The sequence below is a fragment of the Streptomyces sp. BoleA5 genome (assembly GCF_000373665.1).
GTDB lineage: Bacteria > Actinomycetota > Actinomycetes > Streptomycetales > Streptomycetaceae > Actinacidiphila.
Genome location: NZ_KB892154.1, coordinates 115,343 through 170,951 on the forward strand (window position 1 = coordinate 115,343; position 55,609 = coordinate 170,951).

Annotated in this window: 54 protein-coding genes and 2 pseudogenes (2 of these 56 cut by a window edge); 32 read left to right on the forward strand and 24 right to left on the reverse strand. The window is 71.9% G+C overall.

The window, feature by feature from the left end; translation table 11 throughout:
* The 13 genes from B085_RS0137515 to B085_RS0137575 form a co-directional block, all read left to right on the forward strand.
* On the forward strand, positions 1-523 hold the end of the coding sequence (locus tag B085_RS0137515; RefSeq protein WP_018563739.1) for a ThuA domain-containing protein. It extends 3,197 nt beyond the left edge of the window; the window shows 523 of its 3,720 coding nt (coding positions 3,198-3,720); the start codon falls outside the window, past its left edge; it ends in the stop codon at positions 521-523.
* Positions 524-616: 93 nt separating this feature from the next.
* Positions 617-1,771 (forward strand): inositol-3-phosphate synthase, encoded by a 1,155-nt coding sequence (locus tag B085_RS0137520; RefSeq protein WP_018563740.1) that lies wholly within the window; start codon positions 617-619, stop codon positions 1,769-1,771.
* A complete protein-coding gene (locus B085_RS45025; protein ID WP_018563741.1) occupies positions 1,768-2,988 on the forward strand; it encodes an SCO3242 family prenyltransferase in 1,221 nt (406 codons plus the stop codon). Before B085_RS0137520 ends, B085_RS45025 begins: the two co-directional genes overlap by 4 nt.
* Positions 2,985-3,842, forward strand: a complete 858-nt coding sequence (locus B085_RS0137530) for a sugar phosphate isomerase/epimerase family protein (protein WP_018563742.1) — start codon at positions 2,985-2,987, stop codon at positions 3,840-3,842. Before B085_RS45025 ends, B085_RS0137530 begins: the two co-directional genes overlap by 4 nt.
* The gene (locus B085_RS0137535; RefSeq protein WP_018563743.1) at positions 3,839-4,474 is read left to right on the forward strand and encodes an EboA domain-containing protein; all 636 of its coding nucleotides are present in this window, start codon (positions 3,839-3,841) and stop codon (positions 4,472-4,474) included. The genes B085_RS0137530 and B085_RS0137535 overlap by 4 nt, the downstream gene beginning before the upstream one ends.
* Entirely contained in the window at positions 4,474-5,322 is an 849-nt protein-coding gene (locus B085_RS0137540; RefSeq protein WP_018563744.1) for a TatD family hydrolase, read from the forward strand. Before B085_RS0137535 ends, B085_RS0137540 begins: the two co-directional genes overlap by 1 nt.
* Positions 5,323-5,335: 13 nt before the next feature.
* On the forward strand, positions 5,336-6,505 hold the full coding sequence (gene eboE, locus B085_RS0137545; protein WP_018563745.1) for a metabolite traffic protein EboE: 1,170 nt from the start codon (positions 5,336-5,338) through the stop codon (positions 6,503-6,505).
* The gene (locus B085_RS0137550; protein ID WP_018563746.1) at positions 6,502-7,890 is read left to right on the forward strand and encodes a nucleotide pyrophosphatase/phosphodiesterase family protein; all 1,389 of its coding nucleotides are present in this window, start codon (positions 6,502-6,504) and stop codon (positions 7,888-7,890) included. The genes eboE and B085_RS0137550 overlap by 4 nt, the downstream gene beginning before the upstream one ends.
* A gap of 34 nt (positions 7,891-7,924) precedes the next feature.
* Positions 7,925-8,962 (forward strand): sugar phosphate isomerase/epimerase family protein, encoded by a 1,038-nt coding sequence (locus B085_RS0137555; RefSeq protein WP_018563747.1) that lies wholly within the window; start codon positions 7,925-7,927, stop codon positions 8,960-8,962.
* A 558-nt stretch (positions 8,963-9,520) separates the two neighbouring features.
* Positions 9,521-9,757 (forward strand): hypothetical protein, encoded by a 237-nt coding sequence (locus B085_RS0137560; RefSeq protein WP_158689908.1) that lies wholly within the window; start codon positions 9,521-9,523, stop codon positions 9,755-9,757.
* Positions 9,758-9,993: 236 nt separating this feature from the next.
* Positions 9,994-10,737 carry an SDR family oxidoreductase gene (locus B085_RS0137565; protein WP_018563749.1) on the forward strand — a complete coding sequence of 248 codons (744 nt, stop codon included), beginning with the start codon at positions 9,994-9,996 and terminating at the stop codon, positions 10,735-10,737.
* Positions 10,738-10,943: 206 nt separating this feature from the next.
* Complete coding sequence (locus B085_RS0137570; protein ID WP_018563750.1) at positions 10,944-11,849, forward strand: SDR family NAD(P)-dependent oxidoreductase; 906 nt, start codon at positions 10,944-10,946, stop codon at positions 11,847-11,849.
* A 45-nt stretch (positions 11,850-11,894) separates the two neighbouring features.
* Entirely contained in the window at positions 11,895-12,230 is a 336-nt protein-coding gene (locus B085_RS0137575; RefSeq protein WP_018563751.1) for a nuclear transport factor 2 family protein, read from the forward strand.
* Positions 12,231-12,370: 140 nt separating this feature from the next.
* Here B085_RS0137575 and B085_RS0137580 read toward each other — a convergent pair whose 3' ends face one another.
* The 3 genes from B085_RS0137580 to B085_RS0137590 form a co-directional block, all read right to left on the reverse strand.
* A complete protein-coding gene (locus B085_RS0137580; protein ID WP_026251855.1) occupies positions 12,371-13,075 on the reverse strand; it encodes a TetR/AcrR family transcriptional regulator in 705 nt (234 codons plus the stop codon).
* A 109-nt stretch (positions 13,076-13,184) separates the two neighbouring features.
* The gene (locus B085_RS0137585) at positions 13,185-14,330 is read right to left on the reverse strand and encodes an alpha/beta hydrolase (RefSeq protein ID WP_018563753.1); all 1,146 of its coding nucleotides are present in this window, start codon (positions 14,328-14,330) and stop codon (positions 13,185-13,187) included.
* Positions 14,331-14,468: 138 nt separating this feature from the next.
* Positions 14,469-14,813: a tetratricopeptide repeat protein gene (locus B085_RS0137590; protein WP_018563754.1), complete on the reverse strand. Its 345-nt coding sequence runs from the start codon at positions 14,811-14,813 to the stop codon at positions 14,469-14,471.
* Between the two features lie 393 nt (positions 14,814-15,206).
* Here B085_RS0137590 and B085_RS45030 point away from each other — a divergent pair, with 393 nt between their 5' ends.
* Complete coding sequence (locus B085_RS45030; protein WP_018563755.1) at positions 15,207-15,659, forward strand: hypothetical protein; 453 nt, start codon at positions 15,207-15,209, stop codon at positions 15,657-15,659.
* A 131-nt stretch (positions 15,660-15,790) separates the two neighbouring features.
* Positions 15,791-16,615 carry a ferritin-like domain-containing protein gene (locus tag B085_RS0137600; RefSeq protein WP_018563756.1) on the forward strand — a complete coding sequence of 275 codons (825 nt, stop codon included), beginning with the start codon at positions 15,791-15,793 and terminating at the stop codon, positions 16,613-16,615.
* Between the two features lie 140 nt (positions 16,616-16,755).
* Here B085_RS0137600 and B085_RS49005 read toward each other — a convergent pair whose 3' ends face one another.
* Positions 16,756-17,061, reverse strand: a complete 306-nt coding sequence (locus tag B085_RS49005; RefSeq protein ID WP_018563757.1) for a hypothetical protein — start codon at positions 17,059-17,061, stop codon at positions 16,756-16,758.
* A 720-nt stretch (positions 17,062-17,781) separates the two neighbouring features.
* Between B085_RS49005 and B085_RS0137610 the strand changes: the two genes are divergently transcribed.
* From B085_RS0137610 to B085_RS0137630, 5 genes are all read left to right on the forward strand, one after another.
* Positions 17,782-19,077, forward strand: coding sequence for an extracellular solute-binding protein (locus tag B085_RS0137610; RefSeq protein WP_026251856.1), 1,296 nt, complete (start codon positions 17,782-17,784; stop codon positions 19,075-19,077).
* Complete coding sequence (locus B085_RS0137615) at positions 19,074-19,976, forward strand: carbohydrate ABC transporter permease (RefSeq protein ID WP_018563759.1); 903 nt, start codon at positions 19,074-19,076, stop codon at positions 19,974-19,976. The genes B085_RS0137610 and B085_RS0137615 overlap by 4 nt, the downstream gene beginning before the upstream one ends.
* A gap of 32 nt (positions 19,977-20,008) precedes the next feature.
* Positions 20,009-20,794 (forward strand): carbohydrate ABC transporter permease, encoded by a 786-nt coding sequence (locus B085_RS0137620; protein WP_051102267.1) that lies wholly within the window; start codon positions 20,009-20,011, stop codon positions 20,792-20,794.
* 170 nt (positions 20,795-20,964) lie between these two features.
* Positions 20,965-23,241: an alpha-xylosidase gene (gene yicI, locus B085_RS0137625; RefSeq protein WP_018563761.1), complete on the forward strand. Its 2,277-nt coding sequence runs from the start codon at positions 20,965-20,967 to the stop codon at positions 23,239-23,241.
* A gap of 41 nt (positions 23,242-23,282) precedes the next feature.
* On the forward strand, positions 23,283-24,302 hold the full coding sequence (locus tag B085_RS0137630) for a LacI family DNA-binding transcriptional regulator (RefSeq protein WP_018563762.1): 1,020 nt from the start codon (positions 23,283-23,285) through the stop codon (positions 24,300-24,302).
* Between the two features lie 16 nt (positions 24,303-24,318).
* Here the strand turns inward: B085_RS0137630 and B085_RS0137635 are convergent, their stop codons facing one another.
* The 3 genes from B085_RS0137635 to B085_RS0137645 are packed head-to-tail and all read right to left on the reverse strand — an operon-like array spanning position 24,319 to position 27,883.
* Positions 24,319-26,679, reverse strand: coding sequence for an ABC transporter permease (locus B085_RS0137635; RefSeq protein ID WP_018563763.1), 2,361 nt, complete (start codon positions 26,677-26,679; stop codon positions 24,319-24,321).
* Positions 26,676-27,362, reverse strand: a complete 687-nt coding sequence (locus tag B085_RS0137640) for an ABC transporter ATP-binding protein (protein ID WP_018563764.1) — start codon at positions 27,360-27,362, stop codon at positions 26,676-26,678. The genes B085_RS0137635 and B085_RS0137640 overlap by 4 nt, the downstream gene beginning before the upstream one ends.
* Positions 27,359-27,883: a PadR family transcriptional regulator gene (locus tag B085_RS0137645; RefSeq protein WP_018563765.1), complete on the reverse strand. Its 525-nt coding sequence runs from the start codon at positions 27,881-27,883 to the stop codon at positions 27,359-27,361. Before B085_RS0137645 ends, B085_RS0137640 begins: the two co-directional genes overlap by 4 nt.
* Before the next feature lie 114 nt (positions 27,884-27,997).
* On the opposite strand from B085_RS0137645, the gene B085_RS0137650 reads away from it, so the two are divergent.
* The gene (locus B085_RS0137650) at positions 27,998-28,834 is read left to right on the forward strand and encodes a polysaccharide deacetylase family protein (RefSeq protein ID WP_078620242.1); all 837 of its coding nucleotides are present in this window, start codon (positions 27,998-28,000) and stop codon (positions 28,832-28,834) included.
* A gap of 269 nt (positions 28,835-29,103) precedes the next feature.
* On the opposite strand, the gene B085_RS51270 is transcribed toward B085_RS0137650, so the two are convergent.
* Together B085_RS51270 and B085_RS51780 are read right to left on the reverse strand one after the other, a co-directional pair.
* Positions 29,104-29,571, reverse strand: coding sequence for a SpoIIE family protein phosphatase (locus B085_RS51270; protein WP_234018741.1), 468 nt, complete (start codon positions 29,569-29,571; stop codon positions 29,104-29,106).
* A 257-nt stretch (positions 29,572-29,828) separates the two neighbouring features.
* A pseudogene (locus B085_RS51780) lies at positions 29,829-30,638 on the reverse strand (GAF domain-containing protein); the annotation flags it as partial.
* A gap of 201 nt (positions 30,639-30,839) precedes the next feature.
* Here B085_RS51780 and B085_RS0137665 point away from each other — a divergent pair.
* On the forward strand, positions 30,840-31,913 hold the full coding sequence (locus tag B085_RS0137665) for a hypothetical protein (protein ID WP_018563769.1): 1,074 nt from the start codon (positions 30,840-30,842) through the stop codon (positions 31,911-31,913).
* A gap of 468 nt (positions 31,914-32,381) precedes the next feature.
* Here B085_RS0137665 and B085_RS0137675 read toward each other — a convergent pair whose 3' ends face one another.
* Positions 32,382-33,755 carry an FAD-dependent oxidoreductase gene (locus B085_RS0137675; RefSeq protein ID WP_018563770.1) on the reverse strand — a complete coding sequence of 458 codons (1,374 nt, stop codon included), beginning with the start codon at positions 33,753-33,755 and terminating at the stop codon, positions 32,382-32,384.
* A gap of 71 nt (positions 33,756-33,826) precedes the next feature.
* Between B085_RS0137675 and B085_RS45045 the strand changes: the two genes are divergently transcribed.
* The gene (locus tag B085_RS45045; protein ID WP_018563771.1) at positions 33,827-34,804 is read left to right on the forward strand and encodes an AraC family transcriptional regulator; all 978 of its coding nucleotides are present in this window, start codon (positions 33,827-33,829) and stop codon (positions 34,802-34,804) included.
* Positions 34,805-34,808: 4 nt separating this feature from the next.
* On the opposite strand, the gene B085_RS0137685 is transcribed toward B085_RS45045, so the two are convergent.
* Complete coding sequence (locus tag B085_RS0137685) at positions 34,809-35,132, reverse strand: hypothetical protein (RefSeq protein WP_018563772.1); 324 nt, start codon at positions 35,130-35,132, stop codon at positions 34,809-34,811.
* Positions 35,133-35,265: 133 nt separating this feature from the next.
* Here B085_RS0137685 and B085_RS0137690 point away from each other — a divergent pair, with 133 nt between their 5' ends.
* Genes B085_RS0137690 through tpg form a run of 3 tightly spaced genes read left to right on the forward strand, consistent with a single transcriptional unit; the run spans position 35,266 to position 38,275 of the window.
* Complete coding sequence (locus tag B085_RS0137690; RefSeq protein WP_018563773.1) at positions 35,266-35,622, forward strand: hypothetical protein; 357 nt, start codon at positions 35,266-35,268, stop codon at positions 35,620-35,622.
* A gap of 24 nt (positions 35,623-35,646) precedes the next feature.
* Positions 35,647-37,710, forward strand: a complete 2,064-nt coding sequence (gene tap / locus B085_RS0137695) for a telomere-associated protein Tap (protein WP_018563774.1) — start codon at positions 35,647-35,649, stop codon at positions 37,708-37,710.
* 16 nt (positions 37,711-37,726) lie between these two features.
* Positions 37,727-38,275, forward strand: a complete 549-nt coding sequence (gene tpg, locus B085_RS0137700; protein WP_018563775.1) for a telomere-protecting terminal protein Tpg — start codon at positions 37,727-37,729, stop codon at positions 38,273-38,275.
* Here tpg and B085_RS0137705 read toward each other — a convergent pair.
* From B085_RS0137705 to B085_RS0137720, 4 genes are all read right to left on the reverse strand, one after another.
* On the reverse strand, positions 38,254-38,811 hold the full coding sequence (locus B085_RS0137705) for an AAA family ATPase (RefSeq protein WP_018563776.1): 558 nt from the start codon (positions 38,809-38,811) through the stop codon (positions 38,254-38,256). The two genes, tpg and B085_RS0137705, sit on opposite strands and share 22 nt — an antisense overlap.
* Before the next feature lie 11 nt (positions 38,812-38,822).
* Entirely contained in the window at positions 38,823-39,077 is a 255-nt protein-coding gene (locus B085_RS0137710; protein ID WP_018563777.1) for a hypothetical protein, read from the reverse strand.
* A 190-nt stretch (positions 39,078-39,267) separates the two neighbouring features.
* The gene (locus B085_RS0137715) at positions 39,268-39,846 is read right to left on the reverse strand and encodes a GNAT family N-acetyltransferase (protein ID WP_018563778.1); all 579 of its coding nucleotides are present in this window, start codon (positions 39,844-39,846) and stop codon (positions 39,268-39,270) included.
* Between the two features lie 160 nt (positions 39,847-40,006).
* The gene (locus B085_RS0137720; protein WP_018563779.1) at positions 40,007-41,110 is read right to left on the reverse strand and encodes an NADH:flavin oxidoreductase/NADH oxidase; all 1,104 of its coding nucleotides are present in this window, start codon (positions 41,108-41,110) and stop codon (positions 40,007-40,009) included.
* Positions 41,111-41,466: 356 nt separating this feature from the next.
* On the opposite strand from B085_RS0137720, the gene B085_RS0137725 reads away from it, so the two are divergent.
* Both B085_RS0137725 and B085_RS0137730 read left to right on the forward strand, forming a co-directional pair.
* On the forward strand, positions 41,467-42,477 hold the full coding sequence (locus tag B085_RS0137725; protein ID WP_018563780.1) for an aldo/keto reductase: 1,011 nt from the start codon (positions 41,467-41,469) through the stop codon (positions 42,475-42,477).
* 59 nt (positions 42,478-42,536) lie between these two features.
* Positions 42,537-42,956, forward strand: coding sequence for an SRPBCC family protein (locus tag B085_RS0137730; protein ID WP_018563781.1), 420 nt, complete (start codon positions 42,537-42,539; stop codon positions 42,954-42,956).
* A gap of 74 nt (positions 42,957-43,030) precedes the next feature.
* Here B085_RS0137730 and B085_RS0137735 read toward each other — a convergent pair whose 3' ends face one another.
* Positions 43,031-45,373, reverse strand: coding sequence for an FdhF/YdeP family oxidoreductase (locus tag B085_RS0137735; RefSeq protein WP_018563782.1), 2,343 nt, complete (start codon positions 45,371-45,373; stop codon positions 43,031-43,033).
* 146 nt (positions 45,374-45,519) lie between these two features.
* Here B085_RS0137735 and B085_RS0137740 point away from each other — a divergent pair, with 146 nt between their 5' ends.
* On the forward strand, positions 45,520-45,858 hold the full coding sequence (locus tag B085_RS0137740; protein WP_018563783.1) for a putative quinol monooxygenase: 339 nt from the start codon (positions 45,520-45,522) through the stop codon (positions 45,856-45,858).
* Between the two features lie 13 nt (positions 45,859-45,871).
* Here the strand turns inward: B085_RS0137740 and B085_RS0137745 are convergent.
* A pseudogene (locus B085_RS0137745) lies at positions 45,872-46,201 on the reverse strand (SDR family oxidoreductase); the annotation flags it as partial.
* 117 nt (positions 46,202-46,318) lie between these two features.
* Here B085_RS0137745 and B085_RS0137750 point away from each other — a divergent pair.
* Positions 46,319-46,711, forward strand: a complete 393-nt coding sequence (locus B085_RS0137750; protein WP_026251861.1) for a hypothetical protein — start codon at positions 46,319-46,321, stop codon at positions 46,709-46,711.
* A gap of 38 nt (positions 46,712-46,749) precedes the next feature.
* Positions 46,750-47,613 (forward strand): alpha/beta fold hydrolase, encoded by an 864-nt coding sequence (locus B085_RS0137755; RefSeq protein ID WP_018563786.1) that lies wholly within the window; start codon positions 46,750-46,752, stop codon positions 47,611-47,613.
* A 93-nt stretch (positions 47,614-47,706) separates the two neighbouring features.
* On the opposite strand, the gene B085_RS0137760 is transcribed toward B085_RS0137755, so the two are convergent.
* Complete coding sequence (locus B085_RS0137760) at positions 47,707-48,534, reverse strand: aldo/keto reductase (protein WP_018563787.1); 828 nt, start codon at positions 48,532-48,534, stop codon at positions 47,707-47,709.
* A 169-nt stretch (positions 48,535-48,703) separates the two neighbouring features.
* On the reverse strand, positions 48,704-49,174 hold the full coding sequence (locus tag B085_RS0137765) for a MarR family winged helix-turn-helix transcriptional regulator (RefSeq protein WP_018563788.1): 471 nt from the start codon (positions 49,172-49,174) through the stop codon (positions 48,704-48,706).
* A gap of 160 nt (positions 49,175-49,334) precedes the next feature.
* Here B085_RS0137765 and B085_RS0137770 point away from each other — a divergent pair, with 160 nt between their 5' ends.
* Entirely contained in the window at positions 49,335-50,549 is a 1,215-nt protein-coding gene (locus tag B085_RS0137770; RefSeq protein ID WP_018563789.1) for an MFS transporter, read from the forward strand.
* A gap of 186 nt (positions 50,550-50,735) precedes the next feature.
* Here B085_RS0137770 and B085_RS0137775 read toward each other — a convergent pair whose 3' ends face one another.
* The 5 genes from B085_RS0137775 to B085_RS0137795 form a co-directional block, all read right to left on the reverse strand.
* Positions 50,736-53,075 (reverse strand): glycoside hydrolase family 65 protein, encoded by a 2,340-nt coding sequence (locus B085_RS0137775; RefSeq protein ID WP_018563790.1) that lies wholly within the window; start codon positions 53,073-53,075, stop codon positions 50,736-50,738.
* Positions 53,072-53,815 carry an HAD family hydrolase gene (locus B085_RS0137780; RefSeq protein WP_018563791.1) on the reverse strand — a complete coding sequence of 248 codons (744 nt, stop codon included), beginning with the start codon at positions 53,813-53,815 and terminating at the stop codon, positions 53,072-53,074. Before B085_RS0137780 ends, B085_RS0137775 begins: the two co-directional genes overlap by 4 nt.
* Before the next feature lie 271 nt (positions 53,816-54,086).
* Positions 54,087-54,605 carry a YrhB domain-containing protein gene (locus tag B085_RS0137785; protein WP_018563792.1) on the reverse strand — a complete coding sequence of 173 codons (519 nt, stop codon included), beginning with the start codon at positions 54,603-54,605 and terminating at the stop codon, positions 54,087-54,089.
* Positions 54,602-55,177 (reverse strand): SRPBCC family protein, encoded by a 576-nt coding sequence (locus B085_RS0137790; protein WP_234018738.1) that lies wholly within the window; start codon positions 55,175-55,177, stop codon positions 54,602-54,604. The genes B085_RS0137785 and B085_RS0137790 overlap by 4 nt, the downstream gene beginning before the upstream one ends.
* 307 nt (positions 55,178-55,484) lie before the next feature.
* Positions 55,485-55,609 carry the 3' end of a FadR/GntR family transcriptional regulator gene (locus tag B085_RS0137795; protein ID WP_018563794.1) on the reverse strand. 565 nt of this gene lie beyond the right edge of the window, so 125 of the gene's 690 nt are visible here — the last part of the coding sequence; its start codon lies off the right edge, out of view; its stop codon occupies positions 55,485-55,487.

A 55,609-nucleotide genomic window follows, 5' to 3' on the forward strand; every position in this document is an offset into this window, starting at 1 on the left:
CACCCTGGAGGGCTGGAAGCAGGCGGGCCCGGGCAAGTTCAACGTCGTCGACGGTGAACTGCGCACCGAGGGCGGCATGGGCCTGCTCTGGTACCAGGCCAAGCAGTACGGTTCGTACTCGCTGAAGCTCGACTGGAAGATGGACGGCGACGACAACTCCGGTGTCTTCGTGGGCTTCCCGGCCTCCGACGACCCCTGGTCCGCCGTGGACAAGGGCTACGAGATCCAGATCGACGCCTCGGACGCCTCCGACCGGACCACCGGCTCCGTCTACAGCTTCAAGTCGGCCAACCTCAAGGCCCGCGACCAGGTACTGCGTCCCCCGGGCCAGTGGAACAGCTACGAGATCAAGGTCCAGGGTGAACGACTTCAGATCTTCCTCAACGGAGTGAAGATCAACGACTTCACCAACACCGACCCGGTCCGCAGTCTGAAGGACGGCTACATCGGCCTGCAGAACCACGGGGCCGACGACAAGGTGTCCTTCCGGAACGTCCAGATCAAGGAACTGCCCTCCTCGTAGGGCGGGTCCTGCCGGCACCCACGAGCCGGCGGCGGGCGGGGAGACGCCGTGCCCCCGCCCGCCGCCCCCACCACTCGCACCAGGGAGGCAGCCGTGACGAACCCGTCCGCCCCGGCACCGGCATCGGACAATCAGTCGCCCCCGCGCACCGGAGTGTGGCTCATCGGAGCCCGCGGCTCCGTCGCCACCACCGCCGTCGCGGGATGCGCGGCGGTCACCGCCGGGCTCCATCCCGCGACGGGCATGGTGAGCGAGACCGCACCCTTCGCGGCGGCCGCACTCCCGCCGCTGCCGTCCCTGGTCTTCGGCGGCCACGACACGGCCGCCTGCCCACTGGGCAAGCGGGCCGAACAGCTCGCGGAGGGCGGCGTGCTCCCGCACGGCCTGCCGACCGCGCTCCGCGCCGAACTGGCCGCCGCGGACCGGGAGATCCGCACCGGCGGCCCGCTCCCCGGCGACACGCGCGGCGACGAGGAACTGATCGCGGCCTTCGCCGCGGACATCACCGCCTTCACCCGGCGCCACCACCTGGCCCGGACCGTCGTCGTCAACGTCGCCTCCACCGAGCCCGTGCCCGAACCCGGGAGCGACCGCCTGCCGGTGAGCTCCCTCTACGCGGCGGCGGCGGTCGAGGCCGGCTGCGCCTATGTGAACTTCACCCCCTCCACGGGGATACGGACCCGGGCCCTCGCCGAGGCGGCCTCCGCCCGCGGCCTTCCCCACGCGGGACGGGACGGCAAGACCGGACAGACCCTGCTCCGCTCCGTCCTCGCCCCGATGTTCGTGCAACGCGCCCTGTCGGTACGGGCCTGGTCCGGCACCAACCTGCTCGGCGGCGGCGACGGGGCGGTCCTCGCGGACCCCGCCGCGGCCGCGGCGAAGAACGCCGGCAAGGAGCGCGTCCTCGCCGACGCCCTCGGCGCCGCCCCCGAGGGCGAGGTGCACATCGACGACGTGCCGGCCCTCGGCGACTGGAAGACGGCCTGGGACCACATCGCCTTCGACGGCTTCCTCGGCACCCGCATGGTGCTCCAGACCACCTGGCAGGGCTGCGACTCCGCCCTCGCCGCCCCGCTCGTCATCGACCTCGCCCGTTTCGCGGCCCGCGCCCACGAGGCCGGTCTGAGCGGCCCCCTCCCCGAACTGGGCTTCTACTTCAAGGACCCCGACCCGGGGGCGCCCGCATCGCTCTCCGAGCAGTACGGCGAGCTGCTGGCCTTCGCCGCCCGGCTGGGGGAGTCCCGGTGAGGGCTCCGGGAGCGCGGCGGCTGCGGGCCCTGGCCTTCGTGGCGGCCCTCGGCGCCGTGACGGCGTTCACCGCCCGCCGCCCGCCGGGCGGCGCGGCGCGGGACGCCGTCCCGCGGAACGGGGCGCGCGGCACCCACCCGCCCGGGGCGGCGGAGGGGGCCGCCCCGGGAGGGGGCAGAAGCGGCGGTCAGGCCGACGTCGCCGAGGACGCGGAGGGCTGCGATGCGCGCCGGACCGCTCCGGGCACGCGGCTGTGGGACTGGGCGGAACTCTTCCGCGTCTCCGCCCTGTTCACCGTCCCGGGCGACGCCCTCGCGGGCGCCGCCGCGACCGGTCGGGGCCCCGGTCGCGGCACCTTCCTCGCCATCGGCAGCTCGCTGTGCCTCTACCACGCGGGCATGGCGCTCAACGACTGGGCCGACCGCGACGAGGACGCAGTCGACCGCCCCCACCGACCCCTCCCGTCCGGCCGGATCAGCCCGGCCGCCGCCCTGACGGCCGCCGGAGCCCTCACCGCGACCGGCCTGGCCCTCGCGGCCCGTGCGGGACGCGCCCCGCTCGCCCTCGCCACCACCCTCGCGGCGACGGTCTGGGCGTACGACCTGCGCCTGAAGCACACAGTGGCGGGCCCGGCCGCCATGGCCACGGCACGCGCCCTCGACCTGGTGCTCGGCGCGACGGCCACCCGCCCCCGGGCACTGGCCGCGGCGCTGCCCCACGCCGCCCTGCTCGGCGCGCACACCTACGCGGTCACCACCGTCTCGCGCAACGAGACGCGGGGCGGTTCCAGCACCGCACCGCTCGCCGCGCTGGTCACGACCACGGCGATCGCCGCCGTCACCACCGACGCCGCCCGAACGCTGCGCCGGCTGCGCACGTCCGGACGCCCGCCGGCGGCCACCACCCGGCACGGGGCGGGCGGTGGCCGCCGTGCGCGACCGGCGGCACCGCCGACGGCGGGGCCACCGGAACTGCTCCACGCCATGACGGCACTGGCCTCCGCCGTCTACGCGGGCACCGCTCTCACCCCCTACCTGCACGCCGCTCTCAACCCGTCACCACCCCTCACCCAGCGCGCGGTCGGGGGCGGGATCCGCGCCATGATCCCGCTGCAGGCCGCCCTGGCGGCCCGATCCGGCTCGGGTGCCTCCGCGGTGGCCGTCCTGGCCCTCGGCCCCGTCGCCCGCCGGATCGCCAGGAAGGTGAGCCCCACATGAGCCTGCGCCTCGGTTACGGGACCAACGGCCTCACCGACCTGCGTCTCCTCGACGCCCTGGCACTTCTCGCCGACCTCGGCTACGACGGCGTCGGACTCACCCTCGACCACATGCACCTCGACCCCCTCGCACCCGACCTCGGTCCCCGCACCCACAGGCTCGCGCAACGGCTGTCCGCCCTCGGCCTCGAGGTCACCGTCGAGACCGGCGCCCGCTACGTCCTCGACCCGCGCCGCAAGCACGGCCCCTCCCTCCTCGACCCCGACCCCGACGCCCGGGCCGCCCGCACCCGGCTGCTCGTGCGGGCCGTCCAGGTCGCCGCGGACCTCGGGGCCCACGCCGTGCACTGCTTCAGCGGGATCACGCCCGCCGGCACCCCGTCCACCACCGCCTGGCAGCGGCTCCAGGACGCCCTCGCGCCCGTCCTCGACGCGGCGTCCACTGCCGGGATCCCCCTCGCGGTCGAGCCCGAGCCCGGTCACCTCCTGGCGTGCCTGGACGACTTCCACCACCTGCGCGGCCTGCTCGGCGACCCCGAACCGCTCGGACTCACCCTCGACATCGGCCACTGCCAGTGCCTGGAACCGGCATCTCCCGCCGACTGCGTCAAGCAGGCCGCTCCCTGGCTGCGCCATGTCCAGATCGAGGACATGCGCCGCGGCGTCCATGAGCACCTCCCCTTCGGCGACGGGGAGATCGACTTCCCGCCCGTCCTCCAGGCCCTGGAGGACAGCGGCTACGAGGGCCTGACCGTCGTCGAACTTCCCCGCCACTCCCACGCCGGTCCCGAACTCGCCCGCACCTCACTTGACTTCCTGCGCTCCCACACCCCCACGAACGGAGCCACGGCATGACGACACCCGCCCATGAGGTAGTCCACGACCGGCTCGGCGACGCCGCCCGCGCCTGGCTCGACGCGGCCCTCGCCGAAGCCGGAGCCGCCCCCGGCGGCGCCACGGACGACGACACCCCTACCGCACCCTCCTCCCCGCCGGGCTGGGAACAGCACTTCGCCTCCGCGGGCCGCCACTGCGGTCAGGAGCACGCGGACTCCGCCCGGGTGCTGCTTCTGCGGGAGGCCCGCGCCGACGCCGCCACCCTGACCCGTCTGTACCGGCAGGGCACAGCCGCGGAGCGCCGCGCCGTCCTCCTCGCGCTGCCCCACCTCGAGCCGGCCCCCGCCGACGGGGTGCCGCTCGTCGAGGACGCCCTGCGCACCAACGACACGCGGCTGGTCGCCGCCGCCGTCGGCCCCTACGCCGCGGAGCACCTCGATCCGCACACTTGGCGCCACGCCCTCCTCAAGTGCCTGTTCACCGGGGTTCCGGTGGACGCCGCCGCCAAGCTCGGGCAGCGAGCACACGGTGACGCGGAACTGGCCCGCATGCTCGGCGACTACGCGGCGGAACGCACCGCCGCGGGCCGGCCCGTCCCCGCGGGCCTCCACCGCGTCCTCGCCCTGACGTCCCGGACGGAGGAGTCCTGATGCGCATCTTCGACCCCCACATCCACATGACCTCCCGGACCACGGACGACTACGAGGCGATGTACGCCGCCGGTGTCCGCGCCCTTGTCGAACCCTCCTTCTGGCTCGGTCAGCCCCGTACCTCTCCCGAGTCCTTCTTCGACTACTTCGACTCCCTCCTGGGCTGGGAACCCTTCCGCGCCGCGCAGTACGGCATCGCCCACCACTGCACCGTCGCCCTGAACCCCAAGGAGGCCAACGACCCGCGCTGCCTCCCCGTCCTCGACGCGCTGCCGCGCTTCCTCGTCAAGGACAACGTCGTCGCCGTCGGCGAGATCGGCTACGACTCGATGACCCCGGCCGAGGACACCGCACTCGCCGCCCAGCTCCAGCTCGCCGCCGACCACGGACTGCCCGCCCTCGTCCACACCCCGCACCGCGACAAGCTCACCGGGATGCGCCGCACCATCGACGTCGTCCGCGAGTCGGCGCTCGACCCCGAGTTCGTCCTGCTCGACCACCTGAACGAGACCACTGTCAAGGAGGCCGCCGACAGCGGCTGTTGGCTCGGCTTCTCGATCTACCCCGACACGAAGATGGACGAGGACCGCATGGTCGCCGTGCTGAAGTCCCACGGCACCGAGAAGATGCTGGTCAACTCGGCAGCCGACTGGGGGAAGAGCGACCCCCTCAAGACCCGCAGGACCGCGGACGCGATGCTCGCCGCCGGATTCAGCGACGACGACGTCGACCAGGTCATGTGGCGCAATCCCGTCGCCTTCTACGGCCGCAGCGGCAGGCTGCAGCTCGACGCCGCCGCCCCCGGGGACCTGCACGAGGGCAACTCCATCCTCCGCGGCGGGGAATGAGGAGGCGGGACCCATGCGCTTCCGGCACCCCGACGGCTCGGTCGTCCACCTGGCCTACTGCACCAACGTCCATCCCGCGGAGACGCTCGAAGGAGTCCTCTCCCAGCTCCGCGACCACTGCGAACCCGTCCGCAAGCGGCTCGGCCGGGACCGCCTCGGCATCGGGCTCTGGCTCGCCAAGGACGCCGCACACGCCCTCCACACCGATCCGGCGGCCATGCGCGGGCTGCGCACCGCCCTCGACCGCCGCGGCCTCGAGGTCGTCACCCTCAACGGCTTCCCCTACCAGGGCTTCGGCGCCGCCGAGGTCAAGTACCGGGTCTACCGACCGGACTGGACCGAACCGGAACGGCTCGCCTACACCAGCGGCCTCGCCGACCTCCTCGCCGCCCTGCTCCCCGCGGATGTCACCGAAGGATCGATCTCGACCCTTCCGCTCGCCTGGCGGACCCCCTGGGACGACCGTTCCGCGCGGACCGCCCGGGACGCCCTGACCACCCTCGCCGCGCGGCTCGACGCGCTGGCCGAACTCACCGGGAAATCCATCAGGATCGCGCTGGAACCCGAACCCGGGTGCATCGTGGAGACCACCGCGGACGCGATCGAGCCCCTCGCCGCGATCGCCCACCCGCGCATCGGTGTGTGCGTCGACACCTGCCACCTCGCCACCTCCTTCGAAGAACCCGCCGCCGCGCTGGACGCGCTCACCGCGGCGGGGATCACCATTCCCAAGGTCCAGCTCTCCGCCGCCCTGCACGCCGAACACCCGCACCTGCAGGACGTACGCGACGCGCTCGCCGCCTTCTCCGAACCCCGCTTCCTCCACCAGACCCGCGCCCGCACCGCCGGCGGCCTGCATGGCACCGACGACCTGAACCAGGCGCTCACCGAGGGCCCACTCCCCACCGGCGCCCCCTGGCGGGCCCACTTCCACGTGCCGCTGCACGCACCGCCCGCGCCTCCGCTCACCTCCACCGTCCCGGTCCTCAAGGACGCCCTCGCCCGCCTCGTCGGCGGTCCGGCCCCGCTGACCCACCACCTCGAGGTCGAGACCTACACCTGGCAGGCCCTTCCCCCCGAGCTGCGCCCTCGTACCCGCGCCCAGCTCGCCGACGGCATCGCCGCGGAACTCGGCCTCGCCCGCGACCTCCTCCACGACCTCGGCCTGAAGGAACTCCCATGACCGACACAGCCGGGCCGTCCCCCCTCCTCGTCCTGGACGTCGTCGGCCTCACCCCCCGTCTCCTGGACCACATGCCGCGCCTGAAGCGCCTCGCCGACGCCGGTTCACAGGCCCCGCTCGGCACCGTCCTCCCCGCGGTGACCTGCGCCGCCCAGTCCACCTTCCTCACCGGTGCGCCGCCCGCGGCGCACGGCATCGTCGGCAACGGCTGGTACTTCCGCGAACTCGGCGACGTCCTGCTGTGGCGCCAGCACAACGGTCTCGTCTCCGGCGACAAGCTGTGGGACGCCGCCCGGCGCGCGCACCCGGGCTACACCGTGGCCAACATCTGCTGGTGGTACGCCATGGGCGCCGACACCGATGTCACGGTCACCCCACGCCCCGTGTACTACGCCGACGGCCGCAAGGAACCCGACTGCTACACCCGGCCCCCCGAGCTCCACGACGAGCTCACCGACGCCCTCGGAACCTTCCCCCTCTTCCACTTCTGGGGTCCGGGCGCCGACATCGTCTCCAGCCGCTGGATCATCGACGCCACCCGGCACATCCTGCGCACCCGCACTCCCGACCTCGCCCTCTGCTACCTCCCGCACCTCGACTACGACCTGCAGCGCTTCGGCCCGGACGACCCCCGATCCCGGCGCGCGGCCACCGAACTGGACGAGGCACTCGCCCCGCTCCTGGACGACGCACGCCGGGAGGGCCGGACGGTGGTGGCGCTCTCCGAGTACGCCATCACGCCGGTCAGCCGGGCCGTGGACATCAACCGGGAGCTGCGGCGCGCCGGGCTGCTGGAGGTCCACACCCAGGACGGCATGGAGTACCTCGACCCGATGGCCTCCCGCGCGTTCGCGGTCGCCGACCACCAGATCGCCCATGTGTACGTGCGCCGTCCCGAGGACCTCGAGGCCACCCGCAAGGTCCTCGCCACCCTGCCCGGAATCGCCGAACTCCTCGACGACGAAGGGAAGAAGCGCCACGGCCTGGACCACCCGCGCTCCGGAGAGCTCGTCGCCGTCGCGGACCCGGACGCCTGGTTCACGTACTACTACTGGCTCGACGACGACAGGGCACCCGACTTCGCCCGGCTCGTCGAGATCCACCGCAAGCCCGGCTACGACCCCGTCGAGCTCTTCATGGACCCCGAGGACCCCTACGTACGCGTCAAGGCCGCCACGGCCCTGGCCCGCAAGAAGCTCGGCATGCGCTACCGCATGGCGGTCGTGCCGCTCGACCCCTCGCCTATTCGCGGCAGCCACGGCCGCCTCCCGGCGAGCGACGAGGAAGGTCCGCTCATCATCTGCTCCGCCCCCCGTGCCGTCGACGGCCGCGTCGCGGCCACCGAAGTGAAGTCCCTGCTCCTGCGCCTTGCAGGACTCCACTGAACCACACGTCACCGACGCCAAGGAGTTATCCACAATGACCAGCACGCGTCGTAACAGCAGCCCCGACCCGGAGCTGAGCCGCAAGCTCAGCAGGCGCGGCATGCTCGGCGTCGCCGCAGGGGCCACCGCCGCCGCGCTGCTCGGCGCGACCGCCCCGACGGCCGCCGCCCACGGCAAGGGCCACGGCCGCCCCGTCCTGCCCCCCGGCCGCCTCGGCATCCAGCTGTACTCGCTGCGCGACAAGGTCTCCACCCTCGGCTTCGCCCCCGTCTTCGCCGAACTCGAGAAGTACGGATACGACGAGATCGAGTACGCCGGCTACACCCAGGGCTCCGCGGGCGCGATCACCCTCGCCCAGCTGCGCCGGCTCGCCCGCGACCACGGACTGCGCGCCATCGGCAGCCATGTCGGCTACTACGACGACGGCGACCCGGGCGCCTATACCTTCGCGCAGAACCTGACGAAGGTCCTCGACGACGCCCAGGCGCTGGGGCTGAAGCACATCGGCACCGCGTCCGGACCCTGGCGGTACGGCAGCACCGTCGACGGCTGGAAGCGCTGCGCCGAGGAGTTCAACGAGTACGGCGCCGCCGCCAAGGCCCGCGGCATGAAGTTCTACCAGCACAACCACGCCGAGGAGTTCTCCTTCGCGACCGACCGCCCGAACGTGCGGCTGTACGACGTCCTCCTCGCGGAGACCGACCCCGACCTGGTCTACCTGGAGATGGACATCTACTGGGCCTACGCCGGCCAGTTCCGCTTCTCCAAGCGGGTGGACGGCACCCCCGCCCCCTTCGACCCGCTGCGCTACGTGCTGAAGCAGCCCGACCGCTACCCCCTCTTCCACGTCAAGGACGGGGACCGGGACGAGACCACCCGCGACGGCTACCGCATGGTCGACGTCGGGGACGGCGACATCGACTACCAGCGCTTCATCTCGGCCGTGACGCGCACGCACGGCGGCCGCCTCGACCACCACTGGCAGACCGAGCACGACACGCCGGCCGATTCCCTCAGCTTCGCGCGCAGGTCGAGCGCGTACCTGCACTCGCTGCGTGAAAGGGACTGCTGACGCCGTGTCGGTGACGAGCTGACGCTTCGTCCGGCCTCCCACAGGGGCCCCGTGCCCGCCCGCTCGGGCGGGCCGGGCCCTTTTGTCTTACTGAGGGGGGCCGGGCTTGCGTGTCGCCCCGACTTCGTGCAGTCCTGTGGCCGCAGCGCCGCCCGAGCCCATGACCAGGGACGGAGCGGTTCCCATCAGCTCCGGCCCCGCGGTCGGCTCGGTCGTCCCGCGGGCTGGGTGGCCGCGTTGACGTACGTTGTCGGTGACGATGATTCACCCGTCGGGAGGCCCGGACGTGACGGTTCGTGATTACAGTGCGTGGCCGAACGGTTGAGGCCCCGTCGGACCCGTGATCATCGGGCATTCGGCGCCATGCGCCCCGTCCGGAGTCCACCGTTCGCCGCATCTGACGCGCTGTCGTGTAACGGAGTGTGACGGGATTCCGTCGTGCGGCGCGAATGTCCTCGACGCACGCTCTCCATGTCGGAACCTTGCGGACACCGCCACGGTGCCCGCCGAGACAGGAGAGTCAGTATGCGCGTTTCCCGTTTTGTGGCCGCTGTCGGTGTGGCCTCTGTCGTTCTGCTGGGTGGTGCCACTGCTGCCGGCGCCGCCACCCCGGACCTCGCCAGCACCAAGGGAACCCACGTCACGGGCGACCACGGTCGCGGCGGCTACGACCGTGGCCACGGTGGCCGCGGCCACAACCGTGACTTCTACCGCTTCGACCGCGGCTTCTTCGGCTCGTACCTCTTCGGGCCCTACCTCTTCGACCCCTTCTTCTTCGGTGGTCGCTTCCGCTGAGCTCCGGCCGGCCTGAACGCCCACGCGTGACGGCCCTCGATTCCCGGGCCGCCGCCCCCGTCACCGGGGCGGCGGCCCCGTCGCGTGCGGGAGGGCGCACGTCGCGGACTCCCATGTGAACGGCGCTAACGAGATATCGTTAGCGCCGGTTGCGTTTCCGACGATAACGTGGCACTGTTATCGGTGGAAGCGGGGCGACGGAACGAGCCGCCCCCTCGTGTGATCAGGAGACCGCAATGACCGAGACCACCACCGCCCGCCGCGTCGCGATCGTCACGGGCGGCTCCCGCGGCATCGGCCGCGAGGTCGCGCTGCGCCTGGCCGCCGAAGGCCAGGCGGTCGTCATCGCCTACGCCGGCAACCAGGCCGACGCCGACGCGACCGTCGCGCAGATCGCCGCCGAGGGCGGTTCCGCCCTCGCGGTACGGGCCGATGTCGCCGACGAGAAGGCGGTCCAGGCGCTCTTCGACGCCGCGGAGCAGGAGTTCGGCGGTGTGGACGTGGTGGTCAACTCGGCCGGTCTCATGATCCTGAACACTGTGGCGGACTTCGACCTCGACGCCCTGGACCGCATGCACCGCACCAACATCCGCGGCACCTTCGTGGTCAACCAGCAGGCTGCCCGCAGGCTCCGCGACGGCGGTGCCGTGATCAACGTGTCCTCGTCCCAGACCCGGATCGCCACGCCGACCTACGCCGCGTACGCCGCGTCCAAGGGCGCGGTCGAGGCGATCAGCCTGATCCTGGCCCGGGAGTTGCGCGGTCGCGACATCACCGTGAACGCCGTCGCGCCGGGCCCGGTCGCCACCGATCTGTTCCTGAACGGCAAGGACGAGGCGACCATAGAGCGGTTCGCGAAGATGAACCCCCTCGAGCGACTCGGGTCCCCTGAGGACATCGCCGCGGTCGTCTCCTTCCTGGCCGGCCCCGGTCGCTGGATCAACGGCCAGACGATCTTCGCCAACGGCGGAGTGGCCTGACCCGCGGGCCGCGCCTCGCGCGGCTCCTGCCGGATGCCGGCCGCGGGCCCGTCCGCCGGAGGCCGGCCTCCCGGTTCCCTCGGCCCCTCCGTACCGAGCAGCACCCTGCCTCCCGGCAGATCCCGTACCTCGCGCCACCCACCCCATCCGTGACCCGGACGCCACCTGAACCGGGAGCGGCCCCCAGTAGCCCAAGGAGCTCCGAAATGTCCCCCGTGTCTTCCGTCGTCCTGGTCACCGGTGCGAGCTCCGGATTCGGCGCTCTCGCCGCCCACGCCCTCGCCTCCGCGGGTCACACCGTCTACGCGAGCATGCGCGACATATCCGGCCGCAACGCCGAACGCGCGGCGGAGGCACGCGAACGGGCCGCCCGCGAGGGCATCGACCTGCGGGTCGTCGAACTCGACGTGCTCTCGCAGGACAGCGCGGACCGGGCCGTCGCCACCGTTCTGCGCGAGGCCGGCCGGCTGGACGTCCTGGTCCACAACGCGGGCCACATGGTGCTCGGCCCCACCGAGGCCTTCACCCCGGAGGAGATGGCCGCCGTCTACGACACCAATGTGCTGGGCACCCAGCGGGTGAACCGCGCGGCCCTGCCGCACCTGCGGGCCCAGGGGCACGGTCTGCTGCTCTGGGTCGGGTCCAGCAGCACCCGCGGCGGTACTCCGCCCTACGTCGCCCCGTACTTCGCCGCGAAGGCGGCCATGGACGCCGTCGCCGTCAGCTACGCCGCCGAGCTCGCACGCTTCGGCATCGACACCTCCATCGTCGTCCCCGGCGCCTTCACCTCCGGCACGAACCACTTCGTCAACGCGGGGCATCCGGCCGACACCGCCACCGTCGCGGACTACGAGACCCGCTACGAGGGCCTGACCGAGCAGGTCGGCCGCGCCCTGGCGGCCATCACACCCGAGGACGCCGACGTCGCCGAGGTGGCGCGCGAGATCGTCCGTGTCGTGGGGCTTCCCGCGGGCAAGCGGCCCTTCAGGACCCACATCGACCCCGCCGACGACGGCTCGGAGGCCGTCTCCGTCGTCGCCGACCGGATCCGTGAGGACTTCTACCACCGGATCGGCCTGGAAGACCTGCTCGGCCCCCGCACGCAGGCCTGACGAGCCCACGGCCACAGCCGCCCGACACCGCCAAGGAGAACCGCCATGACCGCTTCCGACTTTCCCGAGCTTCCCGAGCCCGTACGGCGCGCCGTCGCCGCGGCGAACGCCCATGACACCGAGGCCTTCCTCGACCAGTTCAGCGAGCATGGCGCGGTGGACGACTGGGGCCGCCGCTTCGAGGGCCGTGAGGCCGTCGAGGGCTGGAGCGGCCGCGAGTTCATCGGCGTCAAGGTCTCCCTGACGGTCACCGGAGTGACCCGGCGCGGGAGCCAGGTGATCGTCTCCACCCAGGTCGGCGGCGACGGTTTCAACGGCCCGTCGGACTTCGCCTTCACGGTCGAGGGCGACCGGATCGCCCTGATGAGGATCACCGGCTGACCGCTGTGGCCGGAACGCCCGGTGGGGAACCGTCGCACGACGGTTCCCCACCGGGCGTTTCCGCGCAGGAAGAGCAGGAAGAAGTGAGGCAGCCGCAAGGCGCCGCGGGCAGGGCGGCGGCGGGCCCCGCGCGCGGCGGCTCAGGCGGAGTGCGTGATGCGGTCCAGCAGCTCGTTCAGCAGGATGCGTTCACCGGGTGTGAGGATCTCCTCGATCTCGGGGAGCACGGCCTTGAAGGCGACGGTACGGGTGATCGTCCGGCGTTCCTCCCCGGCGGCGTCCTCGGGCTGCGCGGTGGTGATGGCGGCGAGAATGGCCTCGCGTGTCCGCGGTGACAGTTCCGGGTCGCGAGCCCCGGGCAGTGTGGCGATCAGCGTCAGGACGACCCCGCAGCCGGCCGAGTGGATCATCAGCATGGCGCGTTCCACGTCGACGCTCAGCCGGCCCGCCTCGGCGACCCGGGTCACCAGGCCGCGCAGGACGTTGAAGGACTCGGTGACGGCCGCCGGCTCGGCTCCGGGCCTGGGCTGACCGAACATCAGCTGGTATATCTCCGGGTTGGCCACACCGAACTCGATGTGCAGGTCCCAGCCCCAGCGCAGGTCCTCGACGGGATCGTCGGCCCGCGTCCGGTCGGTCTTGCGGTGCAGGTAGTCGGCGAAGCCCTCCGCCGCGACGGCGTCGAGCAGGCCCTGCATGTCGCCGAACTGCCGGTAGATGGTCGGCGGCTGAACGGCCGCAGCCTTGCTGACCGACCGGGTCGAGACCGCGTCGCGGCCGCCCTCGGCGAGCAGGTTGGCGGCAGCGGACATGATCCGCTCTCTGGTGGTCGCCCTCTCATCCATGAATCGACGATAACAGAAAAATGTTACCAAAGGAAACTTACCCGCCGAAAGGTCGTGAAGGGGCGGCAGGATGAGCCCGCCGCCCCTCCTCGTACGGTGTGCCGAAAGCTCACTTGGCGGGGCCGGAATCCGCCCCGTGCAGCGCCTCGCGGAGCGCCGCGGTGACCTCGGCCACCGCCTTCTTGTTGGACTCCGTGTCGCGGAGGGCGTTGAGCATCATGAAGTCGTGCGTGATCTTGGGGTAGTGCGTCAACCGGACGGGCACGCCGGCCTCCCGCAGCTTCTCCGCGTACGCGGTGCCCTCGTCGAAGAGCGCGTCCGAGTCCGTGACCATCAAGGCCGGCGGCAGGCCGCGCAACTGGTCGACCGTGGCGCGCAGCGGGGCCGCCAGCGGGTTCTGCCGGTCCTTGAGGCGGGGGGCGTACGCGTCCCAGAACCACTTCATCGCGGGTTTGGCGAGCCAGCAGTTCTCCGCGAAGCGGTTGTACGAGGCGGTGTCGAAGTTCGCGTCCGTGACCGGGTACAGCATCACCTGGTGCCGGAAGTCGGGCCCGCCGCGCTGCTTGGCCATCATCGTCACGGCGGCGGTCATGTCACCGCCCACGGAGTCGCCGGCGACCGCCAGGCGCGAAGGGTCGACGCCGATCCGGCCGCCGTTGTCGGCGACCCACTTGGCCACGGTGTACGCCTGCTCGATCGGCACGGGGAACTGCGCCTCGGGAGAGGGGGTGTAATCGACGAAGACCACCGCCGCCTGCGCGCCGTTGGCGAGCTCGCGCACCAGGCGCTCATGGGTCTTGAAGTTGCCCAGCACCCAGCCGCCGCCGTGGATGTAGACGATCCCGGGCAGGTCCCCCTTGGCGCCCTCGGGCCGTACGACGTGCACCGACACCGGGCCGGTCGGTCCGCCGGGCACGGTCCGCTCGCTGACCTGCGCCGGGAGCATCTCCACCGGACCCGCCTGCAGCTTGTCCAGCACTCCCCGGGCGGCCGCGTAGGAGAGCGTGTACAGGGGAGGGCCGTCCGCCGCCGCGAGCTGGTCCAGGAAGTCCTGAGCCTGTGGGTCGAGCTGTACCGGCGGGTTGCCGCAGGGCACCTTCGGCGCGGGCGTGTCCGCGGGCACCGCGTGGTCGACGCGTGCGGCGTTCGTCGTCTTCTCCCCGCAGGCGGTGAGGCTCGCGGCGGCCGCGAGGAGGACTGCGACGGCGTAGCGAGCCTTGCGTCGCGTTATGGACCGGACGTGCGGACAGGTCATTGCGGTCTCCGAACCGTGGTCGGTCGTTGGCCCCCACGTGAGCAGCCTGCGGAGGCGGCACGGTCCGGACAACCGGGGATGGGCCGGGGGAGTGGCCCGCGGGCGCCGGGCGCCGCGCGGCCCCGCCGGGCCCGGGGGTCAGACGACGACGAGGTCCCAGGCCGTCATCGCGTCGGCGAGACGCAGGTGGGGAGCGGCCTCCGCGAGCCGGCCCTGCCGCTCCAGCGTGCGGCCGAGAAGGAGGTGCGCGTGCGCGTCCTGCGGCTCGGCACGCAGGAGGTCGCGAAGCTCCGCCTCCGCCCGCGAGAGCTGCGCGGAGAAGTAGTACGACCTGGCCAGCAGCATGCGCACCGCCATGTTGCGGGGTGCCACGTCCACGATGGACGCGAGCGTCCGGGCCGCGGCGGCGTAGCGCTGCCGGTTGAAGAAGAGCACGGCGCGCTTGAACGTCTCCGTGGACGGACTGGTCATCTCGGTGCCCACTGCTGTATCACCTCGGCGGAATGACGATCTCGGTGTCAGGGCTTTCAACCGGGGCAAGTGTCGGATTTGTTCCACGGCGACCCTTGATCTGGTCGCATTTTCCGTACCCATCCGATGACTGAGCGTGTCGGTGGGGCCCGAACATGGTCCGGCCGGGTTGCGCGCCTCACCCTCCTGGAGGAACGTGACTTCGAGGCCGTACGGCCGCGGACCGCGGACCGGGGACCGCGTGCCGTCCCTCCGTCCTTCGCCCCTGCTCCGTGCCACGCCTGCCCGCGGGCACGCCGCCGGCAGTCCTGCCTCCGGTCCCGCGGCCGGCGCGGCGGCACTCCGGACCGCACCCTCGCCACCGACCGCCACCACTCCCGGCGGCGGCCAGGAAGGCAGACCGAGATGCCACTCCTCCGCACCCTCGCCCTGACCGCCACCTCCGCGGCCCTCGCGACCGTGATCGCGGCAGCCCCCGCCTCAGCGGCCTCCGGTGTCCAGGCGGCCCAGGCCGAACCGACCTACGCCACGGTCCTGGTCACCTGCTTCGGCCGGGGGCTCGTCATGCCCCCCGACTTCCTGCTGGCCTGCGGGGACGGGAACGACCGGCTGGGCGGCCTGTACTGGTCGCACTGGGGCGGCGACTCGGCCGTGGCCACCGGCTACGAGGAGGCCAACGACTGCGATCCGTACTGCGCGGCGGGCCACTTCCACACCTTCCCGGTCAAGATCACGCTCTCCGACAGCAAGCCCTGGCCCGGGGACCCGGGCCTGCGGCACTTCACCAAGCTCACGATCAGCTACCCCGACACCGAGCCGTCCTGGCCGCACGACCCGGTCCGCGAGCTGTGGGACTGAGCGGTCGCGCGAGCGTGTGACGCGCGACTGCGCGACGCGGGACCGTGTCACGGGAACGGCCGGGGCAGTCCGCGCGTCCTTCCCAGCCGGGACGCGAGGGAAGAACGTGCCCCGTGGTGGCAGGGAGGGACATGACCGCGAGTGGATTCGCCTGGTGGGCGGAGCGTTTCGAGGAGGAGCGGGACCGGCGGCATGCGACGGGTGATCCCGCGTGGGCTGGCGGAGCGGTGCTGCACGACGCGGTACGCGCGAGCGTGCAGCGCTTCCAGGCGGGTGAGGACGGCGACGGCGCGCACCTGATCGCCAAGGCGGACGCGGCCGGGGACCGCGACTACGCGCGGGCGGTGCGCCTGTTCGTCGCCGAGGAGCAGAACCACGCCCGGTTGCTCGCCCGGCTGCTCGACGCGGCAGGCGCCACCACCATCGACGGCCACTGGACGGACCGGGCCTTCGTCGCCCTGCGCCGCCTGCTGGGGCTACGTCTGGAACTGCTGGTGCTGATGGTCGCCGAGGAGGTCGCGCTGCGCTACTACGGGGCCCTGAGGGAGGGTGCGGTCGACGAGCTCACACGTGAGGTCGCGGGCCGGATCCTCGCCGACGAGCAGCGGCACGTGCCCTTCCACTGCGCGCGCCTGCGGGCGTCGCTCGCGGCCCTGCCCGCTCCTTCGCGCCGTGCCGCGACGGCCGGCTGGCGTGCGGCCGTGGCGGGGGCCGCGATCCTGGTGGCGGTGGACCACGGCCGGGCGCTGCGCGTGCTGGGCGTGGGGCGGGCGCGGTTCGTCGCCGACACCGTGGCGTCGTCGCGAGCAGCCGCCTCCGCGATGCTGCGCGAGCCCGACGCGACGGACTCCGAGGCGGACGAGGGCACGCCGAAGGCCCCCGCATCACGGGGGCCGTCGGTGGTTCTGCGGAATACGCGCTTGTCCTCGCCGGGTCGGGCGGGCCGGAGGGCCTGACGGCCCTGGCCGGCCCCGTCCGCCCGGCAGGTCGGAAGTCGACACCGTGGGCCGTCACCGTCCGAGTCCGGAGGCCCGGACGGCGGCGGTCGCGGTGGGGACGTCATCGGACGGGCCGGCGGGGCGCCGGCCCGACGACCTCAGCGGTAGAAGCCTCCGTAGAAGCCGGAACCGTAGAAGCCGGGGTAGAAGCCGTAGTAGCCGCCGTAACCGCCATAGCCGCCGTAACCGCCCCAGCCGTAACCGTTCCCCCAGCCCCAGCCGCCGTGTCCGCCACCCCAGCCGCCATGTCCGCCGCCCCAGCCGCCGCCGTGGTCGACGACGGACTGCGCAGTGGCGGGTGCTGTCTGTGGCGTCGCCGCGCTGGCCGCGGTGGCTCCGGCGAAGGCGAGCAGGGGCGCCACCACAGCGGCGGCGGCGATCCTGCGGATGGTAAGCGTGCGCATGACTCCCCCTTCGGGGATCTGGACTTCGGGTCGCGGTCCGCGCTGGGCGGACCGCCGCCACGCGGGAACGTGAGCGATCCCGGCGCGGATGGGGTGCGGACGCCTGGGCGCTGACGCACCTCACGGACCTGGAACGCCGGAACAGATGTCTGTAGTTGAAGACGTCCCTATATGAACGGTAGGCGCGTTTTGCACCGCACGTCAAAGGGATCAGGCAAAAAGTGCATATTGGTAACTTTTGCTCGACTGTGACGCCCCCTCAACCGTGCGTGCCGCGGAGGTTCCGTTGTGTCAGCGATGACCCAACCGTGCTGCGAGGTGCGGGGATTGAGGCCGCGTTGGAACCTCTCTCCGGCGGAACCCTCCGTGGCCGCAGAGGCTGGCGTGACGTATGCGACAAAAGGGGTCTCTGATGCGCATGTGATGCAAAGGAAAATTCCGCCGAAACGCCGGAGTCGGCAAGTCCGCTTAGCCGTCAAGCGCTTGCGTCCCGCGCCGTGCACCGCTGCGTCCATGCGTCGTCACTCCGGGCATCCGTCAGCACGTCACGCGGTCGTCGAGCGTCGGTAACGCTTCGAAAATCGCTGGTCGGCAATTTGTTAACACCATTGACATATCCGCGCTCGCTGCATACGGTCCTGCGTCGAAGCGCTTCGACGCGTCGCATCGAAACCATTCGATGGACGCCTCACTCGTTCGGCCCAGGTGGAGGTCACTTCAATGTTGAAGGTGCGCAGACCGCTGGCTCTCGCAGCAGCTGCCCTTGCGGGCGCCATGCTCATCACTTCGTGCGGAAGCTCGGACAGCGGTGCGGAGGGCGACGGCAAGACGCTGAAGCTCTGGCACTACGAAGCTCCGAACAGTGCCATGGGCATCGCCTGGAACCAGGCGATAGAGGAGTTCAAGAAGTCCCACCCCGGCGTCAAGGTCGAGTTCGAGGCGAAGGGCTTCGAGCAGATCCAGAAGACCGCCTCTATGGTGCTCAACTCCAGTAACGCCCCTGACCTCATGGAGTACAACAAGGGCAACGCCACGGCCGGCCTGCTGGCCAAGCAGGGTCTGCTCACCGACCTCACCCCGCAGGTCACCAAGTACGGCTGGGACAAGCTGCTCAGCCCCAGCGTCACCACCACCAGCCGCTACGACGCCAAGGGCGTCATGGGCTCCGGCAACTGGTACGGCATCCCGAACTTCGGTGAGTACACGATGGTGTACTACAACAAGGACCTCTTCGCGAAGAACGGCGTGAAGGTCCCGACCACCTTCAACGAGTTCGAGCAGGCGCTGGCCGCCTTCAAGGCCAAGGGCGTCACCCCGCTCGCCAACGGCGGCGCCGAGTACCCGGCCCACCAGTACCTGTACCAGCTGGCCCTGACCAAGGCCGACCGCAGCTGGGTCGACGCGTTCGAGCTCTACAAGGGCAAGGCGGACTTCCACGACGCCGCCTGGACGTACGCCGCGAACACCCTGTCGGACTGGGTGAAGAAGGGCTACATCGCCAAGACGACCAGCGGCGCCAAGGCCGAGGACGCCGGCGTCTCCTTCATCAGCGGCAAGTCCCCGATCTTCTTCTCGGGCAGCTGGTGGTACGGCCGCTTCCGTGACGAGAGCAAGTTCCAGTGGGGCTCGTTCCTCTTCCCGGACTCCAAGATGACCCTCGGCTCGGGCGGCAACCTCTGGGTCGTCCCGAAGAACGCCAAGAACAAGCAGCTGGCCTATGACTTCATCGACATCACGATGAAGAAGGGGATCCAGAACACCCTCGGCAACAACGGCGGCGTGCCCGTCGCGGCCGAGCCCTCGGCGATCACCGACCCCAGCTCCAAGGAGCTGATCGAGAACTTCAACAAGGTCTCGGACCAGGACGGTCTCGCCTTCTACCCGGACTGGCCGGTCCCCGGCTTCTACGACGTGCTGGTCTCGGCCACCCAGAAGCTGATCACCGGCAGCGGCACCCCGGACCAGGTCCTGGACGAACTGCAGAAGGCCTATGACGCGGGTGCGCCCACGTCATGAGTGCCCGACCCCTCCGGCTGCGCAATCCCTACGCGCTGTACCTGATCCCGGGTGTCATCGCCTTCCTGGCCGTCGTGATCGTGCCGTTCGTGATGAACATCTACTTCAGCTTCACGCACTGGCAGGGCGTCGGCTCGCCCACCTGGGCGGGGCTGGAGAACTACCGGGAGCTGATGAAGGACTCGCGCTTCTGGGAGTCCTTCCGGCACAGCGTCGCCATGGTCCTGGCGATGGCGGTGATCCCCACCGCCGTCGGTCTGGTGGTGGCCGCGGCGCTGTTCGACTTCATCGGCAAGCACTTCGGTTCGAAGCTGGCCAGCGTGCTGCGTGCCTGCTTCTACCTACCCCAGGTCCTGCCCATCACCGTCGCGGGCATCGTCTGGAGCTGGATCCTGGCCCCCGAGAACGGCTCGCTCAACGAGCTGCTGAAGGCGGTCGGCCTGGGTTCGCTCCAGCAGGACTGGCTGGGTGACCCGAAGTTCGCGCTCTACAGCGTGATGGCCGTCATGGTCTGGGTGCAGCTGGGGTTCCCCGTCGTGATCTTCATGGCGGGACTCCAGCGGGTCGATCCCTCGCTCTACGAGGCGGCCGAGCTGGATGGGACGAACTGGTGGCAGCGTTTCTGGCACGTGACGCTGCCCCAGATCCGCCCCGAGATCTACGTGGTGATGCTGTGGTGCACCATCGCGGCCCTGAAGGTCTTCGGCGCGGTGTACGTCCTCACCAAGGGCGGTCCCGCCGACGCGACCATCGTGCCGTCCTACTTCTCCTTCTCGACCTTCTTCGAGAAGACGGACGTCGGCTACGGCTCGGCGATCGCGACGGTACTCACCCTGATCATCCTGGCGCTGACCACGGTCGGCCTCCGCTTCCAGACCCGATCGGAGGACGCACAGTGAAGGCGCTCAAGCGCTACCCGGTGCTGGTGGCGATGATCCTCGGCGCGATCTTCATGGTGCTGCCGCTCCTGATCGTGCTCATCAACGCACTGAAGTCGCCCGCCGACTACTCCGCGCACGGCCCGCTCTCCCTGCCCCACGGCATCCACCTGGACGGCCTGACGGACTTCTGGACCCGGGTCAACTTCGGGCACACGCTCGTGAACTCGGTCGTGATCTCGGGTTCGGTCGCCGTGTTCGGCGTGATCCTCTCGGTGCTCAACGCGTATGCGATCGGCATCGGGCGGATCAAGGGCAAGGCGTACTTCCTCGCCTTCTTCGTGCTGGCCAACGTGCTGCCGCAGGAGGCCCTGGTCTACCCGCTGTACTACCTGTCCAAGCAGGTGGGGCTGTACGACACCAGGCTGAGCCTGATCATCGTCTTCAGTGTCGTCCAGGCGGCCTTCGGCACCTACCTCCTCTCCTCCGTGCTCGGGGCCTTCCCGAAGGAGATCATCGAGGCGGCGAGGATCGACGGCGCGAACAGCTGGCAGATCCTGTGGCGGATGGTGGTCCCGGTCAGCCGGCCCACCCTCGGCGTCCTGCTGGTGTTCTTCTTCATCTGGACCTGGAACGAGTTCCTGCTCCCGCTGGTCATGCTGCCGTCGAACGACAACCAGACCGTCTCGGTGGCGCTCGGCGTGCTCCAGGGCCAGCGACTGATGGACGCGACGATGACCAACGCGGCCGGCCTGCTCGGCGCGCTGCCCGCCATCGTGTTCTTCCTCCTCTTCCAGCGGACGCTCACCCGCGGCATCGCCGTCGGCGCAGTGAAGTGACCCGCGCCCGGACCACCGTGTCCGCGGCCCTCCACCCGGGCGGGTGACGTTCGCCCCGTTCCGCCCACGGCTCTGCCTCCCCCCTGCGCGGGCAGGAGGCAGAGCCGGTCCCACCTGCTCCCACACGTACCGAGAACGCCGGTGGCCGCCCACCGGGAAAGGCATCGACCATGAAGTTCACCAACGGGTACTGGCTGCTGCGCGAAGGCGTCACGGCGGCGTATCCGGCCGAGGTCCTCGATGCCGTCCCGGGTCCCGGAACGCTGCGGGTCCACGCGCCCACCCAGCACATCCGGCACCGCGGCGACCTGCTCAAGGGCCCGCTCATCACCGTCGACTGCACCGCGCCGATGCCCGGTGTCATCGGCGTGCGGATCACCCACTTCGAGGGCGACGTCGAGACCGGGCCGCACTTCGAGCTGCACCACGAGCCGCACGAGCCCGTCGTGTCCGTCGACGAGGAGCAGGCCGTCCTCACCTCCGGCGACCTGAGCGTCCGCTTCCGCCTCGACGGCGAGTGGCGGATGGAGTTCCAGGCCGACGGACGCACCCTCACCAGCAGCGACGTGAAGGCCATGGCGCTGATGGAGACCGCCGAGGGCGAACACCACGTCCGCGAGCAGCTCCGGCTGGCCGTCGGCACGTCCGTCTACGGGCTCGGCGAGCGCTTCGGCCCGCTGGTCAAGAACGGCCAGACCGTCGACATCTGGAACGCCGACGGCGGCACGAGCAGCGAGCAGTCCTACAAGAACGTCCCGTTCTACCTGACCGACGCCGGCTACGGCGTCTTCGTCGACGACCCCGGAAAGGTCTCCTTCGAGGTCGCCTCCGAGCAGGTCTCGCGGGTCCAGTTCAGCGCCGAGCGCCAGCAGTTGCAGTACTACGTCATCCACGGCCCCACGCCGAAGGAGATCCTGCGCAAGTACACCGCGCTCACCGGCCGGCCCGCGCTGCCGCCGGCCTGGTCGTTCGGGCTGTGGCTGACCACCTCCTTCACGACCTCCTACGACGAGCAGACCGTCACCGGGTTCGTCGACGGGATGGCCGAGCGCGACCTGCCGCTGTCGGCCTTCCACTTCGACTGCTTCTGGATGCGCGAGTTCAACTGGTGCGACTTCGAGTGGGACCCGCGGGTCTTCCCCGACCCGGAGGGGATGCTGCGCCGCCTGAAGGAGCGCGACCTGCACATCTGCGTGTGGATCAATCCCTACATCGCCCAGCGCTCCCCGCTCTTCGCCGAGGGCAAGGCGGCCGGCTACCTCCTCAAGCGCCCTGACGGCGGCGTCTGGCAGTGGGACCTGTGGCAGCCCGGCATGGCCCTGGTCGACTTCACCAACCCCGACGCCTGCGCCTGGTACGCCTCCAAGCTCGAGGCCCTCCTCGACCAGGGCGTCGACTGCTTCAAGACCGACTTCGGCGAGCGCGTGCCCACCGACGTCGCCTGGTTCGACGGCTCCGACCCGGAGCGCATGCACAACTACTACACGCAGCTCTACAACAAGACCGTCTTCGACGTGCTGCGCAAGCACCGTGGCGAGGGCGAGGCGGTGCTCTTCGCCCGCTCCGCGACGGCCGGCGGCCAGCAGTTCCCCGTGCACTGGGGCGGCGACTGCGAGTCCACGTACGAGTCGATGGCGGAGTCCCTGCGCGGCGGCCTCTCCCTCGGTCTGTCCGGCTTCGGCTACTGGAGCCACGACATCGGCGGCTTCGAGGGTCTGCCCGACGCCGGTCTGTTCAAGCGCTGGACCGCGTTCGGCATGCTCTCCTCGCACAGCCGGCTGCACGGCTCCTCCTCCTACCGGGTGCCGTGGCTGTTCGACGAGGAGGCCGTGGACGTCCTCCGCCACTTCACCAAGCTCAAGCTCGGCCTCATGCCCTACCTCTACGGTGCCGCGCACCAGGCGCACACCGAGGGCATCCCGATGATGCGCGCCATGGTGCTGGAGTTCCCCGACGACCCGGGCTGCGCCTCGCTGGAGCGCCAGTACATGCTCGGCGGCGACCTGCTCGTCGCGCCGGTGTTCTCCGAGGACGGCGAAGTGTCGTACTACGTGCCCGAGGGCACCTGGACGCACTTCACGACCGGCGAGAAGGTCACCGGCCCGCGCTGGGTGCGCGAGACCCACGACTACCTCGGCATCCCGCTGCTTGCCCGGCCCGGTTCGGTGATCCCGGTCGGCTCGGTCGACGACCGTCCCGACTACGTGTGGGCGGACGACGTGACCGTCCGGGTATTCGAGCCGGCCGACGGCTCGCGCACCACCGTGCGGATCCCGCGCGAGGACGGTACGGCCGCGGCCGAGATCACCGTCGTGCGCGAGGGCTCCACGCTGCGGGCCGAGACCTCCGACGCGTCCCTGCCGTGGGGTGTCGAGGTCGCCGGCGGTCCCTCCGCGCGTGCGGCGGCCGGTACGCCCGTCCTCACCCTGGAGCTCTCCGGCTCCTGAGGGCGGTCCGGCGCAGCACGCAGGCAGGGGAGAGGAGTTGCATGGTCAAGATCACTGACGTCGCGCGGCACGCCAACGTGTCGCCGAGCACCGTCAGCTATGCCCTCAGCGGCAAAAGGCCGATCTCCCCGGAGACCCGGCGGCGCATCGAGGACAGCATCCGTGAACTGGGCTACCGGCCGCACGCCGGGGCCCGGTCACTGGCCAGCAGCCGGTCACGGGTGATCGGCCTGGTGCTGCCCCTCCGGAAGGGCATCCACGTGCCCGTGGTCATGCAGTTCGCCACCTCCGTGCTGACCGCCGCCCGGGAGCACGACCACGATGTCCTCCTCCTCACGCAGAACGAGGGGGAGGAGGGCATCAACCGGGTCGCCCAGAGCGCGATGGCGGACGCCTTCATCATCATGGACGTCGAGACGGACGACCGGCGGCTGCCCCTGCTGCGCGTTCTGGACCGGCCGTCCGTGCTCATCGGCTTCCCCTCGGACACCGCCGGGCTGACCTGTGTCGACCTGGACTTCGCGGGTGCCGGCGAGGCGTGCGTCGAGCACCTCGCCGCGCTGGGCCACCGCACCGTGGCCCTCGTCGGCTCGCCCCCGGAGGTCTACGTCCGCGGCACCGGCTTCGCCCGCCGGGTCGCCGCGGGGTTCACGGCCGCCGCCGACCGCCTCGGCCTGCGTTCGTCCGTCCACCCCTGCCCCGAGACGCCTGCCGCCGCGCGGGCCATGGCCGAGCAACTGCTGCGCGAGCAGCCGGGGCTCACCGGGGTCGTCGTCCACAACGAGCCGATCACCCAGCCCCTGATCTCGGCGTTCCAGGCCATGGGACTGCGCGTCCCGGAGGACCTCTCGGTCACCGCGATCAGCCCCGACGAGACCGCCGAGCAGGCACCGGTGCCCATCACGTCCGTCTCGATCCCCTCCGTCGAGATCGGCACCCGCGCGGTGGAGCTCCTGATGGCCAAGCTCGCTGGCCGCGACAACGTCCCGGAGACGACCGTGCTCTCCGCGGTCCTGACCCCCCGGGCCACCACCGCCACGCCGCCGGTCGCGGCGCCCTGACCCGCTCCGCACGGCGTCACTCGGTGCGCAGCCCGTCCGGGCGCATCATGCGGACCAGGGCGGGAAGGCTGAGCGCGGTCACCAGCAGGACGACGGCCGCGCTGACGCCGGTCATGGCGGCCACGTCGGCCCAGTCGACGGTGACGTTCGCGCCGACGATGCGGAGCAGCACCGCCCCCAGGGTCAGCCCCACCACGCACGCGAGGGCGAGGCCGAGCCCGACGGGGAGGGCGGTCTGCCAGAGCACCGACAGGCTGAGGGTGCTGCGCCGGGTGCCGAAGGCCACCAGGGTGGACAGCAGTTTCCGGCGCTCGCGCAACTGCTCCAGCTGGGAGACGAGCAGACTCGCGCCGATCAGCAGCAGGACGCAGCAGCTGCCGACGAACACGCCGGTGCGGATCGAGGAGTAGCGCGCGGACCGGGTGTGGGTGACGTACTCGTGGGCGTCGGCCAGCGGGTCGACCGCCGCCGCCGTGTTACGCACGATCTCGGGCGCGTCGGGGACCGAGCGGTTCAGCGAGACGTAGACCCGCCCCGTGACCGCCCGGGCGGCGGCCGCGGGGAGGGCCGCGGGGGTGACGAGGACGCCGCCGCGCTCGTAGCCGCTGGGATCGGCGCGGGTGCGGGCCTTCTTCAGGCCGGGCGGCAGGCGCCAGGCGATGGCGAGTCCCGCCGAGTCGGCGTAGCCCGGGTCCACGTACATCACACGCCCGGGCTTCGCCGCGCGGACGGTGTCCTCGTCGTACGAGCGGTCCTGGACGACGAAGACGTCGCCGTCGCGGCAGGCGGAGAACCTGGCGACCTCGCGCAGCGCGTCGCAGGTGCCCACGGTCAGTTCGAGGTACCGCTCGGGCTCCCGGGTGCGTTCGCCGAGTGCCCCCACGGACAGCGGGGTCGCCCGGGAGACGGCGTCGCCGGCGGTGAGGCGCCGGGCGGCGTCGGCGGGGGAGTCGCCCGCCGGGAGGTACACCTCCATCTGGGCCCGGGAGAGGTCGTTGCCGGTATCGCGGGTGTACGAGCCTTCGACGCCCGCGAAGAGCATGTGGAGCGCGATCGCACCGGCGACGGCGACGGCGATGCCGTTCACGGTGCGGGCCGCGGTGCCGCTGTTCAGCTGGAGCCTGCGGACCGCGAGCTGCCAGGAGGGCGCACCGGTGCCGAGACGGCCGACGGCCGCCTCGACGATCCACGGCAGCAGCGCCGTGACGCCCATCAGCAGTAGCACGGTGCCGCCGACCACCAGCCCCTGGTTGAAGTTCCCGCGGTTCCGGCCCTGTCCGACCATCGGGGACAGGAGGGCGATCCCGCCCGGCGGCAGCAGCAGCCGCCACCACAGGCGGCGGTGCGGTGGCCTCGTCGTGCGCACGACACCGAGCGGCTCGATGACCACGCCGCGCAGCGCCAGCAGGGTCACGGCCACCGAGGCGGCCGGGACGGCGACGGCGACCAGGGCGGTGAGCACGGGTGCGGGCGTGAGGTCGCCCGGGAAGACGCTGACGCGATAGAGGCTGACCCGGCCCGCGAGGACGCGGCCGGCCGCGAAGAGCACGGCACCGACGGCGAGTCCGCACAGGGCGCCGGCGAGGGCCTCGCCGGCGGCGACGCGTCGCGTGGCCGCCGCGTCCGCGCCGAGCAGGCGCAGCGCGGCGAGCCTGCGGTCGCGGCGGTCCCCGCCGAATCGGACGGCGGCGGCGATGAACACGCCGACCGGCATGAGCAGCGCCACGAAGACGATGAGCACGAGCAGCACGAGGACGGGGTCGGTCGTGCCGCCCCGGTCGACGGAGCCGAAGGCGTGGATGCGTTCGACGCGGACGGTCCGCTCGGCCGCGGCGCCGACGGCAAGCCCCTTGGTGCCCGCGTAGTAGGCGAGGTCGTCCGGTCCGACGAGCCCGTCCCGGCCGATGGTGCCGGTGATGCGGTACGGCAGCCGCTCGCTCAGCAGCCTTCCCTCCGGCGCGGCGAGCAGCCGCCGCAGGGCGGGGGAGGCCACCATCGTCCCGCGCCCGGGCAGCCTGCCGACGCCCGGCGGCAGCGGCGGCCGCGGTCCCTCCGGCTGCAGCAGGCGGCCCCGCACCTCCTGGTCGCGGTAGGTGGTGTCGACCGTGGCGATCAGCATGGTGTCCTCGGCCCGGTGCTCGGCGAGCGAGGTGTACGTCATGTCGTTGCGGGCGCGTTCCCGGTCGTGACGCTGCGTCAGCGCGTTCGGCAGGGCGGCCGCGAGCAGCAGCAGGGCCACGCCCAGGCCGACGCCGACGGCGGTCAGGAGCGTACGCACCCAGGCCTCGCGCCCGCCGGTGACGGCGAACCGGACGCCCATCGCCAGGTCCTGGATCCCGCTCCGGCGGATGCCGCGGGGGGAGTCGCCGGGCCTCATGCCGCGCGTGCCGTGTCGCGGGCCTTCCCGTCGCGTACGACCACCTCGCGGTCGGAGTACGCGGCCACCCTGGCTTCGTGGGTGACCAGGACGACCGCGGCGTCGGTGTCGCGGGCGGCATCGGTGAGCAACCGCATCACGCGTTCGCCGTTGAGGGAGTCCAGCGCGCCGGTGGGTTCGTCGGCGAACAGCACACGGGGGGCGGTCACCAGAGCGCGTGCGACGGCGACCCGCTGCCCCTGTCCTCCGGAGATCGCCCCGGGGCGTTGCGCCGCGACGTCGTCGACCTCGAGCCGGCGCAGCCATTCCAGGGCGGTGCGCGCGGCCTCCCTGCGGGAGGTGCCGTTCAGCCGCAGCGGGAGCGCCACGTTCTCCGCGCAGGTGAGTTCGGGGACGAGCTGCCCGAACTGGAAGACGAAGCCGAAATCGCCCCGGCGCAGCGCGCTGCGCCGGGCGTCGTTCATCGCGGACAGCTCGTCTCCGCGGTAGGTGATGGTGCCGGAGTCGGGGACGACGATTCCGGCGAGGCAGTGCAGCAGGGTGGACTTGCCGGAGCCGGAGGGGCCCATCACGGCGACGACCTCACCGGCGCGTATCGAGAAGCCGGCCCCGTCCAGCGCGGGTGTCGAGCCGTAGCTCTTGCACAGGCCGTCGGCGACGAGCAGGGGCTCGGCGGCCGTCATGCGCTCAGCTCCCGGGCGAGCCTGTCCAGGCGCGCCGCGGTCAACTCCAGCCACTGCAGGTCTGCTTCCAGGTGGAACAGGGCGTGGTCGCAGATCAACTGGTCGGCCAGGTCCCCGGTGCGCTTGCGTTCCGTCAGGTCGCGCATCAGCCGCAGGTGCTCGGCGCGCTGCACGTCGAGGATGTCGGCTGCGTCGCGTCGGGTGAGCAGGGCGAGGACGACCTTGGTGTAGAGCGTCGACTGCAGGTACGGCTCGGGCTTCTCCGGGGTCGCGAGCCACCGCGCGACATCGGTGACGCCCGCCTCGGTGATCGCGTACCGCTTGCGTTCGGGCCCCTCGCCGGGCTCTATCGCCTCCACCTCGACCAGTCCGTGCTTCAGCAGCCGCGACATCGTGGAGTAGACCTGCCCGTAGTGCAGAGGGCGGTCGTGGCCGAATCGCTCATCGAAGGCCCGCTTGAGGTCGTAGCCGTGACGCGGTCCGGATTCGAGGAGGCCGAGGAGGGTGTGACCGATGGACATGCGCGTCAATATACACATGGCGTATACACCCCATGTTGACGCGGTTCACGGGGCGCCGGCGGGGAGCACCCCCGATATGAATAACATGTATACCCTATGTGTATAGTCGCGGTCATGCGATTCATCCGGCCTCGACGCCCCCTGCCCGCCCGACATGACGCCTCCTCCGCCCGGACCGTCCGCAGATGGGCGGCGCTTCCGGTGGCCGGGCTGGCGATCGCGCTCGCCCTCACCGGGTGCACCCGCGTCGAGACCACCTCCCCCGACACCGTGCGGCAGGAGGCCGGCAAGACCGGCAAGGGCGACTTCGGCAGCGTCGACTGCCGGAAGGCCAAGTGCATCGCGCTCACCTTCGACGCGGGACCGAGCAAGAACACCGCGCGGCTGCTCGACGTCCTCAAGGACAAGCAGGTGCCCGCGACCTTCTTCCTGCTCGGCAAGAACCACGTCGAGCGCTACCCGGACATGGTCAAGCGCATGGTGGCCGAGGGGCACGAGGTGGCCAGCCACACCTGGTCGCACAAGATCCTCACGGAGATCGACCCCAAGGAGATACGTGAGGAGCTGAGCCGCCCCGACGACGCGATAGAGCGGATCACGGGCCGCCGTCCCACCCTCATGCGCCCGCCGCAGGGACGCACCAACGACACCGTCCAGGGGATCGCACGCGAGATGGGCCTCTCCGAGGTGCTGTGGAGCGTCACCGCCAAGGACTACGAGACGAACGACCCCGACGTGATCACCAAGCGCGTCCTGGATCAGGCCGACCGCGACGGCATCATCCTGCTCCACGACGTCGTCCCCGGCCCTGACGCCAAGGGCTACCGGGGCACCCTGCGGGCCGTGCCCGGGATCATCGACGCGCTCAAGCGGCGGGGCTTCACCTTCGTCACCGTTCCGCAGCTGCTCGCGCCGGGCACCCCGCAGCCCGGGACCGTCTACCGCCCCTGACCGGATCCGAGGGGCATACGGCCGGAAGGACGTGGCCGCGACGCCGCCGCCCGGGCCACCGTGGGTGACGGGAGCCGGACCGCGTGGCGGGAGTGAGAGATGAGCGACACCCACCCTTCCGGGGCCGCCGACCTCCCGGCCGGCCCGGCGCGGGCCGGCGGACGGGGTGCGCGCCCCGACGGGATCCCCTCCGGGCGTCACGACGCCGTAGACGTCTGGCTGGTCGGGCTGCGCCATCGCGCCGGTTCGGGGGTGCTCGTCCACCACTACTACGTGGTCACCGGGGCGGTCGGCGGCGTCGACGCGCTGCGCCGCGCCCGCTGGTGGGCGGCGCAACCCGCGGAGCGCCGGCTGCGCGGCGACGCGGCGGTCGACGGGACCTGGGCGGAGGTGCGCCGGCTGACAGGGGACGCCCTCGGCCGGTTCCGCCTCGCCGCACGGGCGGGCTGACCGCGGTGCCGCCCCTCACCCGCCGGTCCCCGGCCCCGGGCCCACCAGCAGCAGGGCGATGTCGTCCCGGCCGCCCGAGGTCCGCTGCGCCTCCCGCAGGAGTTCGTCGGCCAGGTCGTCCAGTGACCCGGCGGTATCGGCACCTCCGCCGCCCGGTACTCCGCGGCGACGTCCACCCCGAGCAGGAGGCCCGGCGGGACGTCGAGGACCTCGGTACGGCCCGACCGGTGGCGCAGCAGCGCGGGCAGGTGGCCGGCGCTCGCCAGCAGCGCGCGGTGCCCGGGCACGTCGAGCTGGGCGTACAGGCAGCTGGTGACAGGCCGTCGGCCCCGAGGACGGGCATGATCTGCTCGGGGACGGACGCCGCCACGTCCCGGACGCCGACCGCCTCGGTGAGCGACGAGGCGATGTACAGCAGTCGGTACAGGGCGCCCGCGCGGGTCGGCGCGGTCCCGGAGGGAGTGGTGGGCGGAAGCCGGTTGCCCGCCGGGGCGGGGGCGGTCCGCAGGCGGATGCTGATCCCGGTGGTGTCGGGGTAGAGCCGGAAGGACAGCCAGTCGTCCGGGGGGCGCAGCGCGGTGAAGTCCGTGGGGAGCCGGCTGAAAAGGGCGGCCAGGTAGGGGTCTTCGTAGGCGGGGTCGATCAGCCAGGGCAGGGACTCCCAGAGGCGGGTGCGCATCAGCTGACGCTTGTCGCGGCCGAGCAGCTCGGCGGCCCTGCTGTTGAGGAAGGTCACCCGCCCCTCCAGATCCAGCGCGAGCACGCCCTCGTTCAGGCGCTCCGCCAGGTCCGCCGCCTGGGCCTCGGCGGACGGCACGGGAGGCGGGGGGTCCGGCGCGAGCACCCGGGGCACGGCGCCCGGCCGCAACGGCCGCCCCCGGGCCGCGGCCTGGGTCAGCAGCCCGCCCATCCGGTCCGCGGCGCGGGTGACCGCGGCCCGTTCGTCCGGGGAGAGCCGCTCGGGACGGGTGTCGGGCCACAGCAGTTGCAGCACGCCCGACACCGTGGTGCCGGTGTGGAGCGGGACGACGTACATCGCCAACCGGTACGGCAGGGCGAAGGCCGTGCGCGGGAACCGGCGGGCGAGTTCGTCGTGGCCGTGCACCCAGACCGGATGCCCTTCGCCCGCCACGACGGAGACGGGGGCCGGGGTCGCGAGCGCCAGCCGGGACCACGGCCGCACCGCGCCCGCGGACAGACCCGTCACCACCGCCAGTCGCAGCGCCTGGGCGTTCGGCACGAGCAGGAACACCCCGGCGGCGTGGGACCCGGTGATTCCCGCCACTTCCGCCAGAACGCGGTCGAGTGCGGCCTCCTCCTGCGGCGCGGCGCCCGGCGCCGCGCTTGCGCCCATCACCCACCGGCCCCGCGCGGTGTCCAACGGGCCGTTCGCCGCCGGGGAACGCCGTTTCGGCGCGGCCGGGGCGCTCCCATATGTGGACGATAGACCCCTCCGACAGGTGCGGGCATCTCGGCCGGGCCCGGATCCGGGCCGGAGCCGGTGGAGCGACACTGGTTTAAAGTTGAAACCACCCGAATCCGAGGAGACCCCCGTATGCAGTCGGCCGCACTGGACGCACCCGTGATCGTCACGCCCGCGGACGCGCCCCCGGACGCCCCCACCGACGCGTCGTCGCGGCCCGCGCACGCCGCCGCCGGGAACGGCGGGGGCCCCCGGCGTGCGACGCGCATCGGGCTGATGTCGGTCTCCCTCGGCACGGCGGGCCTGGGCGGACTCTGGCAGTCCGCAGCGGCGACGGTGGACGCGCCCCTCGGCGTCAGCGACGTCCTGTTCGTGGTCAGCGCCCTGGTGTGGGTGGTGCTGCTGGCGCAGTACCTGCGGCACGGCGGGACGCGTTGGCGCAATGTGGTCGACGACCTCCACCACCCCGGTCAGGGCTTCGCCCTCGCCTACGTCCCTATCGTCGGCATGCTGGCCACCGGTCACTTCGCCCGCTTCGGTGTCGACGGCGCCCGCTGGTCGTACGCGCTGTTCGCGCTCGCCTCGGCCGTCATCGCGGCCCGGTTGCTCGCCCACTGGGTGAGCGGCGGCCTGGGCGCCGCCCCGCTCCACCCCGGCTACCTGCTGCCGGTGGTCTCCGGACCCTTCATCGCCAGCACCACCGCCACCGCGGTCCGGCTCCCCGACGCGGCGGCCGCCGCCTTCGCGGTCGGCGTCCTGTACTGGCTCGCCTTCGGCACCGTCGTCCTGGGCCGCCTCGTCGCCGGCGGCCTGCCCGGACACGCCCGCCCCACGCTGACCGTCCTGACGATCCCGCCCGCCGTGGGCGGCCTCGCCTGGACCGCCGCCCACGGCGGCCGGGTCGACCCCGTCGGCCAGGGTTTCGCCGGGCTGGTGCTCTTCACCGTCCTGATCGTGCTGTTCCTCGTGCCGCACGTGCGCCAGGACGGGTTCCACGTCGGCTACTGGGTCTTCTCCTTCCCCGCGGCCGCCACGGGCAACTTCCTCGTCCGCTGGCTGCACGGCGCCGGCGTCCCGGGTGGGCAGGGCCTGACCTGGCTGGTGGTCGCCCTGGTCAGCGGCGCGTTCCTCGTCCTGTACGCGGCGACCGTGCGGTACGCCGTCCGCGCCGCCGGCCGGCACCGGGCCGTCGCGGCGGAGGGGTAGCGACGGCGGCCGGCCCGCGGCAGGGCCAGGTGAAGGGCACCTGGCTGTCGAGGAAGCGGGCGACGTGGGCGCAGAAGAGCCGCGGGTACGAGAAGAGCGCCCCGTGGCCCGCGTCCGGAAAGACGGCGAGCTGTGCGTGCGGGACGTGCTGCGCCAGATCCACGAGTTGACCGTCGGGACCATGATGTCGTTCCGGCCGTTCACGACGAGCGTGGGACGGGTGATCTGCCGCAACTCGGTGAACCGTTCGCCCCGCGCGGTGTTCCGGTCGGCCCGCAGCGCGCGTTGTGCCCGGACGCTCTCCGGCCCCGACTCGGCGTCGGCGTCGGCGTCCGCGCGTGGCGACGCTCCCAGAACTCGCGTCCGGCCCTTCGGCCGCCGGGGGCGTTGTGCGTACCGCGTCCTGTGGACGTTGTCCGGCGATGCGCGGTTCGCCTCACAAGCCACCGGCGGCGGAGGGGCCCAGGCTCACCGAACGGTGGCCAGCACCTCGTTGAAGGCCTCGGTCGAGCTCGGGTGCGTGTAGATGGCGTCGCGCAGCTCGCTCGCCGTGACCCCGTGGCGCATCGCCAACGCGACGGTGTTGACCAGCTCCTGCGAGTCCACGCCGAACAGGGCCGCACCGAGCACCCGGTCCGTCGCCGTGTCGAGGACGAACTTCATCAGCCCCCGCGTCTCCCCGACGATCTTCGCCCGGGGCATCGCGGCGATCTCGGCGACCGCCTTCTCCGCGACCCCGACGGCGTACCCCTGCTCGCGCGCCTGCTGCTCGGTGAGGCCGACGCGGGAGAGCGGGGGCGTCGTGAAGACCGTGTACGGCACGGCCTCGCGGTCCCGGGTCGTGCGCGTGCCGGAGCCGGTCAGCTGGTCGCCCACGATCCGGCTGTCGTCGAGCGAGATGTAGGTGTACTGCGGCCCGCCGTTGACGTCCCCGACGGCGAAGACGTGCGGCTGGCTGGTGCGCAGGTACTCGTCCACGGCGATCGCGCCCGACTCCGTGGTACGGATCTCCGCTGCCTCGAGGCCGAGCCCCGCCGTGGCGGGCCTGCGTCCGGTCGCGACCAGGACGGCGTCGGCGTCGGCCGTCAGGTCCCGGCCGTCGACGCGGTAGTGCACGGTGGCGTGGTCCGCCGCGTCCGTGACACCGGTGACCGCCGCCCCCGTCACCAGGGTGACTCCCTCGTCGGCCAGGACGGCGGCCACGGCGCCCGCGACGTCCTCGTCCTCCCGCGGCAGCACCCGTGCCCCCGCCTCCAGGACGGTCACCTCGGTGCCGAACGCGCGGTACATCCCGGCGAACTCCAGACCCAGGTAGCCCGCGCCGAGGATCACCATGCGGGCCGGACGCCTCGGGTCGCGCACCAGGTCGGTGCTGGTGCGCGTGTACGCGCTGGTGCGCAGCCCCGGTACGTCGGGCACGACCGGTTCCGCACCGGTGTTGACGACGACGGTGTCCGCGGTGACGAGCAGCCGGTCGGTGCCCGCGCTCACCTCCACGGTCTTCGGGTCGGCGAACCGGGCACGGCCCGTGATGACCGTGACCGAGTCGACGGAGTCGAGCATCTCGAAGTTCTTCGCGCGGAGCGCGTCCGTCAGCCGGGTCGTGCTGTGCACAGCGTCACGGAACCCCGCCTCCGGCGGATCGTCCGGGCGGCGGGCGCCGGCGTGGTGGATCAGCGCCTTGGTCGGTACGCACCCCACGTTGACGCAGGTGCCGCCGTACATCGAGTCCGACTGCTCGACGATGGCGACGCGCCGGCCGAGGCGGCCCATCCGCCCCGCCAGGGTCTTGCCGCCCTTGCCGAATCCGATCACGAGGAGATCGACATGCATGGTTTCCATGGCCCCCACCTTGCTGTCCCTGAGGCGAGATGCCAAGATCAGTCAGTACCGATTTCTATCGAGAAAGTCTCATGGACACCCTGAGTCGTGTGGTCCACCTCGCCCGGTTGCGGGGCAGCGTAGACATCCGCTGCCTGATCGCCGGGAGCCACACCCTGGACAACCCCGCGGGCGGGACCGGCAGCTCGCCCTTCCATCTGCTGCTGGAAGGCGAGTGCACCCTCGAACTGCCCGGCCGGAGCATCGACCTGCGGGCAGGCGACATGGTGCTCCTGCCACGCGGCACCGCGCACCGCGTCCACACGCACGGGACCGGCCCGGCCGTGTCCGTCGAACACCGTGACGTCGGCCCGTACGCCCTGGTGAGCGGGACCGCGCCGGGCGACGATGCGGCGCCCGTCGACCTGTTCTGCGGTCACTACACATGGGAGCCGGGCGCGGGCCAAGTGCTGATGGGCATGCTGCCCGAAGTGCTGCACGTCCCGCTCGGCGCCGGTGCGGGCAGCCCCCTCGCGCTGCTCAGCGCCTTCATGCGCGACGAGGCCCGCACCGCGGGCCCGGGCACGCAGGCCGTCCTCGACTCCCTCTGCGACGTGCTGCTGACACTGGCCCTGCGCGGGGTGTCCGGCGTGAACCGGGTGGCGTGGCTCGCCTCCACCCGCGGCGTCGTGCGGACCGTCACCGACGCCGTCCTGCGCGACCCCGCCCACGACTGGGGCATCGAGAAGTTCGCCGCGCTCAACTCCATGTCGAGGGCCACCTTCATCCGGCACTTCGGCCGCGAGACCGGGCTGAACGCCGGGGAGTTCCTGATGCGGCTGCGCATGCTCCTCGCCGCGGAGCTCCTCACACAGACCGAGCAGCCGGTCGCCTCCGTGGCCGCCGCCGTCGGATACGCCTCGGAATCCGCCTTCGGCCGTGCCTTCCGCATCGCGGCGGGCGACACCCCCGCCCGGCTTCGCCGAGCGGCGCGTCAGGGCGTGCCCGGCGAGGAGGCCTCCGTCCTGCGCCTGCGCGCCGCGAACGGCGCGGACACATCCGGGCCGTGACCGCTCAGCGGCGCCGCCGCAGACGGCGTACCCACCCGCTCGGCCGCCGCGCGGAGCGGGCGGCGGCACGGGCCGGTAGGGCCAGCCGGGCCGGGCGCCACGGATCGTCCGGCGACTCCAGGGGCAGCTTGCGCCCGGCCTGGGTCCGGATCTCCTGGTGCGCCTCGTAGGACGTGACGCGGAACGCCTCCTCGTAGGAGGCCAGCGCGGCGGCGACCGCGTGCCCGGCGACGCCGCGGCGCCGGATCACCCGCGCCAGCCAGGCGAACACACCCATGATCACGGCCAGTACGGCCGCCAGGACCAGACAGCCCAGCAGGTCATTCACGCACCACACCTTACGTCGGCCCTCCTCGCGGGCGCGTCGGTGCCAACGGCTCGCTTTATCGGCCGATAAAGTCCGTCGAAGCGGGCTTCGAACGGGCCCGGGGCAGGGCAGAGCCGTGGAGGGAGGGCCAAAGATGCTGGCGGTGGACGTACGGCAGGCGCTGCGCGACGGGCGCACCGTCGAGGAGAGCGCGGCCCGGGCCTGGCGCTTCTCGGCCCGGACGGTCGACCAGCACGGGGACTTCCTGCTGGCGTTCGTCGACGGAGGGGTCTGCGTCGGCGCGTTCGAGATCCGCGGCAGCCGCGCCGACGACGGCAGCGGCGGGAAGTACCTGTTCGACCTGGCACCCGCAGGGCGCTTCCGCTGGGCACTGGGCCGCAGGCTTCCGCTGCCCCCGGGGCGCAATCCGGCCCGTATCCTCACGGGGCAGCACCTGCGCCAGTTCCTTGACGCGGAACCCCGCCGCGCCTTTGGAACAGGCCAGGACTGAAGCAGCGAAGGAGCCCACCGCCGCATGGCCAGCACGTCCGATCCCGTCGACGCCCTCCTGAAGTCGGGGCCGCGGCGGACCCGTCTGCCCGAGCCCGCCGAACGCGCCCGGCTGCGTACCGAGTACGGCCTGACCCAGGTCGAGGTCGCCGAGGCGCTCGACGTGACCCGGACGACCGTGGCCGGCTGGGAGGCCGGGCGCAGCGAGCCGCAGGGTGCCACCCGCGCCGCGTACGCCAAGCTGCTGGACGGCATCGCCGCTCAACTCGATGCCCCGCCCGAGCCCGCCCCCGTCGCGGCCGTCGCGGCCGTCGCGCCCGAGCCCGTCACCGAGCCCGCCGCCCCCGTGCGAACGGCGCCCGCCCGCGCGCGGAAGGAGACGGCGCCCGTTCGGAAGGAGACGGCGCCCGCCCCCGCCACGGCGGATCCGCGTTTCGCCAACGGCCCGCTCGCCGTGCTGGACGGTGACGGCGCCGCCTACTGCGCCGGCGGCCTGGTGCTCTCGTGCCCGGCGACCGACGTACCGTCGCTCGTCGCCTGGACGCTCGCCGAGGCGAAGCTCGGTGCGCCGCGGCTGCACCGCAACGGCAAGGACGCCGATCCGCTGATCGTCCTGACCGCTCCGGCCGCCGAACGCCTGGGCCTGCCCGCCGTCCTGGAGGACCGCCGGGCCCTGCGCCTGCCCGCGGACCACAAGGCCGTCCGGCAGATCGCCCGCGCCAAGTGGCAGCTCACCCGCCGCGGCTTCGGCCCGTGGGCCCGCGTCTACCGCCCCGCGCAGGACGGCAGGCGCCAGTGCGTACAGCTCGCCGTCCTGCCCTGGGGCGCGCTCGACACCCGTTCCTGGGGCGGTGCGGAACACCTGCCGCCCCCCGAACTGGCCCGACTGCTCGCGGACTACGCGCACCGCGTCCTCACCCCGCGCGGCTCGACCGCGGTGAGCGGCCTCGAACTCATGACGGCCCTGCGCCCACCGACCCGGGCGGTCAAGGACCACGCGACCGGAGCGTGGGTCTCCGGGCCGAACCCCGGCGCCCTCACACGGCCCGTGGACCCGGCGCCCCCCGAGGCGCCCGACGAACACCCCGTCGTGGCCTCACGGTTCGCGCGCGGGCACCGCCGCACCCCGGAGGAGGTCCTCGACGAGGAGGCCTTCGAATGGATCCGGGACCCGCAACTGCTCACCGACGACGAGTGCGCCAGGAAGTACGCGGTCGGGATCGACGTCAACATGGCGTTCGCCGCAGCCGCGAACCGGCTGAACGTCGGCCTGGGCGCCGCCGTCCACGTCCGCGCCCCGGAGTTCGACAAGGCGCTGCCCGGCTCCTGGCTCGTCGACCTCTCGCACATCGACCTCGACCCGCGCCTGCCGAACCCGTTCACCCCGGACGGCGCCCGGCCCGAGGGCCCCGCCTGGTACGCGACGCCCACCGTGGCCTACGCCGCCGAACTCGGCCACGTGGTGCGCCCGGTCGAGGCGTACGTCCGCCCCGAGCACGGCGCGTACCTCGACGCCTGGTACGGCAGGCTGCGCGACGCGTACATGGCCACCATGGCCGAACTCGGCGTCGTCCCCGGCATGCCGGAGGCCGACTTCCTCGCCGCGATGGAGCACCACAAGGAGGCCGACCCGTCCCGCGCGGCACTGCTCTCGGCCGTCAAGGCCACCGTCAAAGGCGGCATCGGCAAGCTCCGCGAGCGACCCCAGGGTGCCGGGTACCGTCCGGGGGAGCGCTGGGCCGCCCTCGACCGCCCCACATGGCGCCCCGACATCCGTGCCGCGGTCATCGCCACCGCGCGGGTCAACATGCACCGCAAGATGGTCAGGTTCGCCGCCGCGGGCCTCTTCCCGGTGGCCGTGCTGTCCGACTGCGCCGTCTACCTGTCCGACGGCCCGGGCCCGCTGGACTTCCTGCCGCGCACACCGGAGGGCCGACCGCTGCAGGGTGGTTTCCGGCTCGGCGTCTCGCCGGGGATGGTCAAGCACGAAGGCACCCAGTCCCTGATGTGGGCCGTGGAGCTGCTCGAGGACGGACACAACCCCGCCCGCCACATCAAGGGCGGCGACGCCGCACTCGACGGAGAGTAGGAGACCCTCGGTGGGCATGCTCGGCGACGGCCTCGACAAGGCCACGGAGAAGACCTTCACGCGGCCCGTGCCGAAGTCGGCGCAGGCCCAGATGCGGTTCCTGGTCAAGCAGGAGAAGGGCACCAGGGCCGTGGCCGCACTGCTCGGCGTCTCGCAGCGCACCGTCGAGCGCTACCTGGCCGGACGGCTCAAACGCCCCCGCAAGGACCTTGCCGCCCGCCTCGAGAACGAGGTCCGCAGGCGGTGGCAGCCCCGTGTCCGCGAGCGCGCCAGGCAGCGCGCGGCCACCACCGGCGGCATCGTCATCGAGACCCGCGCCCGCTTCGGCTTCACGGCCGCCCCGGGCTCCACGGACGACGCCCGCCTCCGCCTGGTCACACAGGCGCTGCCCCCCGACTACGCGGCCCGCCTCTTCGCCGCCCAGTCCGCGGGCGCCGGCGAGGACCGCCTGCGCGCCATCGCGGCGGAGGGCCTTCAGGAGATCTACTTCCAGGACCGCGGCCGCCGCGCCCAGGGACTGCAGGTCGACTTCACCGACATCGACTACGTCGAGTTCGAGTTCTGAGCCCGGCCGCCGTGTCGGCCCTCGACGGCCTCGGCGATGCGCAGGGCTGCCTCGGCGGGCGTCAGGTGCGTGGTGTCGACGACCTCGGCCTCGTCGTGCAGCCAGGTACGGGCCGCCTCGGCGTAGGGCCCGAGGTGCTCGAGGCGGAACGTGGAGGGCCCGAGGACGGTGTCCCTCTCGATGCGCCCCCGGAGGGTCTCCTGGTCGGCGTGGAGGACGAAGTGCCGCACCGGGATGGCGTGTTCGGCGAGACCCGTGCTGATCTCGCGCCAGTACCGCTCGACCAGGACCGTCATGGGCATCACGAGGGTGCCGCCGGTGTAGTCGAGGACCCGGCGGGCGGTCTCGACGACGAGCGGCCGCCATGGCGGCCAGTGCTGGAAGTTGCCCGTCTCGGGCAGTCCCGGTGTGATGTCCATGAGCGTCTCGCCGACCTTCTCGGCGTCGAGTACCCGTGAATCCGGGATCAGCCGCTGTACGAACGCACTGGTCGTCGTCTTGCCCGCGCCGTGGGTGCCGTTGAGCCATACGATCATGAACCTCGACGCTAGCGCCGTTCAGCCCGTGGGAACAAGCACGGGCGAGGCGCCTCCGCGACCGGAGCGCCCGGGCACAGGACGTAGGCCAGCTGCAGCGCGGCACCCTGATCGCGGGCGGCCAGGGCGACCACCTGGGCACGGGTGAGATCGGGCCGTTCGGCGAGTGCTTCGGCGAGTTCGCCGTCCGCCGTCGCGATCAGCCGGTCGACCGACGCGCGGGGCAGCGAGGGATTGCCGGCCAGGCCGAGCAGGACGTCACTCACGGGCCACCATCGTGCCGGAATCCCCGCCGGTCGGCGCGGCGATTTCCCACGGGTGCGCCGTCGGTGCGGGGGCCCGGCCGGTCCGGAGACCGTGATGGCTGCCGACGGCTCGTTCTCTGCCTTCGTGCTCTCGTTCGTGGGGCGTCCGGCATCGCCGGACCGGCTCCTCCCGGAACCGGAGGACTCGGCGTCACACCGTCATCGAGAAGCGCCGGCACACGTGCACCCGGCTGAACTCCGCACGCAGGCGGGCCTCGTCCGCCAGCTCGGCGTGCAGGAAGGCGCCCATGAGCCGCAGACCGGGGCGGGGGGTGAGGATCGCGCGGTCCGGTTCGCCGGGGGCGGTGTAGCGGTGGGCGTACACGTGCAGGTAATGGTCGCTCTCCGTGAAGCCCATGGCGCGGTACCAGGCCAGGGTGCCGGGGTCGTCGCGGGTCCAGGCGTCGAGAGTCCTCGCGCCCCGTTCGCGGACCTCGGCGCGGGTGCGCCGCAGGAGGGCGCGGCCGAGGCCGCGGTGCTGATGGTCGGGGTGGACGGCGACGGTGTCGATGGTCGCCAGGGCGGTGCCGCCGGCGTCGACGGCGGTGTCAATGATGGCGACGACCGCCCCCGACCCGTCGACTGCGACGAGTTCCAGACCCGGGGCCGGGATCGGCGGCTTGGCGCGGTCGACGTCGTCGTAGTAGGCGGTGCCCAGGAACGAGAGCACCCTGCAGCGCAGCCAGGAGAGCTCGTCGGCCGGGGTGTACTCACGCAGCGTGTAGCTCACGTCGCAGAACCTCGCGTGCCGTCGGCGGATGACGGATGACGGATGTGATGCTCCCGGCGCCGGACGCCGCCGCGCAAGGCGGTTTCGCCGCTCGATGCGCCGTCCCCGCCGCACGGCGGTGCGACGGGGACGGGGACGAGAAAGGAGCGTGTTACTTCCGTCAGGCGCGGTGGTACTGAACCGGGGTGCTGACCTTCCCGCCCAGCGCGGATGCCGCGTGGCGCGCCCAGTACGGGTCGCGCAGCAGCTCGCGGCCGAGAAGGACCGCGTCGGCCCTGCCGGAGCCGACGATGGCCTGCGCCTGGTCCGGCTCGGTGATGAGACCGACGGCCGCGACGGGCATACCGGTCTCGTTGCGGACGCGCTCGGCGAACGGGACCTGGTAGTCGGGAGCGACGGCGATCTTGGCGTTCGGCGCGTTGCCGCCCGTGGAGACGTCCATCAGGTCCACGCCCCGGGCCTGCAGCTCCTTGGCGAGGCGGACGGTGTCGTCGGCGGTCCAGCCCTCCCGGTCGTCGTCGGCGTTCTCGCTCAGCCAGTCGGTCGCGGAGATGCGGAAGAAGACCGGCAGGTCCTGCGGCCACACCGCGCGGACGGCGTCGACGATCTCCAGCGCGAAACGGGTGCGGCCCTCGAAGTCCCCGCCGTAGCCGTCGGTGCGGTGGTTGCTGTGCGGGGAAAGGAACTGATTGATGAGGTATCCGTGGGCCCCGTGGATCTCGGCGACCTGGAACCCGGCGTCCAGGGCGCGCCGGGCGGCGTCGGCGAAGTCCGCCACGATCCGGGCGATCTGCTCGGTGCCGAGTTCCTCCGGCGTGGTGGAGCCGGTGTCGAACGGGACGGCGCTGGGGCCGGCCGGCGTCCAGCCGTGCGGCTCGCCGGGGGCGATGGGGGCGCCGCGGTCGACCCAGGTCCGCTCGGTGGAGGCCTTGCGCCCGGCGTGGGCGAGCTGGATGCCGGCCACGGTCCCCTGGGACTTCAGGAACGCGGTGATCCGCCGGAAGGCGTCGACCTGGGTGTCGTTCCAGATGCCGAGGTCGTACGGGCTGATCCGGCCGTCGGGGCTGACCGCGGTGGCCTCGGTGATGATGAGGCCGGTGCCGCCTGCCGCCCGCGCCGCGAGGTGCGTGAAGTGCCAGTCGTTCGGCACGCCCGCCTGCTCGCCGTCCGGCGCCGCGCTGTACTGGCACATGGCGGCCATCCAGATCCGGTTCGGAACGGTCAGGGACCGGAGGGTGAGGGGATCGAACAGAGTGGTGGTCACGAAGCTGTCTCCTCTGGGGGCGGACGGGGCCGGGCCGCGCGGCGACGAGTCGGCGTCTCATTCATGCGCCTGCGCCCTACAGGCTCAATCAATAATTGCACACGCGGATTAATTCCCGTAACGGGGTCGGTCACCGGCATTCGCATGACGCAGGTATCAAGCGTTTGCATTAGTCAGCGTCTGCAAGTAATCTCGGTGCCGCAAGGCGCCGGGCAGGGTGCAGACCCCGTCCGACGCACCTCCGGCCGATGCCGGATCCCGGCGCGCCGGAGGCGATCCCCCTCGCGAACCGGCCCCGCGGACGGACACCGCACCCCGCACACCGCCCCCGCACACCGTCGTCGAAAGGCACCATCATGTCGCTCAAGGAACTCATCCCCGGCCGCCTCGGCTTCGGTACCGCCCCCCTCGGCAACATGTTCCGCGCCATCCCCGAGGAGGAGGTGAGCGCCACCCTGGAGGCCGCCTGGGACCAGGGCGTCCGCTTCTACGACACGGCCCCCTTCTACGGCGCGGGCCTCGCGGAGCTTCGGCTCGGCGAGCTGCTCTCGCAGAAACCCCGCGACTCGTTCGTACTGGCCAGCAAGGTGGGCCGCGTCATCCTGGACGAGCCCGAGCCGGGCGCCCGCGACCTCGGCGAGAAGGGCGGCCTGTTCGAGCACGGGCGTCCGAACGCGATGCTCCACGAGTGGACCGCCGACGCCACGGAGCGGTCGATCGAGGGCAGCCTGAAGCGCCTCGGCGTCGACCGCCTGGACATCGTCTGGGTGCACGACATCGCCCAGGACTTTCACGGCGACCTGTGGCTGAACAAATTCGAGGAGGCCCGCACCGGCGCCTTCCGCGTGCTGTCCCGGCTCCGCGACGAAGGCGTCATCAAGGCCTGGGGCCTCGGTGTGAACCGGGTCGAACCCATCGAGCTGACGCTGGACCTGGACGAGCCGCAGCCCGACGGGTTCCTGCTTGCGGGCCGCTACACCCTGCTGGACCACGCGCGCCCGCTGGAGCGGTTGCTGCCCAAGGCGCAGGAGCAGGGCGTCGGCATGGTCGTCGGCGGTCCCTACAGCTCCGGGGTCCTCGCCGGCGGCACCCACTTCGAGTACCAGGACGCGCCCCCGGAGGTCGTCGAGCGCGTACGGCGCATCAAGGAGATCGCGGCACGCCACGGGGTGAGCGTCAAGGCCGCTGCCCTGCAGTTCTCCCTCGCGCACCCGGTGGCCGTCGCGGCCGTCCCCGGCGCCACCAAGCCGGGCCGGATCGCCGAGGACATCGCAGCGCTCCACGAGGACGTCCCGGCCGCGTTCTGGACCGATCTGCGCGCCTCCGGCCTCGTCAGCCCCGCCGCGCCGCTCCCGAACGGCGCCTGAACCGCCCCCGGTCCCGTCACCCCGCCCCGTCACCCCGCCCCCAGCCAAGGAGGAAGACCATGGCGTCCACTTCGGTCAGCCGTGTCGTACCCGCATCGCCCGAACGCGTCTGGAGCCTGATCGGCGGCTTCCACGGGCTGCCTGACTGGCTCCCGTTCATCCCGGAGAGCAGCCCCCTGGAGGGCGGGCGGGCGCGCAGGCTCCGCACACCCGAGGGTGACGTGATCGTCGAGCGCATGGTGGCCTTCAGTGAAGCCGAGCGCCACTACGCGTACGCGATCCTGGAAGCGCCCTTCCCCGTGAGCGGGTACGTCTCCGACCTGCGTGTCCATGCCGTGCCCGGTAGGCCGGAGGTCGCCGAGGTCGTGTGGAGCGGCCGGTTCGTCCCTGACGGGGCCGGCGAGGCGGAGGTGGTCGAGCTGTTCACCGGCATCTACCGCGACGGCCTCGAAGCGCTCCACGGCACGCTCACCGGCTGAACCCGCGGCGGCGCTCCCCTTGCCACGTCCCGTGGTGGGGGGAGCGCCGCCGCGTCGTGCCGCCGTGAGCCGCCTCAGGGGGTGGGGCCGATGGTGACCTTCACGTTCTTCATCAGCGGCTGGTCGCTCTGGCTGCTGTAGTCGTTGGCGGCGATGAGCACGTTCATCTCCGGCATGTAGCCGGCCGCGCAGCCGCGGGGCATGTCGTAGGGCAGCGCGCGGTAGCCGGTGAGGGCCCGCCTGCTGCCGTCCTTCGCCGTCGCCGTGATGTCGACGAGCGTGCCCGGCCCGATGTCCCGGGCGCGCATGTCGGCCGGGTTCATCAGGACGAGGGTGCGCAGGTTCCGCACGCCGCGGTAGCGGTCGTCGTCCGAGTAGATCGTGGTGTTCCACTGGTCGTGGGAGCGCATGGTCTGCAGTACGAGCATCCCGTCGGGTGGCACCACGTCCGGCAGCGGCGCGCTGGAGAACTCGGCCCGCCCGGAAGGGGTGAAGAAGACCAGTTCCCGCGCGGGCTGACGGATCCGGAAGCCCAGCGGGAGCCGGACGCGGCGGTTGAAGTCCTCGAACCCGTCGAGGACCCGGGCCATGGTGTCGCGGATCCGGTCGTAGTCCTCGACGTAGTGCTCCCACGGCGTGGAACTGCCGGGGAGGGCGGCGCGGGCCATGCCCGCGATGATGGCGGGCTCGGAGAGCAGGTGCGACGACGCGGGCCGCTTCATCCCCACGGACAGGTGGACCATGCTCATGGAGTCCTCGACGGACGTGGCCTGCAGACCGCGCCGCTGCTCGTCCTTCTCGGTACGGCCCAGGCACGGCAGGATCAGCGCCTGTTCGCCGTGGACGAGGTGGCTGCGGTTGAGTTTGGTGCTCACCTGCACGGTCAGCGCGCACTTGGCGAGTCCCCGGGCGGTGTACGGGGTGTCGGGCGCCGCGAGAGCGAAGTTGCCGCCCATACCGACGAACACCTTGACCCTGCCCTCGTGCATGGCGGCGATGGTGCCCACCGTGTCCATCCCGTGCTCCCGCGGCGGGTCGATGCCGCAGACCGCGCCGAGCCGGTCCAGGAAGGCCTCGGTCGGCCGGTGGTCGATGCCGCACGTACGGTTGCCCTGGACGTTGCTGTGGCCGCGTACGGGGGAGGGGCCGGCGCCCTCGCGTCCCAGGTTGCCGCGGAGCAGCAGGACGTTGACGATCTCGCGGACGGTGTCGACTCCGTGCTCGTGCTGGCTCACACCCAGGCACCAGCTGATCAGGGTGCGGTCCGAGCGCGAGTAGACGGCCGCGGCCTTGAGGATGTCGGCGCGGGTCAGCCCGGACTGGCGCTCCAGTTCCTCCCAGGGCGTGGCCTCGCACAGGGCACGGTACTCCTCGAACCCGTGGGTGTACCGCTCGATGAACTCCCGGTCCAGCGCCTTGGGGTCGCCGGCCGACTGCTCCAGCACGGCCTTGGCGATGCCCCGCATCAGCGCCATGTCGCCGCCGGAGCGCACCTGCAGATCGAGCGTGCCGGTCCGGGTCGACTTGAACAGGGCCATGTCCGTGACCTCGTGCGGCACGATCGTCCGGGTGGCCGCGGCCTCGATCAACGGGTTGACGTGCACGATCTGGGCGCCGCGACGGTAGGCGTCGGCGAGGGCGGTCAGCATCCGCGGCGCGTTCGAGGCCGCGTTGACGCCCATGATGAACAGGGCCTCGGCGGACTCCCAGTCCTTGAGGTCGGCGGTGCCCTTGCCGGTGCCGAGGGCCGCCTGCAGCGCCCGGCCCGATGCCTCGTGGCACATGTTGGAGCAGTCCGGCAGGTTGTTCGTGCCGAACTCCCGGGCCATCAGCTGGTAGAGGAAGGTCGCCTCGTTGCCGAGCCTGCCGGAGGTGTAGAAGGAGGCCTCGTGCGGGCTGTCCAGGGCGCGCAGTTCACGGCCGACGAGATCGAAGGCGGCCTGCCAGGAGATGGGCACGTAGTGGTCCGTGCCTGGGTCGTACACCATGGGCTCGGTGAGCCGGCCCTGGTCCTCCAGCGCGAAGTCGGTCCAGGTCGACAGCTCGGTGACGGTGTGGGCGGCGAAGAACTCCCGCGTCACCCGCTTGGGCGTCATCTCCCAGGTCACGTGCTTGATGCCGTTCTCGCAGATGTCGAGCTTGAGGCCCTTGGTGTCGTCGGGCCATGCGCATCCGGGACAGTCGAAGCCGCCGTTCTCGTGGTTCATCTTGAAGATCGCCCGGGGTCCGTCGACCAGCGCACGCTCCTTCAGCAGCACCCGGGTCACGCTCTTGGCGGCGCCCCAGCCGGCGGCCGGGTGGTGGTAGCCGTGCTGGGACGGCTGCTTGCCGTCGGTGGGGCCCTCACCGCCGGTCGGCGGTACCTCGGGCCGGCCGTCGCCGGGTGCCGTCGGCTCGTTCACGCCCTGGACGCTCATTCCGACCACCTTCGGAGCAAATGTGGCATTTGAGGATGATCATTATCCTATGGGGGTGGAGGGGCGCTGTCCTCCCCGGGCGGGCACCGGGACGGCGGACAGGCCGCCGGCCCGGCGGCGCCCTGGACGGTGAGGTGAGGGAAGCCATGGACGACACCCCTGCGAACGGCTGGCCGCTGACCGGCGCGCGACCCGGCCAGATCGTGGTGATCGCGCGCTGGACGCCCGCGCCCGGCAGCCACGAGGAGATCCGCGCCACGCTCGCCGATCTCGTGGAAGCCTCCCGGGCGGAGCCGGGATGCCTGGGCTACCGGGCCTTCCATCCCGACGGTCCCGGCCGTGGCGACATCGTGCTGGTCGAGCGCTACACCGACCGGGAGGCCCTGGACGCGCACCGCGGCAGCGCCCACTTCCGGAGCCTGGCGCTGGAGCGGATCGTCCCGCTGCTGCTGGACCGCCAGGCGGTCGTGACGACGGTCTCCTGAACGCCTGGGAGTCTCAGGGGAGGATGGCGTCGACGTAACCGCCGTCGACCCGCAGGGCGCCGCCGGTGGTGGCCGAGGCCAGGTCGGAGCTCAGGTAGACCACCATGTCGGCGATCTCCTCGGGCTCGATCAGGCGCTGCAGCAGGGACTGCGGGCGGTGCTCGCGCATGAAGACCCGCTGCGCCTGGTCCCAGGGGAGGCCGGGTTCCACGAGCTGGTGGACGAAGTCCTCGACGCCCGCAGTGTGGGTGGGGCCGGCGATCACCGAGTTGACGGTGACGCCGCTGCCCGCGGCCCTCTTGGCGAAACCGCGGCCGAGGGCGAGCAGCGCGGTCTTGGACATGGGGCCGCGGTGCTCGCCGGACGCGCCGTGCGGGGGACGTACCGGCGTGCCCGCGCCCGGCGAGCACCTGACGGTGTATTAGCTGTGAGCGAAGATCGGCGTCAGCGAGGAGTGGACATGACGACGGCAACGACGCAGGGGCCCGTGGAGGAGTTCCGCAGGCTCAGTGACGGCGACGCGGAGCTGAGGGCGCACGGGGCCTACTTCAGCTGCACCTACCTTCTGGACATGGAACGGCACGCCTTCCTGGTGCGCATGCACCGCGGCAGGGTGGAGGACCTCGTCGTCGATCCCGAACCGCTCACGGCCTACGACTTCGCCATCAGGGCCGGCGCCGCGACCTGGCGGGAGTTCTGCTCGCCGGTGCCGAAGCCGATGTACCACGGCATCTGGGCGGCGAGCTTCCAGCGGGACATGCGGCTGGAGGGCGACCTGCTGGTCCTCATGCAGAACCTGCGCTGCCTCACACGTCAGCTCGAACTGCTCCGCCTCACCGGCCCGCTGGGCTGAACGGACGTTCCGCCCCGCACCGCCGAAAGGACCCCTTGATGAGCACCGCCTCCCGTATCTCCCCGGTGACCGGCCACTACGTCACGATCGACGTGGAGGACGTCCAGTACAAGGTCTTCTACCTGGAGAACGGCCAGGGGCAGCCGCTGGTGTGCCAGCACACGGCGGGCTGCCACAACCACCAGTGGCGCGGCCTCCTGGAGGACGAGGAGATCACCGCGAACCACCGCGTCATCGCCTACGACCTCGCGCGCCACGGGAAGTCGGACCCGCCACTGAACAAGGACTGGTGGAAGGAGGAGTACAAGCTCACCGCCGACCACTACGTCGCCTTCATCACCGCGTTCTGCGACGCGCTCGGCCTGGAGGACCCGATCTTCATGGGCTCCTCCTTCGGCGGGAACGTGGCCCTGCAGCTGGCGCTGCGGCATCCGGACCGCTTCAAGGCGGTGATCCCCGTGGAGGGGGCGGACTACTCCCCGGGCTTCTACCTCGACTGGTGGCAGCATCCGCACGCCAACGCGGCGCAGGTCTGCGCCAGCGGGGTGTGGGACCTGATGGCCCCGCAGTCGCCCGACGCGGACCGCTGGGCGACCTGGTTCTACTACAGCCAGGGCTCGGAGGCGTTCAAGGGCGACCTTTACTTCTACTCCGTCGACCACGACCTGCGCGGCAGGCTGGGGGAGATCGACGGGGAGCGCTGCCCGGTCGTCATGCTCACCGGCGAGTACGACTACCTGACCACCCCCGCGGACGGGGCCCGGACCGCGGAGCAGATCCGTGGGGCCGAGTTCATCGAGATGCAGGAGATCGGGCACTTCCCGATGAGCGAGAACTACCCGCGCTTCGCCGGGTACCTCAAGCAGGCGCTGCGGCGCATCGAGGAGCGCACCGCTTCCTGAGCCACGTGCGCCATGTGTGCTCGAGGGCCGCCCGCCGGTTCGCGGGGTGCGGACCGGCGGGCCGGCGGACAGGACGGCCCCGGCCCCCGGCGGTCAGTTGAAGGTGTCGGGGTCCGGGCCGATGCGGGTGCCGCTGTCGAGGGCGGTGATCGCCGCGATGTCCGCGTCGGAGAGCGCGAAGTCGAAGACGTCGATGTTCTGGCGGATCCGTTCGGGCGTCACCGACTTGGGGATGACCACGTTGCCGAGCTGCAGGTGCCAGCGCAGGATCACCTGGGCCGGGGTCCTGCCCAGGCGGTCGGCGATACCGGTGACGACCGGGTCACTCAGGACGGCGCCCTGCGCGAGCGGGCTCCACGCCTCCGTGGCGATGCCGTGCCGGGCGTGGAAGGCGCGCAGCTCGGACTGCTGGAGCTGGGGGTGCAGCTCCACCTGGTTGACGGCGGGGACGACGTCGCTGTTGTCGATGATGCGCTGCAGGTGCGCGGGCTGGAAGTTGGAGACGCCGATGGCGCGGGCCCGGCCCTCGGCGTGGATCTTCTCGAAGGCCCGCCAGGTGTCCAGATACGTGTCGCGGGCCGGAGCCGGCCAGTGGATCAGGTAGAGGTCCACGTGGTCGAGACCGAGCTTGGCGAGGGAGGCGTCGAAGGCGGCGAGGGTGCTGTCGTAGCCCTGGTCGCCGTTCCACAGCTTGGTGGTGACGAACAGTTCGTCGCGGGCGACGCCGGAGGCGGCGAGGGCCTGGCCGACGCCTGCCTCGTTGCCGTAGATCGCCGCGGTGTCGATGCTGCGGTAGCCGTTCTCGAGTGCGGCGGTGACGGCGGCGGCGGTGTCGGCGTCGGGCACCTGGAAGACGCCGAAGCCGAGCTGCGGCATGGTGACGCCGTTGTTCAGGGTGATGTCCGGGGTGGGGGTGGTCATGGTGCTGATCCTTTCGCGTCGCGGCCGGTGGTGTGCGCCGGTGCGAGTGCGGACGGGTGAACGACCCGGGAGGGGCGGGGGACGCGCCCTTCCCGTGCTCCACGACCAGATTAATTGCGTACGCGGTTAATTGCAAGCGCCGAATAACTTCGTGCGCCGATTGGCTGCGTCAGGAGGCGGGGACCTTGGCGCCCTGCAGGTCCTCCACCGCCTTGACCAGCGGTGCGAGCTCCGGGACGAGGGCCGCCTCGTCCATCGCCGCGCGCAGCGCCGTGTTGTTCGTCGGGCGGGCCTCCTCCAGCAGCTTCAGGCCGTCCTCGGTCACGTTCGTGTAGATGCCGCGCCGGTCGGTCGGGCAGAGGTAGCGGGCCAGCAGGCCGCGGTCCTCCAGCCGGGTGACCAGGCGGGTCGTCGCCGACTGGCTGAGCACCACGGCGTCGGCGACCTGGCGCATCTGCAGGTGGCCACCCTCGCCGTCGTGCTGGCGGCTGAGGACGTCGAGCAGCGAGTACTCACGCACGCTCAGGTCGTGGTGGGTCTGCAACTGCTTCTCGATCTGGCCCTCGATCCGGCCGTGCAGCAGGGACAGGGCGTGCCACCCCTGCGCGAGGGCGGTCAGTGCCGGATCGGTGGCGGTCATCGAGGTCCCCTTTGTGCGGCGGCTGCGGGCAGAGGCGGTGATCCTCCACTGGCCATGGTAAGCCGCCGCCCGCAGATGTCCAGCGTTTGACGTTATAGCGCGTCTGCAATTATTGTGGGCGCCTGTTAGATGCCGCTGCAATTTCCGGAAGGTCTCCGCCATGCCTCTCGCGCTCCTGGCCCTCGCCATCGGGGCTTTCGGGATCGGAACCACCGAATTCGTGATCATGGGCCTGCTGCCCGAGGTCGCCACCGATTTCGGGGTGTCCGTCCCCACTGCCGGCCTGCTCGTGACGGGCTACGGACTCGGAGTCATGATCGGCGCGCCGATCATGACGCTGCTCGGCACCAGGGTGTCCCGCAAGAACATGCTGATGCTGCTCATGGGTGTGTTCGTGCTCGGCAACCTGGTCTCCGCCCTGGCCCCCGCCTTCGGCGTGATGATGGCCGGGCGCATCCTCGCGTCCTTCACCCACGGCGCCTTCTTCGGCATCGGCTCGGTCGTCGCGGCCGACCTCGTGGCCCCGGAGAAGAAGGCGCGTGCGATCTCCATGATGTTCGCCGGGCTCACCGTGGCCAACGTGATAGGCGTGCCGCTGGGCACCTTCATCGGGCAGAGCGCCGGCTGGCGTACGACCTTCTTCGTCGTCGCCGGCCTGGGCGTCCTCGGGCTGGCCGGTGTCCTCAAGCTGGTGCCCGACATGCCGAAGCCGCAGGGCGTGCGCCTGCGCCACGAACTGGGCGCCTTCCGCAACGTGCAGGTCCTGCTGGCCATGGCGATGACCGTGCTCGGCTTCGGGGGCGTCTTCGCGGCCATCACCTACATCGCCCCGATGATGACCGAGGTCACCGGTTTCGCCGACTCCTCCATCACCTGGCTGCTGGTGCTCTTCGGGGCCGGCATGGTCGTCGGCAACCTGATCGGCGGCAGGTACGCCGACCGTGCCCTGATGCCGATGCTGTACACGGCGCTGGGCGCCCTGGCCGCCGTGCTGGCGCTGTTCACCCTCACCGCGCACAACGAACTCACCGCAGGGGCCACGATCTTCCTCATCGGCGCCCTGGGCTTCGCGACCGTGCCGCCGTTGCAGAAGCGGGTCCTGGACCAGGCCTCGGGGGCCCCCACCCTGGCCTCGGCCGTCAACATCGGCGCCTTCAACCTCGGCAACGCCCTGTCCGCCTGGCTCGGCGGGGTCGTGATCGCCGCGGGCCACGGCTACACCTCGCCGAACCTCGTCGGGGCGGTCCTGACCGCCTCCGCCCTCGTGCTCGCGGTCGTCTCCGCCGCACTGGAGAAGGGCCGCGGCGGCCGGCACGGCCGGGTCGTGGCCGGGACCGCGCCCGCCGGGGAGCCCGCCCTCACCTCCCGGCACTGATCGCGCGCGCCGGGACCGCCGGCACCGCGGACCCGACACCGCACCCGAGGAGAGCCCGCACCATGACCAGCACCGCCCTCACCCGCCTCACCGGTTCCCATCGGCGGCTCACCCTCGGACTCGAACTGCCCCTGGACAACGACTGGGGAACCGGCCGCCTCGCCGCCGACCGGCAAGGCGGCCGGCTCAGCGGTGCCGGGGGCTGCGGCTCGGCGGTTGCTCCGGGGCAGTACGCGCGGGGAGGGTCGGCACCTTGCGCGTCTGCGGGTGGTCGATGCCGATGGTGAACAGGTCGTCGTAGTGCCGCAGCTCCAGCGGCTCCCCCTCCAGCAGGGTGTACGTCGCCGCCGCTCCGGTGATCTCCACCCGCAGCCGCCGTCCCCGCACCTGCACGGTGAAGGCGAGCCGCCGCAGCTTCTCCGGCAGCCGGGGCGCGAAGGCGGCGCAGCCGTTCCGGTACCGCATCCCGCCGAAGCCGCCGACCAGGGCGGCCCACGTGCCGGCGAGGGAGGCGATGTGCAGCCCGTCGCGGGTGTTGTTCTCCAGGTCGTGCAGGTCCATCAGCGCCGCCTCGCCCAGGTAGTCGTAGGCGAGGCGCAGATGGCCGACCTCGGCGGCCATGATCGCCTGCATCGACGCCGACAGGGACGAGTCCCGCACCGTCAGGGGCTCGTAGTAGGCGAAGTTGCGGGCCTTCTGCTCGTCGTCGAAGGCCTGCGGCTGCTTGATCATCGCCAGTACGAGGTCCGCCTGCTTGACCACCTGCCTGCGGTACAGGTCGAAGTAGGGGAAGTGCAGCATCAGCGGGTACTGGTCGGGCTGCGTGGCGGCGAAGTCCCACACCTGGTGCCGGGTGAAGCCCGCCGACTGCTCGTGGACGCCGATCGCGCTGTCGTACGGCACGGTCATGGCCGCGGCCGCGTCCCGCCATGCCGCCGTCTCCTCGTCGTCGACTCCGAGGGCCGCGCCCTCCTTCGTGTGGCGTTCGACGATGTCGGCGGCGGCCCGCAGGTTCGCCTGGGCCATCAGGTTGGTGTACACGTTGTCGTCCGCGATGGCGCTGTACTCGTCGGGCCCGGTGACCCCGTCGATGTGGAAGTTCCCGTGCGGGTCGTGGTGGCCGAGCGAGTGCCACATGCGCGCGGTCTCCACCAGGATCTCCACGCCCGTCTCGCGCTCGAAGTCCACGTCGCCGGTGAGGGAGACGTAGAGGATGACGGCGTCGGCGATGTCCGCGTTGATGTGGAACGCGGCCGTGCCCGCCGGCCAGTAGCCGGAGCCCTCCGAGCCGTCGATGGTGCGCCACGGGAAGGCCGCGCCCTTGAGGCCGAGCTGGTGGGCGCGCTCCCGGGCGGCGGGCAGTGTGGCCTGGCGCCAGCGCAGGGCCTCCGCGACGGACTCCGGAGAGGTCAGGGTGAGCAGCGGAAGGACGAAGGTCTCCGTGTCCCAGAAGGAGTGCCCGTCGTAGCCCGAGCCCGTCAGGCCCTTCGACGGGATCGCCCGCTGCTCGGCGCGCGCGCCCGCCTGCAGGACGTGGAACATGGCGAACCGGACCGCCTGCTGGATCTCGGCGTCGCCGTCGATCTCCACGTCCGCCCGCGACCAGAAGGCGTCGAGGTAGTCGCGCTGCTCGTCGCACAGCCCCTGCCAGCCGGTGCTGCGGGCCCCCGCAAGCGCCGCCTCCACCTGGTCGCGCACGGCGGGCAGCGAACGGACCTGGGACCAGCCGTAGGAGACCATCTTCTCCAGGCGCAGCTTCTCCCCGGCCGCCAGGGAGCTGGTGACGGTGAGCCGGCTGGTGTCGTCGCCGCTCTCGCTGAAGCTCCGCGTCGACGGCGGTCCCTCCACGGCGTGGTCGGCCGCCACCGCGACCCGCAGACCGGTGACCGACGTGGAGTGCACCAGGCGCAGCCGGTTGTCCAGTGCCTGGTTCTCCTCCGGTTGCAGGGGGGAGTCCAGTACGGCCGAGACCCGGGGGTCTCCCGACGTCTTCGGCAACTGCTCGTTGGCCACCAGCTCGGACTGGACGACCAGCCGCACGTCGTCCACGGCCTCGACCTCGTACACGACCGCGGCGATCGACCGCTGGGTGAGCGAGATCAGACGGGTCGAGGTCACCCGGACGGTGCAGCCCGCCGGCGAGGTCCATTCGCAGGTGCGGCGCAGATGCCCGGCGCGCAGGTCGAGGACGCGTTCGTGCGAGACGAGCCGCCCGTAGCGCACGTCGAAGGGTTCGTCGTTGACGAGCAGCCGGATGATCTTTCCGTTGGTGACGTTGATGACGGTCTGGCCGGCCTCCGGATAGCCATAGCCCGCCTCCGCGTACGGCAGCGGATGGCGCTCGTGGACACCGTTCAGATAGGAGCCGGGCAGCCCGTGCGGCTCTCCCTCGTCGAGGTTGCCGCGCCAGCCGACGTGGCCGTTCGACAGGGCGAACACCGACTCGCTCTGGGCGAGCACCTCGAGGTCCAGCTCGGTCTCCCGCACGCACCACGGCTCGACCACATAGGAGGAGTGGCTGATCACGCGTCGGCCTCCAGCAGCTCGGCGAGGTCCCGTACGACGATGTCCGCGCCGTGCGCGCGCAATGCGTCGGCCTGGCCCACCCGGTCCACCCCCACGACGTAGCCGAAGTGCCCGGAGCGGCCGGCGTCCATGCCTGCCAGCGCGTCCTCGAAGACCACCGCGGCCTTCGCCTCCAGGCCGAACTCGCGCGCCGCCTCCAGGAAGGTGTCCGGGTTCGGCTTGCCCGGGAGCTTGCGCTCGGCGGCCACCACGCCGTCGATGCGCACGTCGAAGAGGTCCTCGATGCCGACCGCGACCAGCACGTCGCGGCAGTTGGCGCTGGACGACACCACCGCCGTCCGCAGGCCGGCGGCCCGCACGGCGTTCACGTAGCGGACGGAACCCGGATAGGCCTCGACGCCCTCGGTGCGGATCTTCTCCAGCAGGATCTCGTTCTTGCGGTTGCCCACCCCTTGCACGGTGTCGCGCTCCGGCGGGTCGTCCGCGGAGCCCTCGGGCAGCTCGATGCCCCGGGAGGCCAGGAAGGCCCGGACGCCGTCCGCGCGTGGACGGCCGTCGACGTACTCGTCGTAGTCGGCCACCTTGTCGAAGGGGCGGAAGTCCGCACCCTCCCGGTGCCGCAGGAAGTCGTCGAACACCTTCTTCCAGGCGGCGGCGTGCACGACCGCGGTCTTGGTCAGCACTCCGTCGAGATCGAACAGGCAGGCCCGGATGCCCTCCGGGAGACCGGTCTTCGTCATGCAACGCGCTTCCCCGCAGCAGGCCACCGGCATGCCTTCCACGGCCGCGGACCACCGGGACGCGGGAACAATCCGGGCAAGTGCGTGGTTACACAACACATGCGGGTGCCGTGAGTGGGCCAGTGACCCCGGGCCTCATCCCTTCGCCCGTGGGGACGATCGTTCGGCTGAAGCCCCACGGAGCCCCTTGCCGGGGGCGACCGCCACCGCGGCCCCGCACATCGAACCGGCGCCGGTCAGGTTTCCCCCGTCCTGGCCGGCGTCTTCGTGTTCACCCGGCGACCGTCTTGACCACGGGCTCCCGGTACGGCAGGAGCGTCTCGGTGACGACGGCGAGCGGACCCCGCGGAGCCGCGCTTCCGCCCTGAAGGGCCGTCACGTAGGCCAGTGCTTCGGCCGGGCCGAGCGCCGGTATCCGTTCCCGCAGCTCGACCATGGCGAACACACGGCCGCGAGCGGCCGCCGACGCGCGGACCCGGTCGTCCAGCTCGTCCACCGCGGTCCGTACGGGCATCCCGCGGACACGGGCCCGGTACTCCTCCTCCCATCCGCCCATGAGGTAGTCCACCGGACCGATCGTGTGCATGCTGCCGTCGACGCGATCCACGAGGTAGGGCCCGTTGCCGGCCAGCAGGTGGCGCGAGTCCCCGGTCCCGACGTACTCCGCGGACTGGTAGAGGACGATCCACGCCAGCTCGTGCTCCTCGGCCTCCACCACCGCCATGCGCCCCGGGAAGTGCAGGTCCAGGTGCTCCTGGACCCTCCGGACCGCTTCCTCGCGCTCGATCATGGGGTGAGCATCCCGCGATCGGCCCGGGCCGGGCCAGTCGTCCCATCGTCACGGGTCCCGGCGGGGCCGAGGCCCCGGCCCTCCTCCGCGGCGGCCTTCAGCATGCGAAGTATCTCCTCGTGGCCCTGGCGGAGCCGGGCGCTGTCGTAGAAGAGCGAGAGCAGTGGCCCGGAGAGCGACTCCTCGATCGTGACGACCGTCCGGCCGTCGTCGGTGGGCGCGATCCGCATCCGGTCGACCGCCTTCATCCACCCCATCGCCACACCGGTCCAGCACAGCTCCCGCTCGGGCGCCACCACGGCGAAGGAGGACGTGATGGGCGTCCCCCGGAGTTTCCAGCGGAAGCGTGCGTCCGGTTCGACGGCCCCCAGTTCGACGACGCGGGCGTCGGAGCGCCACGTGTCCCAGGCGCGCAGGTCGCTGATCAGCCGCCAGACCTCGGCGACGGGTGCGTCCACGGTGACCGAACTCGTCGAGGCGACCGGCGCGCGCTCGTCCAGCCGGCCCTTCTTGGCGTACTCCTCGTGCAGTTCCCGCAGCGACGGGCCCGCGTAGAGCAGCTTCATCATCATCCCCCATGGAGAGCATCGCTTACTGACGAGAGCAATGCTCTCTCTTTTGTGGGGTGCGGTCAAGACCCGTTGGAGGGCATGCGTGGGTTGCCCGTCGGCATCCGGTATTTCCCGGAGCGGAGCGGTGTCGGGGGGCCGGGGGCCAGCGAGGGGTGTGCGTGCCCTGCGGGGGCGTCGTGGGCTCGGCGATCTCCACGCGCGCGGGCGGATCCCGCCCGCGAGTCCCGCCCCTGCCGCGGACCGGGCACAGGCAGAGCCGCTTCCCGGTGCGGCCCGGTGCGGCCCGGGGCGGCCCGGTGCGGCCCTCCTACGGTTCCAGCGCCTCCAGCATGATGCGCTGCGTCTCGGCGAGGTACGCCTGCGCCGCCGTGCGGGCGGCGGTCGTGTCCCCGTGGATGACCGCCGTGACCAGGGGGTCCAGGCGGGCGGCGG

Coding starts and splice junctions, on each gene's coding strand:
- B085_RS0137530 (WP_018563742.1), top strand. CDS start 2,985: ATGAGCCTGCGCCTCGGTTACGGGACCAACGGCCTCACCGACCTGCGT.
- B085_RS0137535 (WP_018563743.1), top strand. CDS start 3,839: ATGACGACACCCGCCCATGAGGTAGTCCACGACCGGCTCGGCGACGCC.
- B085_RS0137540 (WP_018563744.1), top strand. CDS start 4,474: ATGCGCATCTTCGACCCCCACATCCACATGACCTCCCGGACCACGGAC.
- eboE (WP_018563745.1), top strand. CDS start 5,336: ATGCGCTTCCGGCACCCCGACGGCTCGGTCGTCCACCTGGCCTACTGC.
- B085_RS0137550 (WP_018563746.1), top strand. CDS start 6,502: ATGACCGACACAGCCGGGCCGTCCCCCCTCCTCGTCCTGGACGTCGTC.
- B085_RS0137555 (WP_018563747.1), top strand. CDS start 7,925: ATGACCAGCACGCGTCGTAACAGCAGCCCCGACCCGGAGCTGAGCCGC.
- B085_RS0137565 (WP_018563749.1), top strand. CDS start 9,994: ATGACCGAGACCACCACCGCCCGCCGCGTCGCGATCGTCACGGGCGGC.
- B085_RS0137570 (WP_018563750.1), top strand. CDS start 10,944: ATGTCCCCCGTGTCTTCCGTCGTCCTGGTCACCGGTGCGAGCTCCGGA.
- B085_RS0137575 (WP_018563751.1), top strand. CDS start 11,895: ATGACCGCTTCCGACTTTCCCGAGCTTCCCGAGCCCGTACGGCGCGCC.
- B085_RS0137580 (WP_026251855.1), bottom strand. CDS start 13,075: ATGGATGAGAGGGCGACCACCAGAGAGCGGATCATGTCCGCTGCCGCC.
- B085_RS0137585 (WP_018563753.1), bottom strand. CDS start 14,330: ATGACCTGTCCGCACGTCCGGTCCATAACGCGACGCAAGGCTCGCTAC.
- B085_RS45030 (WP_018563755.1), top strand. CDS start 15,207: ATGCCACTCCTCCGCACCCTCGCCCTGACCGCCACCTCCGCGGCCCTC.
- B085_RS0137600 (WP_018563756.1), top strand. CDS start 15,791: ATGACCGCGAGTGGATTCGCCTGGTGGGCGGAGCGTTTCGAGGAGGAG.
- B085_RS49005 (WP_018563757.1), bottom strand. CDS start 17,061: ATGCGCACGCTTACCATCCGCAGGATCGCCGCCGCCGCTGTGGTGGCG.
- B085_RS0137610 (WP_026251856.1), top strand. CDS start 17,782: ATGTTGAAGGTGCGCAGACCGCTGGCTCTCGCAGCAGCTGCCCTTGCG.
- B085_RS0137615 (WP_018563759.1), top strand. CDS start 19,074: ATGAGTGCCCGACCCCTCCGGCTGCGCAATCCCTACGCGCTGTACCTG.
- B085_RS0137620 (WP_051102267.1), top strand. CDS start 20,009: ATGATCCTCGGCGCGATCTTCATGGTGCTGCCGCTCCTGATCGTGCTC.
- yicI (WP_018563761.1), top strand. CDS start 20,965: ATGAAGTTCACCAACGGGTACTGGCTGCTGCGCGAAGGCGTCACGGCG.
- B085_RS0137630 (WP_018563762.1), top strand. CDS start 23,283: ATGGTCAAGATCACTGACGTCGCGCGGCACGCCAACGTGTCGCCGAGC.
- B085_RS0137635 (WP_018563763.1), bottom strand. CDS start 26,679: ATGAGGCCCGGCGACTCCCCCCGCGGCATCCGCCGGAGCGGGATCCAG.
- B085_RS0137640 (WP_018563764.1), bottom strand. CDS start 27,362: ATGACGGCCGCCGAGCCCCTGCTCGTCGCCGACGGCCTGTGCAAGAGC.
- B085_RS0137645 (WP_018563765.1), bottom strand. CDS start 27,883: ATGTCCATCGGTCACACCCTCCTCGGCCTCCTCGAATCCGGACCGCGT.
- B085_RS0137650 (WP_078620242.1), top strand. CDS start 27,998: ATGCGATTCATCCGGCCTCGACGCCCCCTGCCCGCCCGACATGACGCC.
- B085_RS0137665 (WP_018563769.1), top strand. CDS start 30,840: ATGCAGTCGGCCGCACTGGACGCACCCGTGATCGTCACGCCCGCGGAC.
- B085_RS0137675 (WP_018563770.1), bottom strand. CDS start 33,755: ATGGAAACCATGCATGTCGATCTCCTCGTGATCGGATTCGGCAAGGGC.
- B085_RS45045 (WP_018563771.1), top strand. CDS start 33,827: ATGGACACCCTGAGTCGTGTGGTCCACCTCGCCCGGTTGCGGGGCAGC.
- B085_RS0137690 (WP_018563773.1), top strand. CDS start 35,266: ATGCTGGCGGTGGACGTACGGCAGGCGCTGCGCGACGGGCGCACCGTC.
- tap (WP_018563774.1), top strand. CDS start 35,647: ATGGCCAGCACGTCCGATCCCGTCGACGCCCTCCTGAAGTCGGGGCCG.
- tpg (WP_018563775.1), top strand. CDS start 37,727: ATGCTCGGCGACGGCCTCGACAAGGCCACGGAGAAGACCTTCACGCGG.
- B085_RS0137705 (WP_018563776.1), bottom strand. CDS start 38,811: ATGATCGTATGGCTCAACGGCACCCACGGCGCGGGCAAGACGACGACC.
- B085_RS0137725 (WP_018563780.1), top strand. CDS start 41,467: ATGTCGCTCAAGGAACTCATCCCCGGCCGCCTCGGCTTCGGTACCGCC.
- B085_RS0137730 (WP_018563781.1), top strand. CDS start 42,537: ATGGCGTCCACTTCGGTCAGCCGTGTCGTACCCGCATCGCCCGAACGC.
- B085_RS0137735 (WP_018563782.1), bottom strand. CDS start 45,373: ATGAGCGTCCAGGGCGTGAACGAGCCGACGGCACCCGGCGACGGCCGG.
- B085_RS0137740 (WP_018563783.1), top strand. CDS start 45,520: ATGGACGACACCCCTGCGAACGGCTGGCCGCTGACCGGCGCGCGACCC.
- B085_RS0137750 (WP_026251861.1), top strand. CDS start 46,319: ATGACGACGGCAACGACGCAGGGGCCCGTGGAGGAGTTCCGCAGGCTC.
- B085_RS0137755 (WP_018563786.1), top strand. CDS start 46,750: ATGAGCACCGCCTCCCGTATCTCCCCGGTGACCGGCCACTACGTCACG.
- B085_RS0137760 (WP_018563787.1), bottom strand. CDS start 48,534: ATGACCACCCCCACCCCGGACATCACCCTGAACAACGGCGTCACCATG.
- B085_RS0137765 (WP_018563788.1), bottom strand. CDS start 49,174: ATGACCGCCACCGATCCGGCACTGACCGCCCTCGCGCAGGGGTGGCAC.
- B085_RS0137770 (WP_018563789.1), top strand. CDS start 49,335: ATGCCTCTCGCGCTCCTGGCCCTCGCCATCGGGGCTTTCGGGATCGGA.
- B085_RS0137780 (WP_018563791.1), bottom strand. CDS start 53,815: ATGACGAAGACCGGTCTCCCGGAGGGCATCCGGGCCTGCCTGTTCGAT.
- B085_RS0137785 (WP_018563792.1), bottom strand. CDS start 54,605: ATGATCGAGCGCGAGGAAGCGGTCCGGAGGGTCCAGGAGCACCTGGAC.
- B085_RS0137790 (WP_234018738.1), bottom strand. CDS start 55,177: ATGATGATGAAGCTGCTCTACGCGGGCCCGTCGCTGCGGGAACTGCAC.